At 37.8% G+C, this 57,636-nt stretch carries 48 protein-coding genes and 3 tRNA genes; 46 read left to right on the top strand and 5 right to left on the bottom strand.

What is annotated here, in order from left to right:
- The first annotated feature begins 6 nt into the window (after positions 1 to 6).
- From GA0061074_RS07590 to GA0061074_RS07540, 11 genes are all read left to right on the top strand, one after another.
- Positions 7 to 89 (top strand) — tRNA-Tyr (locus GA0061074_RS07590).
- Positions 90 to 98: 9 nt separating this feature from the next.
- Positions 99 to 171, top strand: a tRNA-Gln gene (locus GA0061074_RS07585).
- Between the two features lie 195 nt (positions 172 to 366).
- Positions 367 to 1,116, top strand: a complete 750-nt coding sequence (locus tag GA0061074_RS07580; RefSeq protein WP_092463435.1) for a DUF975 family protein — start codon at positions 367 to 369, stop codon at positions 1,114 to 1,116.
- A 76-nt stretch (positions 1,117 to 1,192) separates the two neighbouring features.
- On the top strand, positions 1,193 to 3,088 hold the full coding sequence (locus GA0061074_RS07575) for an acyltransferase family protein (RefSeq protein ID WP_092463433.1): 1,896 nt from the start codon (positions 1,193 to 1,195) through the stop codon (positions 3,086 to 3,088).
- 128 nt (positions 3,089 to 3,216) lie between these two features.
- On the top strand, positions 3,217 to 3,675 hold the full coding sequence (locus tag GA0061074_RS07570) for a MarR family winged helix-turn-helix transcriptional regulator (RefSeq protein WP_092463431.1): 459 nt from the start codon (positions 3,217 to 3,219) through the stop codon (positions 3,673 to 3,675).
- Positions 3,675 to 4,595, top strand: coding sequence for a metal ABC transporter solute-binding protein, Zn/Mn family (locus GA0061074_RS07565; RefSeq protein WP_092463429.1), 921 nt, complete (start codon positions 3,675 to 3,677; stop codon positions 4,593 to 4,595). Before GA0061074_RS07570 ends, GA0061074_RS07565 begins: the two co-directional genes overlap by 1 nt.
- Positions 4,592 to 5,284 carry a metal ABC transporter ATP-binding protein gene (locus GA0061074_RS07560; protein WP_092463427.1) on the top strand — a complete coding sequence of 231 codons (693 nt, stop codon included), beginning with the start codon at positions 4,592 to 4,594 and terminating at the stop codon, positions 5,282 to 5,284. Before GA0061074_RS07565 ends, GA0061074_RS07560 begins: the two co-directional genes overlap by 4 nt.
- Entirely contained in the window at positions 5,277 to 6,059 is a 783-nt protein-coding gene (locus GA0061074_RS07555; protein WP_092463437.1) for a metal ABC transporter permease, read from the top strand. The genes GA0061074_RS07560 and GA0061074_RS07555 overlap by 8 nt, the downstream gene beginning before the upstream one ends.
- A gap of 139 nt (positions 6,060 to 6,198) precedes the next feature.
- The gene (locus tag GA0061074_RS07550) at positions 6,199 to 7,830 is read left to right on the top strand and encodes an ABC-F family ATP-binding cassette domain-containing protein (RefSeq protein WP_092463425.1); all 1,632 of its coding nucleotides are present in this window, start codon (positions 6,199 to 6,201) and stop codon (positions 7,828 to 7,830) included.
- 219 nt (positions 7,831 to 8,049) lie between these two features.
- The gene (locus GA0061074_RS07545) at positions 8,050 to 9,414 is read left to right on the top strand and encodes a glycoside-pentoside-hexuronide (GPH):cation symporter (RefSeq protein WP_208855583.1); all 1,365 of its coding nucleotides are present in this window, start codon (positions 8,050 to 8,052) and stop codon (positions 9,412 to 9,414) included.
- A gap of 26 nt (positions 9,415 to 9,440) precedes the next feature.
- Positions 9,441 to 11,384, top strand: coding sequence for a glycoside hydrolase family 127 protein (locus tag GA0061074_RS07540; protein ID WP_092463421.1), 1,944 nt, complete (start codon positions 9,441 to 9,443; stop codon positions 11,382 to 11,384).
- Between the two features lie 77 nt (positions 11,385 to 11,461).
- Here GA0061074_RS07540 and GA0061074_RS07535 read toward each other — a convergent pair whose 3' ends face one another.
- Positions 11,462 to 12,382, bottom strand: a complete 921-nt coding sequence (locus tag GA0061074_RS07535; protein WP_092463419.1) for an AraC family transcriptional regulator — start codon at positions 12,380 to 12,382, stop codon at positions 11,462 to 11,464.
- Between the two features lie 197 nt (positions 12,383 to 12,579).
- Here GA0061074_RS07535 and GA0061074_RS07530 point away from each other — a divergent pair, with 197 nt between their 5' ends.
- From GA0061074_RS07530 to GA0061074_RS09250, 4 genes are all read left to right on the top strand, one after another.
- A complete protein-coding gene (locus GA0061074_RS07530; protein WP_092463417.1) occupies positions 12,580 to 13,920 on the top strand; it encodes an MATE family efflux transporter in 1,341 nt (446 codons plus the stop codon).
- 265 nt (positions 13,921 to 14,185) lie between these two features.
- A complete protein-coding gene (locus GA0061074_RS07525) occupies positions 14,186 to 15,448 on the top strand; it encodes a glycoside hydrolase family 27 protein (RefSeq protein ID WP_092463415.1) in 1,263 nt (420 codons plus the stop codon).
- A 17-nt stretch (positions 15,449 to 15,465) separates the two neighbouring features.
- The gene (locus GA0061074_RS07520; protein ID WP_092463413.1) at positions 15,466 to 16,815 is read left to right on the top strand and encodes an MFS transporter; all 1,350 of its coding nucleotides are present in this window, start codon (positions 15,466 to 15,468) and stop codon (positions 16,813 to 16,815) included.
- Between the two features lie 30 nt (positions 16,816 to 16,845).
- Positions 16,846 to 18,981 carry a glycoside hydrolase family 36 protein gene (locus GA0061074_RS09250; protein ID WP_092463411.1) on the top strand — a complete coding sequence of 712 codons (2,136 nt, stop codon included), beginning with the start codon at positions 16,846 to 16,848 and terminating at the stop codon, positions 18,979 to 18,981.
- Between the two features lie 56 nt (positions 18,982 to 19,037).
- On the opposite strand, the gene GA0061074_RS07510 is transcribed toward GA0061074_RS09250, so the two are convergent.
- Positions 19,038 to 19,961 carry an AraC family transcriptional regulator gene (locus GA0061074_RS07510; protein WP_092463409.1) on the bottom strand — a complete coding sequence of 308 codons (924 nt, stop codon included), beginning with the start codon at positions 19,959 to 19,961 and terminating at the stop codon, positions 19,038 to 19,040.
- A gap of 335 nt (positions 19,962 to 20,296) precedes the next feature.
- On the opposite strand from GA0061074_RS07510, the gene GA0061074_RS07505 reads away from it, so the two are divergent.
- The gene (locus tag GA0061074_RS07505) at positions 20,297 to 21,667 is read left to right on the top strand and encodes a sugar porter family MFS transporter (protein ID WP_092463407.1); all 1,371 of its coding nucleotides are present in this window, start codon (positions 20,297 to 20,299) and stop codon (positions 21,665 to 21,667) included.
- Between the two features lie 57 nt (positions 21,668 to 21,724).
- Here the strand turns inward: GA0061074_RS07505 and GA0061074_RS07500 are convergent, their stop codons facing one another.
- A complete protein-coding gene (locus GA0061074_RS07500; RefSeq protein WP_092463405.1) occupies positions 21,725 to 22,822 on the bottom strand; it encodes a GntR family transcriptional regulator in 1,098 nt (365 codons plus the stop codon).
- A gap of 218 nt (positions 22,823 to 23,040) precedes the next feature.
- On the opposite strand from GA0061074_RS07500, the gene GA0061074_RS07495 reads away from it, so the two are divergent.
- The 15 genes from GA0061074_RS07495 to GA0061074_RS07425 all read left to right on the top strand — a co-directional run bounded on the left by GA0061074_RS07495 (position 23,041) and on the right by GA0061074_RS07425 (position 39,468).
- Positions 23,041 to 24,654 (top strand): xylulokinase, encoded by a 1,614-nt coding sequence (locus tag GA0061074_RS07495; protein ID WP_092463404.1) that lies wholly within the window; start codon positions 23,041 to 23,043, stop codon positions 24,652 to 24,654.
- Positions 24,655 to 24,657: 3 nt separating this feature from the next.
- Entirely contained in the window at positions 24,658 to 25,362 is a 705-nt protein-coding gene (locus GA0061074_RS07490; RefSeq protein WP_092463402.1) for an L-ribulose-5-phosphate 4-epimerase, read from the top strand.
- 35 nt (positions 25,363 to 25,397) lie between these two features.
- The gene (gene araA, locus GA0061074_RS07485; RefSeq protein ID WP_092463400.1) at positions 25,398 to 26,822 is read left to right on the top strand and encodes an L-arabinose isomerase; all 1,425 of its coding nucleotides are present in this window, start codon (positions 25,398 to 25,400) and stop codon (positions 26,820 to 26,822) included.
- A 181-nt stretch (positions 26,823 to 27,003) separates the two neighbouring features.
- Entirely contained in the window at positions 27,004 to 27,852 is an 849-nt protein-coding gene (locus tag GA0061074_RS07480; protein WP_092463398.1) for an aldo/keto reductase, read from the top strand.
- A 222-nt stretch (positions 27,853 to 28,074) separates the two neighbouring features.
- On the top strand, positions 28,075 to 28,308 hold the full coding sequence (locus GA0061074_RS07475) for a hypothetical protein (RefSeq protein ID WP_092463396.1): 234 nt from the start codon (positions 28,075 to 28,077) through the stop codon (positions 28,306 to 28,308).
- Positions 28,309 to 28,321: 13 nt separating this feature from the next.
- The gene (locus GA0061074_RS07470) at positions 28,322 to 28,585 is read left to right on the top strand and encodes a hypothetical protein (RefSeq protein WP_092463394.1); all 264 of its coding nucleotides are present in this window, start codon (positions 28,322 to 28,324) and stop codon (positions 28,583 to 28,585) included.
- Positions 28,586 to 28,891: 306 nt separating this feature from the next.
- Positions 28,892 to 29,623 carry an amino acid ABC transporter ATP-binding protein gene (locus tag GA0061074_RS07465; RefSeq protein WP_092463392.1) on the top strand — a complete coding sequence of 244 codons (732 nt, stop codon included), beginning with the start codon at positions 28,892 to 28,894 and terminating at the stop codon, positions 29,621 to 29,623.
- Between the two features lie 16 nt (positions 29,624 to 29,639).
- The gene (locus tag GA0061074_RS07460) at positions 29,640 to 31,121 is read left to right on the top strand and encodes an ABC transporter substrate-binding protein/permease (protein ID WP_092463390.1); all 1,482 of its coding nucleotides are present in this window, start codon (positions 29,640 to 29,642) and stop codon (positions 31,119 to 31,121) included.
- A gap of 133 nt (positions 31,122 to 31,254) precedes the next feature.
- A complete protein-coding gene (locus tag GA0061074_RS07455) occupies positions 31,255 to 31,749 on the top strand; it encodes an aminoacyl-tRNA deacylase (RefSeq protein WP_092463388.1) in 495 nt (164 codons plus the stop codon).
- A gap of 2 nt (positions 31,750 to 31,751) precedes the next feature.
- Complete coding sequence (locus GA0061074_RS07450; protein ID WP_092463386.1) at positions 31,752 to 32,465, top strand: hypothetical protein; 714 nt, start codon at positions 31,752 to 31,754, stop codon at positions 32,463 to 32,465.
- Between the two features lie 19 nt (positions 32,466 to 32,484).
- Complete coding sequence (locus GA0061074_RS07445; RefSeq protein ID WP_092463384.1) at positions 32,485 to 33,153, top strand: HD domain-containing protein; 669 nt, start codon at positions 32,485 to 32,487, stop codon at positions 33,151 to 33,153.
- An 88-nt stretch (positions 33,154 to 33,241) separates the two neighbouring features.
- Positions 33,242 to 33,973: a GntR family transcriptional regulator gene (locus GA0061074_RS07440; RefSeq protein WP_092463382.1), complete on the top strand. Its 732-nt coding sequence runs from the start codon at positions 33,242 to 33,244 to the stop codon at positions 33,971 to 33,973.
- Positions 33,974 to 34,120: 147 nt separating this feature from the next.
- Positions 34,121 to 36,580, top strand: a complete 2,460-nt coding sequence (locus GA0061074_RS07435) for a phosphoketolase family protein (protein ID WP_092463380.1) — start codon at positions 34,121 to 34,123, stop codon at positions 36,578 to 36,580.
- Between the two features lie 120 nt (positions 36,581 to 36,700).
- Positions 36,701 to 37,426 carry a DUF4811 domain-containing protein gene (locus tag GA0061074_RS07430; protein ID WP_092463378.1) on the top strand — a complete coding sequence of 242 codons (726 nt, stop codon included), beginning with the start codon at positions 36,701 to 36,703 and terminating at the stop codon, positions 37,424 to 37,426.
- A gap of 146 nt (positions 37,427 to 37,572) precedes the next feature.
- Positions 37,573 to 39,468, top strand: a complete 1,896-nt coding sequence (locus tag GA0061074_RS07425) for a M13-type metalloendopeptidase (RefSeq protein ID WP_092463376.1) — start codon at positions 37,573 to 37,575, stop codon at positions 39,466 to 39,468.
- Between the two features lie 157 nt (positions 39,469 to 39,625).
- Here GA0061074_RS07425 and GA0061074_RS07420 read toward each other — a convergent pair whose 3' ends face one another.
- Entirely contained in the window at positions 39,626 to 40,519 is an 894-nt protein-coding gene (locus tag GA0061074_RS07420) for an ArsR/SmtB family transcription factor (protein WP_092463374.1), read from the bottom strand.
- Positions 40,520 to 40,851: 332 nt separating this feature from the next.
- On the opposite strand from GA0061074_RS07420, the gene GA0061074_RS07415 reads away from it, so the two are divergent.
- The 15 genes from GA0061074_RS07415 (at position 40,852) to GA0061074_RS07345 (ending at position 57,398) form a co-directional block, all read left to right on the top strand.
- Positions 40,852 to 42,309 carry an alpha-N-arabinofuranosidase gene (locus GA0061074_RS07415; protein WP_092463372.1) on the top strand — a complete coding sequence of 486 codons (1,458 nt, stop codon included), beginning with the start codon at positions 40,852 to 40,854 and terminating at the stop codon, positions 42,307 to 42,309.
- A 19-nt stretch (positions 42,310 to 42,328) separates the two neighbouring features.
- The gene (locus GA0061074_RS07410; protein WP_092463370.1) at positions 42,329 to 43,582 is read left to right on the top strand and encodes an MFS transporter; all 1,254 of its coding nucleotides are present in this window, start codon (positions 42,329 to 42,331) and stop codon (positions 43,580 to 43,582) included.
- Between the two features lie 245 nt (positions 43,583 to 43,827).
- Positions 43,828 to 44,265 (top strand): CopY/TcrY family copper transport repressor, encoded by a 438-nt coding sequence (locus GA0061074_RS07405; RefSeq protein ID WP_092463369.1) that lies wholly within the window; start codon positions 43,828 to 43,830, stop codon positions 44,263 to 44,265.
- Positions 44,266 to 44,288: 23 nt separating this feature from the next.
- Positions 44,289 to 44,660, top strand: coding sequence for a cupredoxin domain-containing protein (locus GA0061074_RS07400; protein WP_092463367.1), 372 nt, complete (start codon positions 44,289 to 44,291; stop codon positions 44,658 to 44,660).
- A gap of 26 nt (positions 44,661 to 44,686) precedes the next feature.
- Positions 44,687 to 44,956: a cupredoxin domain-containing protein gene (locus GA0061074_RS07395; RefSeq protein WP_092463365.1), complete on the top strand. Its 270-nt coding sequence runs from the start codon at positions 44,687 to 44,689 to the stop codon at positions 44,954 to 44,956.
- 8 nt (positions 44,957 to 44,964) lie between these two features.
- Positions 44,965 to 46,884 carry a copper-translocating P-type ATPase gene (locus tag GA0061074_RS07390; protein WP_092463363.1) on the top strand — a complete coding sequence of 640 codons (1,920 nt, stop codon included), beginning with the start codon at positions 44,965 to 44,967 and terminating at the stop codon, positions 46,882 to 46,884.
- A 278-nt stretch (positions 46,885 to 47,162) separates the two neighbouring features.
- A complete protein-coding gene (adhE, locus tag GA0061074_RS07385; RefSeq protein ID WP_092463361.1) occupies positions 47,163 to 49,859 on the top strand; it encodes a bifunctional acetaldehyde-CoA/alcohol dehydrogenase in 2,697 nt (898 codons plus the stop codon).
- Positions 49,860 to 49,959: 100 nt separating this feature from the next.
- The gene (locus GA0061074_RS07380) at positions 49,960 to 50,790 is read left to right on the top strand and encodes an exodeoxyribonuclease III (RefSeq protein ID WP_092463359.1); all 831 of its coding nucleotides are present in this window, start codon (positions 49,960 to 49,962) and stop codon (positions 50,788 to 50,790) included.
- 324 nt (positions 50,791 to 51,114) lie between these two features.
- On the top strand, positions 51,115 to 51,840 hold the full coding sequence (gene pxpB / locus GA0061074_RS07375) for a 5-oxoprolinase subunit PxpB (protein WP_092463357.1): 726 nt from the start codon (positions 51,115 to 51,117) through the stop codon (positions 51,838 to 51,840).
- Positions 51,840 to 52,844 carry a 5-oxoprolinase subunit C family protein gene (locus GA0061074_RS07370; protein ID WP_092463355.1) on the top strand — a complete coding sequence of 335 codons (1,005 nt, stop codon included), beginning with the start codon at positions 51,840 to 51,842 and terminating at the stop codon, positions 52,842 to 52,844. Before pxpB ends, GA0061074_RS07370 begins: the two co-directional genes overlap by 1 nt.
- Positions 52,845 to 52,855: 11 nt before the next feature.
- Complete coding sequence (locus GA0061074_RS07365; RefSeq protein ID WP_092463353.1) at positions 52,856 to 53,266, top strand: acetyl-CoA carboxylase biotin carboxyl carrier protein; 411 nt, start codon at positions 52,856 to 52,858, stop codon at positions 53,264 to 53,266.
- A gap of 21 nt (positions 53,267 to 53,287) precedes the next feature.
- The gene (locus GA0061074_RS07360) at positions 53,288 to 54,616 is read left to right on the top strand and encodes an acetyl-CoA carboxylase biotin carboxylase subunit (RefSeq protein ID WP_092463351.1); all 1,329 of its coding nucleotides are present in this window, start codon (positions 53,288 to 53,290) and stop codon (positions 54,614 to 54,616) included.
- A complete protein-coding gene (locus GA0061074_RS07355; protein WP_092463349.1) occupies positions 54,609 to 55,397 on the top strand; it encodes a putative hydro-lyase in 789 nt (262 codons plus the stop codon). The genes GA0061074_RS07360 and GA0061074_RS07355 overlap by 8 nt, the downstream gene beginning before the upstream one ends.
- 13 nt (positions 55,398 to 55,410) lie before the next feature.
- On the top strand, positions 55,411 to 56,160 hold the full coding sequence (locus GA0061074_RS07350) for a LamB/YcsF family protein (protein ID WP_092463347.1): 750 nt from the start codon (positions 55,411 to 55,413) through the stop codon (positions 56,158 to 56,160).
- 29 nt (positions 56,161 to 56,189) lie between these two features.
- Positions 56,190 to 57,398, top strand: coding sequence for an NRAMP family divalent metal transporter (locus tag GA0061074_RS07345; protein ID WP_092463345.1), 1,209 nt, complete (start codon positions 56,190 to 56,192; stop codon positions 57,396 to 57,398).
- A gap of 144 nt (positions 57,399 to 57,542) precedes the next feature.
- Here GA0061074_RS07345 and GA0061074_RS07340 read toward each other — a convergent pair.
- A tRNA-Glu gene (locus GA0061074_RS07340) sits at positions 57,543 to 57,614 on the bottom strand.
- Between the last annotated feature and the right edge of the window lie 22 nt (positions 57,615 to 57,636).

The raw sequence follows: 57,636 nt of genomic DNA, 5'->3' as shown, positions 1-57,636 counted from the left end.
ATATATGGGGGTTTAGCGAAGTCCGGTCAAACGCGGTGGACTGTAAATCCATTCCTTCGGGTTCATAGGTTCGAATCCTATAGCCCCCATTTAATCATTGGGATATGGCCAAGTGGTAAGGCATCGGTTTTTGGTACCGTGTATTCGCTGGTTCGAATCCAGCTATCCCAGCTAAACGAAGAGTCAATGAGCAATTTGCTTGTTGGCTTTTTTTTGTTTTATTTATTTTGCCATCATTATTAGGAAAAATAGACTTTTAATCGTATAATTGAAAGATACGCTATTGAAACGATTTTTTAATGTATTTCAATAATGACAATCAGAGATATGTTAAGATTTAAAAAATTAATTTAAGAAAGGTGATTTATGTTTACTAATTATGACTTAAAAAAACAAGCCAAAAGATTTGTTAGTGGCGAAAATTTTGGGACGGCACTCAAATTATCAATCATTTTAGTTCTTTGGCAAGTGATATCAGTAATACGAGACAATGTTGAGCCGGCAGCAAATATTAATATTGAGGATACCCAATCGACAGGTGAATTATTTTCAACATTATTTAGTATTGGTGTAGAGACTTTGACGACCAGTATTTTAACTGAAGTGGTAGTTGGTATCTTTACGTTAGGTGTAACCTGGGGGTTTGTTGAGTGGCATCGTCGTAAAAAAGCACCGGAGCATCCGGTGAAAACTGGTTTACAGTTTATAAATAAAAAGAACATTGTTGACGTTGTCGTATTGCTTGGTCTACGTTTTATTTTTACGTTCTTATGGACGTGCCTATTCATTATACCGGGTATTATGAAAACATATTCTTATTCGCAGGCAACTTTGCTGTATGCGGAAGATGTTCGTGCTGGCCGTGAAATTTCTTCGCTTACTTCATATCTGAAGAAATCAGAGAAGATGATGCGTGGTTATCGGTTGCAACTTTTCTGGTTACAAATTAGCTTTATTCTCTGGTGGATTTTAGTAGCAATCACATATGGTATCGCTGCCTTGTATGTTGTGCCATACTATCAAGCAGCCATGTCGGAATTTTATGTTGCTTTGCGCGATCACGATGAACCAACTAGTCGACCAAAGATGCGTTTTGATGAAAATGACGAGTTGTAGGTATTTGTAAACGAGCAAACAACGAGTTAGAGGGATTTAGTTTTTACAATTTTAGAAGTATTTAGGAAGAGAAAAAATGAGCCAAGGTGTCACAAGTAAGCCACGTTATATTACGGGATTTGATGGGCTTAGAGCAATTGCTGTAATTGGGGTAATTATATTTCATTTATGGCCAAAGGCGTTGCCAGGGGGATGGATGGGTGTACCACTGTTCTTCGTTCTGTCAGGGTATTTGATTACAGATTTATTAATACAAGAATATGATCGTAATGGTCGTATTGATGTGCTAGGCTTTTACAAACGTCGTATTAAGCGTTTGTATCCAGCGCTTGTAATAATGTTGTTTGGTACGGCAACATATATTGCTTTGTTTGCACGTGATTTACTTTATAATTTGCGAGCAATTATTGGCAGCAATATGTTATATGTTTATAACATTTGGGCAACCAAAAATGGTGACTCATATTTTGATTCGTGGGGTGGTTCGTCACCATTTACACATTTATGGTCGTTATCAATTGAAGGTCAATTTTATTTGATTTGGCCAATCATTGTGATGATATTACTAGGACTACGTATTCGTCGTTTATCAATCGGCTTTTCTATGATTGGACTTGCTGCTATTTCGGCAATTTTATTGGCAATCATGTATGATCCGATGAATATTAATCGTGCTTATTATGGTTCAGATACACGTATTTTTGCTGTCTTATTTGGTGCAGCTTTAGCATTCGGTTGGCCTTCACGACGGATGAAATATATTTTATCACCACGTGTGAAACGAAATCTAAATACGCTGGGTGGCATTGCGCTCGCACTAACGATTATCACGTTCTTCGGGCTAAATGGTGAATGGCGGATGACTTATATGGGCTTGATGTTTGTTGCAACGGCAATTATTACAAGTTTGATTGCCATTACCGCTCATCCAGCATCATTTTTGAGTCATGCATTGGATAATAAGGTTTTTAATTACTTAGGTAAACGCTCATATAGTATTTACTTATATCAATTACCAGTCTTTGTATTTTTTGATCGTTTAGTAAAACATCATGATGCATTCTGGATGGATATTATAAAGATTATTATTGTTTTAATCCTTGCAGAATTAAGTTATCGCTATGTAGAAAATGTTTTCCGTCATATGAAGAAGAGTAAGCCTTGGTATACTGCCTTCGTTTCACAACGTAGTATTCAAATTACCGCTTTGGTTGCCGTTCTTTTGACGTTGGGAACTGGATATGCCGTTTCAGCTAAGGAAACAGCACATGCTAAACCTAAGAATACGTTAGAGAAGCGTTTAGATACTAATAAAGATCGTATTAGCCAGGCTAACAAAAAAGTCGAAGAGCAAGCTAAAAAAGCTAAACAGAACGATAGTAAAAAGGCTGAAAGTCATAAGATTGATCCAAATTCACTTTCACAAGCAGATCGTGATTTAATGTCAAAGTATGGTTTGACGGCTGAGCAATTTGCATCCCTACGTGATCAACGTGTTACAGCAGTTGGTGATTCAGTTATGGTTGATGTGGCGCCTGATTTGCAAGAATTAATGCCTAATACGGTTGCCAATGCGACTGTGGGGCGCCAAGCTTATTCAATTCCAGATATCTTGGATTCATATAATAGCCAAGGATTGTTATCGCCAAATATCATTATTTCTATTGGAACAAACGGTGAAATCGGTGAAAATGACTTTAAGAAAGTTATGGATATCGCTGGTAAGGATCGCCAAGTATTTTGGATTAATGGTTTTGCTGATCGTGATTGGGTTGGCAAGAATAATGATTTCTTGTCTAAGCAGGATAGTCAATACAAGAATTTGCATGTTATTGACTGGGCGGCACTTGTTAAAAATCATCAAGATTGGTTAGGTGATGATAAAGTTCATCCTAATGAAAATGGTTCAGTACAGTATGCAGGTCTAATTGCGAAGTCAATGGCTGATGTTTACAAGGATACTAATAAATAAGTACAGTTAAATAAAAGAGAGAGGTTGGGACAAAAGAAATTGTTCCAACTTTTTTTATCGCCTTGCACTAACTAATAGTACGTGTTATTATTAACTGGTTAATTAACCAGTTAAGGAGATTTAAACTTATGGCAACTGAATCATATGCAAATCAAATTGATAATTTTTTGAATCACTTAAAATTATCTTCTGAAAATCAACGTGAAGTTTTAATCGGCGCAAACGATACAGACATTACGACTACGCAAGGGCATCTGTTAATGTTGTTGGCACAAAATGGCCCACAAACAAACTCTGAATTATCTCGAGCATTGCATGTATCGGGAGCGGCTGTAACGAAAGCAATGAAGAGTTTGTATATTCGTGATGAACCGATGGTGAACGTTGTACCTGATGAAGCTGATCATCGTGTTAGTCGCTGGTCTTTGACCACACTTGGTATTGCGATGGCATCTGCACACACGCAACGGCATCGTGAAACAATAGCAGAGTATGAAAGTCTCTTGGCAGAATTTTCATTAGAAGATCAACAGGTTATCAGTGACTTTTTGTCACAATTAACGGAGCGTTTAACTGGAGAAAAATAATGACATCAAAAAAGCATAGTTTTATTTGGCTACCAATTTTGATTGTTGTCGTGTTGTTAGGTATTATTTTTTATCAAGCATGGCAACGTAAGGAGCAATCATCTCAGCAGGCTAGTGGCAATCAACTTGAAGTGGTCGCTAGTTTAGATAGTTATGGTGAAATGGCTAAAGCGGTTTTAGGAAATGCTGGTCATGTTGTTAGTATTATTGATAAGCCAAATATGGATCCGCATGAATATGAACCAACAGCTAGTGCAGCAAAACAATTTGATAAAGCAGATGTGATTATATCTAATGGTGGTGGCTTTGATAATTGGAGTGTTAATTTTGCAAAACAAAATGACACAGCAAAGCACATTAATTTGGCGAGTGTTTATCATTATAAAGACGGTGAAGATGGTAATAATGAACATTTTTGGTATAAAACGGATGTTACAACACGTTTAACGCAAAAATTAGCTGAGACATATGGTGAATTGATGCCGGCCAAAAAAGCTTATTTTGAAAAAAATGCAAGAGCTTATCAAAATAAGGCTCATAAGTTAATTGATTGGCAACACAGCGTTAAGCAACATCTAAAAGGTAAAAGTTTATTAGCAACTGAACCTGTTTTTAATAATACGTTGTTAGCATTGGGTGCACAGATGGAAGATACTAATTTTGCCCAGGCGATTGAAGAAGGGGATGATCCAACGCCAACCGATGTACGTGAGTGGCATCAATTAATTGATCAAGGCAAGATTGCGGTTGTAATTGATAATCCGCAGTCGACAGGTAAATTGGCCACGCAAGGGGTTGATTATGCGAAAAAGCATCATGTACCAGTGGTAAAGGCGCGTGAGACAAAGCCAGCCAACACAACGTATATTGATTGGCAGATTAATCAACTAAAGGCATTAGATGAGGCATTACAGAAATGATTATTTTAGATGGTAAAGATATTGGTATTAAATTTGATGACCGTTGGCTTTATCAAAAAGTGAATTTCCAATTAATTCAAGGGCATAATTTAGCCTTGATTGGGGATAACGGTGTTGGTAAAACAACGATGATTCGTGCCATGTTAGGTAAGATTCCCTTAACAACTGGTGAGTTTGTATGGCACGATAACGTTAATCGAAAAATTGCATATGTACCGCAATATCGGCCTGATATGCAGGCTTTCCCGTTGCGAATACGTGATTTTGTGGGTTTGACATTTGATCGTGGGTTAAGGCCATGGCTGTCAAAAGCGGAAAAACAAAGATTAGCGGCTGTACTTGCAATTACGAATTTAACAGACATTGCAGACAATCGAATTGATAACGCTTCGGGTGGTGAACGGCAACGAGCTTATTTGGCGCAAGCACTTGTATCAAATCCGGATATTTTAATTTTAGATGAGGCAACGGCAAATTTGGATAATGTTGCTAAATATGCGTTGATGGATGTTGTTCGTAATTATCAGCAAAAATATCAATTAACAACAATCATGGTTAGTCATGATATTGATATTATGCAGAAATACGCAGATGAATACTTATTGTTAACTGCAAATGGTAGTGAGTACGATATGATTGATCATTTGGATGTTACCAAGTTAAAGGAAGGAGGCCATGTTCTTGTTTAGTTTTCCTTTTATGCAACATGCGTTGATAGCGGGTACTTTGATTGCAATTATGAGCGGTCTGATTGGACCATTTATTGTAGCACGCCGCATGTCATTCTTGGCACATACATTGAGTGAGATTGGCTTTGCAGGTGCCTCGTTTGCTTTATTTATGAGTTGGTCTCCTCTGATAGGAATGTTGTTATTCTCAGTCGTTGCATCAATGAGTGTTGGTAGTTTGGGTATTAAAGAACAACGTTCGGAGTCGTTGATTTCGGCAGTTAGTGCAGTTGCGATTGGATTGGGAATTGCATTTTTATCTCTTTCAAATAAAAGTGCAACTGCAGCTACCGGAATTTTGTTTGGATCCATTTTTAGTATTAATAAAGGGGATGTGGTTGAGGTCGTTGTATTGGCAATTCTAGTCATTTTGGTTACTTTGCTAATGTTCCGTCAACTACGCCATTTTGCCTTTGATTATACGACGGCTAGTTTTAGTTTAAAAAATATTCAATTAATTGAGATATTGTTTTTAGGTTTGATGGCTGTAACGGTTGCCGTTTCAGCACAAGTAGTTGGTTCATTGTTAATTTTTATTTTGATGATTTTGCCTGCTAGTTCGGCAATGCGTTGGGGACGGACTGTATGGCAAATTATTGGCCTATCAATTGCGTTTGCAGTTTTTGGTGTTTGGTCAGCGCTTGGATTATCATTTTGGTTAGACCTGCCAGTATCATTCTTCATTGCGTTAATTGAAGCGGGTATCTACTTTATTAGTTTAAGCAGAAAAAAATAACGGAAAAATAGCTTTATTAAGGCGTTAAGCTTGCGTATGAATAGGGCATTTGATAAAGTTATAAATGGTATGCTTGCTTGAAGTAAGTGATAATAAACGATTAAAATAACGCAATATTTTGTAGGAGAAGAGATCAAATATGTTAACAGTTTCAAATGTATCAGTGGCTTTCACTGGTAAAAAATTGTATGACGATGTGAATTTGAAATTCACACCAGGTAATACTTACGGAATTATCGGGGCAAACGGTGCTGGTAAGTCAACTTTCTTGAAGGTTTTGGAAGGTAAATTACAACCAACGACTGGTACTGTTTCAATGGATCCTAATGAGCGTATGTCATCATTAGTACAAGATCACTTTGCTTTTGATCAATACACTGTATTAGATACGGTTATGCAAGGTCATAAAGAACTTTATGATGTTAAAAATGAAATGGATGAAATTTACTTACACGATCCATTTACTGATGAAGATGGTATTCGTGTTGGTGAATTATCAGCACGTTTTGAAGAATTAGATGGTTGGACAGCTGAAACTGAAGCTAGCCAATTACTTCAAAGTATCGGTATTCCTGAATCACAACACCAAACGATGATGTCAGACTTACCCGAAGTTACAAAAGTTAAGGTTTTGCTAGCACAAGCTTTGTTTGGTACACCTGATATTTTGATTTTGGATGAGCCTACTAATGGTTTGGATACGAAGACAATTGCTTGGTTGGAAGATTTCTTGGCTGACTACAAAAACACTGTGTTGGTAGTTTCCCACGACCGTCACTTCCTAAACGCTGTTTCAACAATGATTTTGGATGTTGATTTTGGTAAGATCAAGCTATTCGTTGGAAATTATGATTTCTGGAAGCAATCTTCTGAATTAGCACAACGTTTGCAGTCACAGGCTAATGCTAAGAAAGAGGAGCAAATTAAAGAATTGCAAGACTTTATTGCTCGTTTCTCTGCAAATGCATCAAAGTCAAAGCAAGCAACGTCACGTAAAAAGCAATTAGAGAAGATTACGTTGGATGATATTCAACCATCATCACGTAAGTATCCATACATTAACTTTGAAATCTTGCGTGAGATGGGTAACGATATGCTACGTGTTGAAGGTGTTTCAAAGAGTGTTGATGGTGTAAAAGTTCTAGATAATATTTCATTTACGGTTAACCCTAATGAAAAGGCACTAATTTTGGCTGAAAACGACGTTGCTGCGACGATGATTTTGGATATTATTGCCGGTAAGGTAAAGCCTGATACTGGTAAGGTTACTTGGGGTGTTACGACAACGCAAGATTACCTAGCTAAGGATATGTCAACCAACTTCCCTAATCCAGATCGTCCTATTTTGGATTACCTACGTGACTTTGCTTCAAAGGAAGAAAGTGATAACACATTCCTACGTGGTTTGTTAGGACGTATGTTGTTCAAGGGTGAAGATGCTGAGAAGACATTGGATGTCCTTTCAGGAGGTGAGAAGGTTCGTGTTATGCTATCAAAGTTGATGCTAACGAAGGCTAATGTCTTAATCTTAGACGACCCTACTAACCATTTGGATTTGGAATCAATTACGTCATTGAATGATGGCTTGATTAACTTCCAAGGTGGTATCATCTTTACATCACACGATCGTACTTTTGGTCAAACCATTGCTGATCACATCATTGTTGTTTCTGATCAAGGTGTTATTGATCGCGCTGAAACAACTTACGATGAATTTATGGCGCATCCAGAAGTACAAAAGCAATTGGATGCTAAGAACATTGTTTTGTAAAAATTAATAGGTATTTTAAAACATCAAGTTTATCTGTATTTTGGTAAATTTGATGTTTTTTATTATGGATAAAGAGTCGTTTTTGGTTACTTTAGGTAGTATAATGTCCCTTTTTTGATTCGTTGAAAGCGGTTACAATTTAAAGTGTTATCGATAGCTTAAAAGAATTCTTTTTAAAATAATGCTTTAAAAGATATTAATTTAATGAGAGGGAACATAATGGATACATTATCTAAAGCTAATGAAAAATTGTCTACGTCTGAAAAGTTAGGTTATACCTTCACTGATATGGCGGGTAATTTACTTTATGTTACAATTACAACTTATATTCTGTACTTCTATACAGATGTTTTTCAAATCTCTGTTGCCGCATCAGGAACAATTTTATTAATTGCTCGAATAGTTGATGCGATTAGTGCACCAATTTGGGGATCAATTGTTGATCATACACATACAAGATGGGGACAAAGTCGACCATATTTTCTTTGGCTAGCAATTCCATTTGCGCTATCGGTGTTTTTGGCTTTTACTGCGCCAAATCTACACGGTAATGCAAAAATGATTTACGCTGCAGTTACATATATTTTGGCTGCTGGAGTTATCTATACGGGGGTACAAACACCAATAACTGCGATACTACCTAGTCTGACGACTAATCCGAAGGAAAGAATTAGTGCTAATACTTGGCGAATGTGTGGTGGTCAAATTGGGGCTTTTATTACTAGTAGTTTTGCATTATCATTCATTGCCTTTTTTGGAAAGGGAAATGACAAAGTTGGTTTTATGTGGACAACTGCCTTATTCGGTATAGTTGCTGTAGGCATGTTTTTATATGCGTTTACGCATTTGAAGGAAAAAACGGTTGCTGTAACAAAACCCATCCCTTTTAAAGATAGTGTAAAAGCCGCTGTAGGTAATAAGCCGTGGTTTATTTTGGTAATATCTTTTGCGATTTATTGGATTGCACAATCAGATAGAAATGGTATAGCAGTATATTATGCAAAATACAATCTTGGTAATGAGCAGTTAGCATCAATCTTAAATGGTGTAGGAGTTCTAGGGTTACTAGCAACAGTATGTATACCATTTATTGTTAAAAATACAAACAAGACATTAACTATGATGATTGGATTAGCTATTGGAACTATTGGTCAAGTAATGGTGGCAATAGTTGGTGATAATTTAGCCTTGATTATTACCGCCTGGATTATTGGAACGTTTGGGGCTTCAATTGCTTGTGCAATGCCGTTTGCAATGTTGGCAGATACGGTTGACTTTGGGGAATGGAAGACTGGCATTCGTGCATCTGGTTTCCTAACAGCGGTTGGTTCTGCTTTTTGTATCCAATTAGGTTCAGGGTTTGGTAGTTTTATTCCGTCAAAGATTATGGCTGCCGCAGGCTTTGTAGCTAATAAAACACAGGATACAACAGCATTATCATCGATTAATTTTTGCTTTATCTGGTTACCGGTAATAATTTATGTGGTTGTGGCTATTTTAATGAGTTTTTATTTGAAATATGAAAAAAATGAACCAAATATTCTTGCCGAATTAGATAAGCGTCATGCAGAAATGATGTCATAAAAATTGTAAAAAGAGGGGAACTAAAAATGTTATCAGTAAAAAATGTAGAAATCACGTCAGAATTTTGGAAACGTTATCGAGAACTTGTTGTGAAAGAGGTCTTGCCCTATCAATGGGATGTTATGAACGACGAAGCGGATATTGATATTTCCATCAATCCACAAGGTGATGGTCGAAATCAAAAGAGTAATGCAGTGGCCAATTTAAAAATTGCGGCAGGACAAATGGATGGACACCATTATGGTTTTCCATTCCAAGATACTGACGTTTATAAGTGGTTAGAAGCGGTGGCATATTCTTTTGAATATCATCCTAACCCTGATTTACAGCAAATTACGGATCGCTTAATTGATTTGATTGCTGACGCGCAGGATGATGATGGTTATCTATCGACATTTTTCCAAATTGATGCACCTGAACGTAAGTTTAAACGTCTACAGCAATCACACGAATTGTATTCAATGGGTCATTATATTGAAGCAGGTGTTAGTTATTATGAAGCAACAGGTAATGAAAAGGCCTTAGAAATTGCTCGTCGTATGGGCGATTGCATGATTGAAAACTTTGGGTTAGAAGATGGTAAAATTCACGGTTATGATGGTCATCCAGAAGTAGAATTAGCCTTGGTAAGGCTTTATGAAACTACTAACGAAGATAAGTATTTAGAATTGGCACATTACTTCCTAAATCAGCGTGGTCAAAATCCAGATTTCTTTGATAATCAAAATAAAGCAGATGGTTGGGATAACGAATTACTTGATGGTATGAGAGACTTACCACGAACATATTATCAAAGTGCAGAACCAATTAAAGATCAGCAGACGGCGGATGGACATGCAGTAAGAGTTGTTTATCTATGTACTGGAATGGCATATGTGGCACGTTATACACATGATCAAGACTTGTTAGAGGCTTGCCATCGTTTCTGGAATGATATTGTTAATCGTCGTATGTATATTACTGGAAACATTGGATCAACAACTACAGGTGAAGCATTCACTTATGATTATGATTTACCTAATGATACGATGTATGGTGAGACGTGCGCATCCGTAGGAATGGCATTTTTTGCTCGTCAGATGTTGAACATTGAAGCAAATGGTTCTTATGCAGATGTGCTTGAAAAAGAACTCTTTAACGGCTCAATTAGTGGAATGGCATTAGATGGAAAACACTTCTATTATGTAAATCCACTTGAAGCCGATCCAGAAGCTAGTCAAGGTAATCCCGGTAAAAGTCATATTTTGACGCATCGTGCAGATTGGTTTGGGTGTGCATGTTGTCCAGCCAACCTTGCAAGATTAATTACATCGGTTGATAAGTACCTATATACGGTTAATGATAATCAAATTTTGAGCCATCAATTTATTGCGAATAAAACGCAATTTGATAATGGTATTGTTATTACACAACAAAATAATTTCCCATGGGAAGGTAATATTCAATATGATATTACAGGTGTTGAAACAGCAACATCATTTGGTATTCGTATTCCTGGATGGTCGATGTCTAATTATTCATTAGTAGTTAATGATGTTCAGCAAGAATTAACACCACAAAATGGGTTTGTGTACTTAGATATCACAGGTGATACACATATTGAATTAACATTAGATATGAGCGTTAAATTCATGCAAAGTAATAACTTGGTACGAGCAGATTATGATAAGACGGCGATTATGCGCGGTCCATTAGTATACGCTGCCGAACAAGAAGATAATTCAGCACCACTTTGGTTATACCGTGTGGATACTAAGCAAGAAGCACAAGTTCAGTACGAATCAGAATTGCTAAATGGTGTCGTAACGATTAATTTAGCAGCCAAAAAGGAAAAGGTTGATAGTGATACATCAGCTTTGTATCATGAACTAACAATAAAACAAGAAAGTGATGTTGTATTTAAAATGGTGCCATATTATTCATGGGCTAATCGATCAGATGGTCAAATGATGACGTGGATTAATTATTAGATTAAGACTCATTTAAAAGGTCTCAAACTTACTGTATGCTTTGTAAGTTTGAGACCTTATCTTATTTGAAATAAGTATTATTTTAGAAAATGTACTATTCTTTTTGGAATAGGGATGGCTGGATCAATATCAGGATTGTTGTGATGAATTAAAGCATTACTCTTTCTGAATTCTGAAGGTGTGACACCAGTGACTCGTTTAAAGCAACGGATAAATGTTTTTTCATTTGTAAAGTACGAATTATATGCAATTTCTTTAACTGTTAATGGTGTTCTGATTAGTAGTAACGACGCAACATCAATCTTAATATTATTAATATAACTAGAGATGGTCATGCTTGTATTTTTCTTAAAAGTGCGGGACATGTAATCAACATTAAGATTAAATTGTTGTGCTATTTGACTAACCGATAATTCACTTGAAATGTTGGAGCGAATCCACTCTTTAATTGCCTCAATACGATAGAATTCAGGCCGTTCATCTTGTTTTTCCAATTGTTTAAGGTAATTAGTTTCTAAATTTATTAAGAGTGCGCTAATTAAAAAATCGCGTTCGTCAATTAATTGATTATCGTTATGAATAGATAGAATTTGATGAATACGTAATAAGGCGTCATCAGCCTCTAATACGTTGAATTTTTGTGGCAAAATAATGTTGGTAGTTTTTTTCTTGGTGTTATCCATAATGAGTTGTGCATCATGGTCGGTTATTGTTTGATGGGCATTTGATATAAAATGCAACCAATAAAAGTTTACAGGTTCTGAGGTATATGTTGTACCTACTATTGGAATAGACGGCGGAACAAAACAAACATCATTTTTGTTAAGCACCACTTCTTTCATACCGATTTTTAAATATAAAGGACCGTGCAAACAAAAAATTAATTCATAATCCGGATAATTAATAATTTTACTATGACGCCAATTATCAGTGGACATAAATTCACCACTTTTGTAGTAATGAACTGGTTGATTTAATTTTAATAATTCGTAGCTCATAATGTGTATGTCTTTCTGTCTTGTATAAAATTACTAATATTTAATTATTCACATACTAGTATAAATAGAAATTTTAAATAAATAAAGCGCTTACATATAATATTATAAATACTAGTCAAGTTTATTAATAGACAAGTGTTTATAAATTATTCTATACTGTTATTTAATGTAAATTTTTAGGAGTTAAGGAGGGGCGAATGCAAGATTTAACAAAAGGAAACCCAACGAAAGTCATTTTAATGTTTGCGATTCCATTGATGATTGGAAATATGGTGCAACAACTATATAACATTTCAGATACGTTGATTGTTGGACAAACGCTAGGTGTTCAGTCATTGGCAGCGGTTGGTGCAACGGGAAGTATTCAGTTTTTGGTTATGGGGTTCGTGCAAGGTTTTTCATCAGGAATGGCAATAACAACGGCACAAAGATTTGGGGCACAAGATTATCGAGGTGTCCGTGCAGCGTATGCGGCTAGTATTGTTGCCGCATTAATTATGTCAGCTATTTTGACAGTCGTTAGTTTAGTATTTTTGGATATGCTATTGCATGTTATGCAGACACCCGCTGCGATTTATGATCAATCTAAATTGTTCATTAGCGTTATTTTAGCGGGTACAGTTATGACAATGGGCTATAATGTCATAGCGAATACATTACGTGCTGTTGGTGATAGTAAGGCGCCTCTTTACTACCTAATTATTGGAATGGTTGTTAATATTTCTGTTGAATTGCTATTAATTGTTAAATTCCACTGGGGTGTTGAAGGCGCAGCAACGGCTACTGTTTTCGCACAATTTGTAACGATTGCATTTTCTTACTGGCATATTTCAAGATTCACCGATGCCTTACGATTGAGCTGGTCAGATTTTAAATTACGAAAAGGTGATTTGAAACGACAATTTAAGTCAGGTGTTCCAATGGGCTTCCAACAATCAATTATTGCAATTGGTGCGGTAACATTGGCAGCAGCTGTTAACACATTGGGAACAAATGCGGTAGCCGCAAATACTGCTGCATCAAAGGTTGATCAGATTAGTACGTCAATGTTAATGGCCTTTGGGGTTGCGATGGCAACGTATACAGCACAGAATTACGGTGCGGGTAAATTTAGTCGTATTCTAGTCGGTGTTAAGAAGTCATTGACGATGTCAATCAGTGTCAGTGTTGTTTTAGGCTTAATTGAAGTTATTTTTGGACGTGATTTGGTTAGTCTATTCGTTGGTGCTGGTCAGCACGAAGTAATGGATTTGGCGCAAGAGTTTTTCTGGGCTAATGGACCGTTCTACTTTATTTTGAGTACGTTATTCATTCTTCGTTATACATTGCAAGGACTTGGTGATGTACGTACGCCAACCTTGGCTGGTATGGGTGAAATGGTTATGCGTTCAGTCACTGCCTTCTCATTGGTTGTATGGTTTGGTTTCTTTGGGGCCAGCTTAGCTAACCCATTGGCATGGTTAGGTTCATTATTGTTCTTAATTCCAGCTTGGTTTGCAATGGTTAGAAAGTTAAAAGAAGCTGACAGTGTTGCGTAGTGTATAAAAGATACATGAAATTTTTAATTTCAAGTTAATAAAATTCATTTTTTTAAGAGTGGGAGAAGACAATTTTTAAATTGTCTTCTCCCACTCTTTTTTTGTTATGAAATAGTTTTAGGGTTTCGAATTTATGCATTTGGTAAACATTTAAAACTAAAGTGTTAAGTATCTTTGATTTGTACGGACGAAAATCTTATTCTATATCTTGTAAGCGGTTACACATTAATTATTGAGAATGTCATTCAGTTATTTGGGGGTTAAAATGATTAACAAAAATATCGCCAAAGTTCCACCAAAGGGTTGGAATAGTTGGGATGCGTATGGCGCTTCAGTTACAGAAGACGAAGTTAGAAAAAATGCAGATTTCATGAGTAAGTATTTAAAACAATATGGTTGGGAATATATTGTGGTAGATATTCAATGGTATGAGCCAACGGCTAATTCATCTACTTATCATAATTTTACACCGTTGTTGATGGATGACTATTCGAGACTAATACCTGATGAAAAGCGTTTTCCATCAGCAAAAGATGGACAAGGCTTTAAGCCATTAGCAGATTATGTTCATAGTTTGGGATTGAAATTTGGTATTCATATTATGCGTGGTATTCCGCGACAGGCAGCACAAAATGCAACGTCGATTATGGGAACGAATAAAACAGCGCGAGACATTGCGTTAAATAATATTTGTCCATGGAATGCCGATATGTATGGTGTTAATATGTCGATTCCTGAAGGTCAACTTTATTATGATTCATTAATGGAATTGTATGCATCGTGGGGTGTTGACTTTGTAAAGTGCGATGATATTGCAAGTTCTAAGTTGTATAACGATAAAAGTTGGCGACCCGAAATTCAAGGTTTGCATCGGGCAATTATGCATAGTGGTCGTGATATGGTGCTTTCATTGTCACCCGGGCCAGCACAGATTGAAGATGGTGCCTTACTACAAAGCAATGCTAATATGTGGCGAGTTACTGATGATTTTTGGGATGATTGGTCACTATTGTTAGACATGTTTGATCGGGCTGAAAAATGGGCGCCTTTATCAAAACAGGGTAATTGGCCAGACTTTGATATGTTGCCATTAGGTCACATTGGTATTCGTTCAGTTGATGGACCAGGTGGTGATCGACAATCACGGTTTACAAAGAGTGAACAACGTATGTTGATGTCTCTATGGTGTTTGGGTCAATCGCCACTAATTATGGGTGGTGAATTGACTGATATGGATGATTGGACAACTAAATTACTAACAAATCAGACATTGTTGCATATGAATGATTATATTCAAGAGAAGCGCCAAGTATATCGGGATGATAATCAAATTATTTGGTATGCTGCTGATGATAAAAATGAATATGTTGCAGTATTTAATATTTCTGATAAAGAAATTTTACTTAATCCAAATGATTTACCAGATGTTGTTGTACCAACTAAAGGATATAGCATTTGGGATAATCAGGACGTAGACATGACTGATTATGCGTTATCATCACATGATGTGTGCTTGATACAAGTTTAAAAAAGAAGGTTAGAACGATGGAACCGAAAGCAAAGAATCAAAAATTAGGCTTTTTGGAAAAATTTAGTTATAGTCAATTAGATTTTGCCGGGCAATTAGTGGCACAAGTTGTTGGTGCTTACTTAATGTACTTCTTCACGGACGTGGCCTTGTTACCAGCCGCTGCCGCTGGAACAATTATGGCAGTAGCACGTATTATGGATGCGGTTGGTGCACCGGTATGGGGAACATTAATTGATATGACTAACACGAAATGGGGAAAGGCACGTCCTTATTTCTTATGGCTAGCCATTCCGTACGCTGCCGCTGGAATTTTGCTATTCTGGGCACCAGATTTAAGTACAACAGCTAAAGTTTGGTATTGTGGTATTGTTTATATTATTTATGGGGCTCTTTATCTAGGAATTAACGCACCATTAACAACCATGCTACCTTTGATTACAGCAAATCCTGATGAACGTGTTGTGCTTAATTCATGGCGTATGGTTGGATCGAATTTAGGAGTCTTCATTGTTAATTCGTTAACATTACCATTGGTTGCATTCTTTGGTAGTGGTAATGATGTTAAGGGATTCCGAATCTTTATTATATTGTTTGCAGCAGTGAATGCTGGCTTGACGTTATTCTCATTTGCTCATACTCGTGAGCGTGTTAAAACGCCAGGTGTTGAACGAGTTACCTTGAAAAAAGGTATCCATGCTATGCGTGGAAATTGGCCATGGATAATTGTTGTTGCTGGTAATTTCTTGTTCTGGATTGCACAACAAAATCGTCAACAAGGTATGGTTTACTACTTTACTTATTACTTCAAAAATAAAGATTTGGTAACTTTCTTTAATTCTATTTCTTTGATTCAATTGTTAGGAATTGTTGCAATTCCGCTAATGAACAAATACTTATCAAAGAGTCGTATTTGGGCATTAGGTCTAGCAACAGCTGTACTTGGACAGATAATTATAACGGTTTCAGGATTAAATGTACCTGGTGCTGTTATCGGTTGGTTAGTTGGTCAAGTTGGATCAGGAATTGCTGTTTCAATGCCATTTGCTATGTTAGGTTCAGCGGTTGATTTTGGTGAATGGAAGAATGGTATCAATGCAGCGGGATTGTTAACAACAATTGGATCAGCATTTTGTATGTCGATGGGGCAAGGAGTTGCCGGATACTTAAACGGATTCTTCCTAAGTGCCTTTGGTTATGTTGCTAATCAAACACAGACCGCACATGCGCTACTAGGAATTAACATTGATTTTAATTGGGTAACGTTATTGGTCTATGGAGCGGCAATTATTCCAGCATTGATGTATCAAAAGTATGAAAAGATGGAAGATCAGATTGGTGTTGACTTAGAGAAGACACGTGCTTAATTAATAGATGTTTTAAACAAGGGGGATAATATGATTGCTACAGATTGTGTACAACGAGTTGCATTGGGGAATACAGAAGTTGCCTTTATGGTTCACGATAATCAAACATTATTGCTAGGAATTGGTGAAAGCCAGAACTATGCTGATAATTATTTGAAATTAGCGGAAGCATATCCGGCATGTTTTAAGTTAACTGAACTACAGATTAGTGGTGAAAACAAGCATATTTCAACACAGTCGAAGGGTGGTCGTTTAAATGGATCTTATGCCGGCACAACATTAGCCTTTAAAGATTTTGAAGAGAAGGCTACTGAAAATGGTAAAATTCTAACGATTAATGAAGAGTCCGAAGAACTAGGTATTAATGTTGTTTCTTATTTTGAAATGTATGAAGACAGCCAGGTAGTCAGGGTTTGGAAAACAATTAAGAACGTTGGAACAGAAGATGTTGGGCTAGAAGCAATTCCAACTATTGCTTATACAGGTGTTATGCAACAAGGATTGTATCCATATGATTACACTGAAAATATGTCATTAATTGTACCAAGCAATGCCTGGGAGGCAGAATTACAATGGCATAGTCATACATTGAAAGATTTGGGATTGGTATATGATGCTGAGCGAGTAGAGCCTAACAGTCAGCGAGTTTCATATTCAAATCGTAACTCATGGTCTAGTGCAGAATACTCACCAGAAGCAATTTTGTATGATGGCAATAGTAAGCAAGTCGCAATGTGGCAAATTGAGAATAATGGTGCTTGGCATTACGAGTTAGGGGATTCTCAAGATGGTTTGTTGAATTTGCAAATTAGTGGACCTGAAGAGCATGATACACATTGGTGGAAGTCATTGTCAGCAGATGAATCATTCACGACTGTGCCAGTTGGTTTCGTTCAAATGACCGGTAACTTTGAAAGTGCTATTGATGAAATGACAAAGTATCGTCGTATTATTAGACGAGCTAACGATGACGATGTGAAATTACCGATTATTTTTAACGATTATATGAATTGCTTAATGGGTGATCCAACGACCGAAAAAGAAATACCATTGATTGATGCAGCGAAGGAAGCTGGTGCAGAATACTTTGTTGTTGATTGTGGTTGGTATGCCGATGGCTTCTGGTGGGACAGCATCGGTGAATGGAAAGAATCTAAGAAGCGCTTCCCAAATGGCTTAATTGAAGTTATGGATTATATTAAGTCAAAAGATATGGTACCTGGATTATGGCTTGAAATTGAAACGATGGGAGTTAAATGCCCATTAATTGATCAATTACCTGATGAGTGGTTCTTCATGCGACACGGTCATAAGGTAAAGGACACGGATCGTTATCATCTTGACTTTAGAAATCCAGAAGTACGTGATTTTGCTACTAAGACAGTTGATCGTTTGATTAATGATTACCATATTGGTTATATTAAGATGGATTACAATACACCAACTGGTATTGGTACAGATTACAATTCTGATAGTGTTGGTGAAGGATTGCTAAGCCATAATCGTGCTTATCTACAATGGGTTGATGAAACTATGGATAAGTATCCAAATCTTGTTATTGAAAATTGTGGTAGTGGTGGTATGCGTCATGATTATGCTATGCTTAGTCGTCATAGTATCCAATCTGCAACTGATCAAACAGATTATATACAAAATGGTGCCATTGCGGCAGTTGGTGCTAGTGCTATGACGCCTGAACAATGTGCCATTTGGTCTTATCCATTGAACGATGGGGATGAAGAAGAAACTATTTATAACATGGTCAATTCAATGTTAGTTCGTGTTCACCAAAGTGGGTACCTAAATGAGCTATCATCTTCACGATTTGATTTGGTTAAGGAAGGTATCAGTGTTTACAAGTCATATCGTGATATGATTCCAAATGCTGTGCCAGTTTGGCCAACAGGATTGGCTAATATCAATGATTCTTCAACTTCATATGGATTAATTGCTGGTGATAAATTGTTGCTTTCAGTATCTAATGTAAATGAATATCAAGGTGATATGACATTAGACTTGCATGAATATGGTCATGCTGAAGATGTAAAGCAAATTTATCCACAAAATGATGAGCAAGTTTCATATAAATTGTATAATGATCAATTACAAGTGAAGTTCCCACATGATAAGATGGCTAGATTATATGAAGTTAAATTAAATAAGTAAAAAAGCTTATAAATAAAGACTCGTAGGTTACCGGTATTGGTAGTCTACGAGTCTTTTTAAATTTCATCTAAGTGATTCAACTCCTGTGTAAATGGGATGTCTGGATTACGCGTGTTATTGTTAACATACTCTTTTGTATAAGTATTGCGATATTGGGTCGGTGTCATGTTCGTTAATTTTTTAAATAAACGCATAAAATATTTATCATTTGTAAAGCCTAGTTGATAGGAAATCTCTTTTATAGATTTAGATGTTGTTAGTAAAAGTTCCTGTGAGAGTGTGATTTTTTCGTTATGAATATAATCTAAAGTACTTTGCTGTTGGTATTTTTGAAATAGCCTTGTTAGATAAACAGACGAAATGTTAAATTTATCTGCTACCTGTGCAACGGTAATGTTTTCATAAGCATGTAATTTTATCCAATTACAGATTTGTTCCATTCGTTGGCTAGATTTATCAGTAGCCTGTTGTGTTGCATTTTTAAGATATTGATTACTTAGTTCAATTAAGAGTGCAGTTAGTAAATAATTACACTGAAGTAAGTTATTTGGTATTTCTGCACTGTCTAATAGTTGTTTTGTTAAAACGATTATTTTGTTTATTTCACTTATTTTAAAGAGTTGCGGTAGGAATATTTCATTATAATGTTGTCGAGTGAATTTTTCGTTTTTATTATATTTTTCAATTTCATTTGTATTCAAAAGAAAATGAATCCAATAATGTTTGGTTGTAGTTTCGGTTGCTTTAAAACCAAAGTGTGTCACAAACGGTGGTACTAAAATACAGTCACCCTCTTGTACCGCAAATTTAGTATGGTTGATATCAAGATAAATGGTACCTTTAGTTACGACCATGATCTCGTAATCACCATTTTTATTATTTGTTAAATTGTGTTGCCAACCGGGTTCGCCAATGAATTCACCTGCTTTAAATAGAGTGAAAGGGCCAGAAAGTTTTGCTTTGTATACCAAAGTAGTCATATATACACCTCTATGTTTTTATATATATACCATAGAAATAATTTTAACTTATTTTGTATGCGCTTACAATTTTTATATTGAGTAATTTGTTAAAAAAATAAATTTAAATTCCTTAAAAAGCCGTTGTAATGGCAATTTTAACCAGATGATCCAGTGAATTTGTATGTTAATTTGTATGTTTTTTAAAAAATACTTTTAATTTGTCCGCACAACATGTATAATAAATTTGTTGATGAAAACGGTTACACTTATTCTGCTGTGTAAATCATTGTTTTCAATAAAATTTTTAGTTTAGGACTGTGTTGGAAATAACATGGTTTTGGAGGGAATAATTCATGTCTGAGAAGAAAATTTCTAGTAAATTTATTTACTTCTTCGGAGCCTTTGGGGGTATCTTATTCGGGTACGATATCGGTGTTATGACGGGGGCTTTGCCATTCTTACAGAGTGACTGGAACTTGTCTGGTGGAGGAGTTACCGGTTGGATAACATCATCATTGATGTTAGGAGCTGTGTTTGGTGGTGCGATTGCTGGTCAGTTGTCTGATCGTTTAGGTCGTCGTAAGATGGTTCTGTATTCAGCAGTTTTGTTTATGATTGGTGCCGTTTTGGCGGGAGTTTCACCTCATAATGCTGTTGCATACTTAATCTTCACACGTATTATTTTAGGAATTGCTGTTGGTGCTGCATCTGCGCTAGTGCCTGCTTACATGTCTGAAATGTCACCTGCTGAAAAGCGTGGTAGTCTTTCAGGAATTAACCAATTGATGATTGTTTCAGGAATGTTGATTTCATACGTTATGGACTTCTTGCTAAAGGGTCTTCCTGAACATATTGCATGGCGTTTGATGTTAGCTTTGGCTGCCGTACCTGCTTTGATCTTGTTTATCGGAGTGCTACGTTTGCCTGAATCACCACGTTTCTTGATCAAAGCTGGACGTAATGATGAAGCACGTCAAGTATTGAGCTGGATCCGTAAGCCAGAAGAAATTGATTCTGAAATGCAGGGAATTAAGGAAACTGCTGCCATTGAACAAAAGGCTGAAAAGTCTACTTCATGGGGCTCATTGTTAGAAGGACGTTACCGTTATCTTGTTATTGCCGGTGTAACGGTCGCATTTTTCCAACAATTCATGGGAGCTAATGCTATTTTCTACTACATTCCTCTTATTGTTGAAAAAGCCACAGGTCAAGCTGCCGCTGATGCGTTGCTATGGCCAGTTGTAAACGGTGTTATTTTGGTTCTAGGTGCTTTGTTCTACATGGCAATCGCCGAAAAGTTTAGCCGTCGTGGCTTGTTAATCCTTGGTGGAACGGTCATGGGTCTTTCATTCATCCTACCATCAATCATTAACTCATTTATGGATACAAATCCAATGATGATTGTTGTCTTCTTGTGCATCTTCGTTGCATTCTATGCCTTTACTTGGGCCCCATTGACATGGGTTTTGGTTGGTGAGATTTTCCCACTAGCTATTCGTGGACGTGCTTCAGGATTGGCATCATCAATGAACTGGGTTGGATCATTCGCTGTTGCTTTGGTCTTCCCAATCATGACTGCTTCAATGTCACAAGAAGTGGTGTTCGCAATCTTCGGTATTATCTGTCTTGCAGCTGTCGCTTTCGTTATGTTCCGTGTACCAGAAACTCGTGGTCACTCACTTGAAGAAATCGAAAAGATTGGTGCAGAAAAGGGTAAGAATTAATATATTGTTTAAAAAAGGACGAGACAGAATTTCTGTCTCGTCCTTTTTAATATGCATTTATTCTTCATTGGCTATGTCAGCGCTTGATGAAGAATTACGAATAATAATGTCTGGTTCGTAAATAACATCATGACCAGGTTGACCATCAATGATATTCAATAAAATTTGAGCTGCATCGCGGCCCATTTTACGCTTTGGATGGCGATTCGTTGTTAGGCTTGGCGTCATGTAAGTTGAGAGACCATAATCATCAAAACCAACAATGGCAATGTCTTCTGGAATTCGAAAACCAAGTGATTTAACGAGATCAATGGTTTGGATAGCCAATGAATCGTTGTATAACGCAAGTGCAGTAGGCGCATTTGCTGATTCCAGATAGGTTTCAATTTTATTTAAAATAAGCGCATTGTTTTCTTCATCATTTGATTGATACATGATGATATTACTATCAAGTGCGTAATCTGGTTTTGTTTGGAAGGCTTTATAGAAACCTTGCATACGATGAGCACCTTGAATATCGTCAACTTTAAAGACACCTAGAATACGTTTATGTCCTTGCTTAATTAAATGCTGAACTAATTGTGCTTCTGATTCAATATCATTGACAGCTAAGCAATTAAAATCTAAATCTTCATATTTAGAATTAATAAAAACAGTTGGTATATTTAGCTGTTTGATTTGATCATATAAATCTTTATTGGGATTGGGTAGGGCAGACATGGTTGGTTCAATGATTAGTCCGCTAACACCACTTTCAATGATTCGTAGTAAACTACGACGCTCACGATCAAACGTATTGTGGGTGTTACTGATGAAGACGGCGTAACCGGCATCGGAAACCACTTGATCAATACCACTGATAATTTCGGGGAAGATGTAGTCAGCTAGGTGAGTAGTAACAACCCCAATTACTTTATTTTCAGTTTTAGCGGCAGGCGTTTTTTCCCAATCATTAACATACATCCCATCCCCCTGAATGCGGTAGAGATAGTGTTCTTGCTCTAGACCTGCTGTGGCACGCCTTACTGTGTAGCGACTAACATTATATTGTTTCGTTAATTGTGCTTCGGTTGGCAATTTATCACCGATAGCAAATTTTCCAGAAATGATATCGTTGCGGAGCCCTTTTTTGACAACGTCATATTTAGTATCCATAGTATGTTAGCTCCATTCCTAATTAATACCTTATATTATACAAAAAAGTGAGGTTAGTAACAAAGTTATTTAAAGTTAGTTTGTTATTAAAATGATGTATGGCATTGTACATACAAATTTTTATGTTTTTTACTTGATTTGTTCGGACAAATGTTTTATTATAATAGTTGTAAACGGTTACAAAATAATATTGATTCTCATTTGAGGGGAATAAAGTAATGAATAAAGAACAAATTCAAGAACAAATTACGACAGGAAAAGCCGCTTTGGGGGTTGAGTTTGGATCTACTCGTATTAAGGCAGTGCTAGTTGCAACTGATGGTTCAGTCATTGCAGTTGGTAGCCATAATTGGGAGAACAAACTTGAAGGTGGTGTTTGGACATACTCATTGGAAGATGTCTGGACCGGCCTACAGAGTGCTTATAAAAACTTAACCGAAGTTGTTAACGATGAATATGGTGTAAAGGTTACACAACTAGCATCATTTGGTATTGCTGCTATGATGCACGGTTACTTAGCTTTTGATAAAGATGATCAATTGTTAGTACCATTCCGTACTTGGCGTAACGCCATCACTGGTCAAGCATCAGCTGAGTTAACAAAGTTGTTTGATTTCAATATTCCACAGCGTTGGAGTATTGCACATTTGTATCAAGCAATTTTAAACCAAGAAACGCATGTTAAAGAAATTAACTTCTTTACGACATTAGCTGGGTATGTTCACTGGCGTTTGACTGGTGAAAAGGTAATTGGTATCGGGGATGCATCAGGTATGTTCCCAATTGATTCAGAAACGCATGATTACAATCAAGCAATGATGGATCAATTTAGTTCATTGAAGACGGTCCAACAATACTTGTGGACGCTTCGTGATATTCTACCAACTATTAAGGTAGCCGGTGTGGAAGCCGGAAAGTTGACGGCAGTGGGTGCTAAGTTATTGGATCCATCAGGTACATTACAAGGTGGTGCAATCGCAGCAGCTCCTGAAGGGGACGCTGGTACAGGAATGGTTTCAACTAATTCTGTTAAGCAACGTACTGCTAATGTGTCTGCCGGAACATCAGCCTTTGCCATGGTTGTTTTGGAAAAGGAATTGTCACAAGTTAATGAAAACATTGATATGGTGACAACACCAGATGGTTCAGCTGTTGCAATGGTACACATCAACAACAGTACATCAGAAATTAATTCATGGGCCCGTGTCTTTACTGAATTTGCAGCCGCAATTGGTGCAACAGTAACGGGTGGTGAAATCTTTAGTGCATTGTTCAACAGTGTATTAAAGGCTGATCCTGATGCTGGTGGTCTATTGAGTTATGGTTACCATTCAGGTGAGAACATTACTGGTATGGCTGAAGGTCGTCCAATGTTTGTTCGTACACCAAATGCTAAGTTTACTTTGGCAAACTTGATGCGCATGCACATTTATAGTGCTTTCGGTGCTATGAAGATTGGTTTGGACGTCTTGGCTAAAGAAAACGTTGCAATGGATTCAGTTATTGCACAAGGTGGTATCTTTACAACACCTGTTGTTGCACAAAAGATGTTGGCTGGTGTAATGAACACACCTGTTACGTTAATGAAGAATGCTGGTGAGGGTGGTCCATGGGGAATGGCTATCTTGTCACAATTCGTTGTTAATCGTGAGGCCGGTCAATCATTGGCTGATTATCTAGATAATGATGTGTTCCAATCGCAAGAGAGTACGACAATTGAACCTGATCCAGAAGACGTTGCTGGCTTCACAAAGTTTATGGAGCGTTACCAAGCTGGTTTGCCAATTGAGCAAACAGCTATTGATCAGATGCCAATTGTTGAGGAGGATTAATTAATGTTAGAAGATGTTAAGCAACGTGTTTATGATGCTAACATGGCTTTGCCCAAGCATGATTTAATTAAGTTTACTTGGGGAAACGTTTCAGAAATTGATCGTGAAAGTGGCTTGTTCGTTATTAAGCCTTCAGGGGTACCATATGACGAATTAAAGCCAGAAGACATGGTCGTTGTTGATCTTGATGGTAAGGTTGTCGAAGGTGATCTTAACCCATCAAGTGACACGGAAACACACCGTGTCTTGTATAAAGCATTTCCAGAGGTCGGTGGTATTGTGCACACGCACTCACCATGGGCAGTTTCATTCGCACAGGCCGGCATTGATTTGCCAGCTGCTGGTACTACTCACGCCGATACATTTTACGGTGATGTACCAGTCGCTCGTCAGATGACTGATGAAGAAATCCAAGGCGAGTATGAGCTTGAGACTGGTAATGTTATTGTTGAAACGTTTAAGAAGCGTGGTATTGATCCAATGGCTGTGCCAGCTGTATTGGCACAAGATCATGGACCATTTACGTGGGGACCATCTGCTGATAAGGCAGTATATAACGCAGTTGTTTTGGAAGAATCTGCAAAGATGGCTTACCATACGATTATGTTAAACCCACATAGCATTCATGTTTCACAAGCGTTGTTGGATAAGCATTATTTGCGTAAGCACGGGGCTAATGCTTATTATGGTCAGAAGTCTAAAGACTAGTTGTTGTTACGATATATTTCAGGGGGAAATAGAACATGTTTAACACAGAGAATTACAAGTTTTGGTTTATCACAGGATCACAATTCCTATATGGTCCAGAAGTATTAGATAAGGTTGAAGCAGACGCAAAGGATATCGTTGATAAGTTGAACGAATCAGGAAAGCTACCATACCCGGTAGAATTCAAGTTGGTTGCAACAACTTCAGAAAATATTGCTAGTGCTATGAAGGAAGCTAACTATGATGATTCTGTTGCCGGAGTCATTACTTGGATGCACACATTCTCTCCAGCAAAGAACTGGATTCGTGGAACACAATTGCTACAAAAGCCTTTGCTACACTTCGCTACGCAATACCTAGAGGAATTGCCATACGAAACAATTGATTTTGATTACATGAATGCTAACCAATCTGCTCACGGTGATCGTGAATACGCATTTATCAATGCTCGTTTGCAACTAAATAACAAGATTATTTATGGTCACTGGGCTGATGAAGAAGTACAAACACAAATTGGTAAGTGGATGGACGTTGCTGTTGCATACAACGAATCATTCAAGATCAAGGTTGCTGCATTCGCTGATAAGATGCGTAACGTTGCCGTAACTGATGGTGATAAGATTGAAGCACAAATCAAGTTTGGATGGCGTGTTGACTACTGGGCAATGGGCGACTTGGTTGAAGCTGTTAATAACGTTAGTGAAGAGGACATCGACGCTAAGTATGAAGAGCTACAAGATGTTTATGACTTCGTTGTTGGTGACAACACACCTGAGAAGTTTGAGCACAGTGTAAAGTACCAAATCCGTGAGTACTTTGGTTTGAAGCACTTCATGGATGAACATGGTTACACAGCTTTCACTGATAACTTTGAAGACTTGTATGGTCTAGAACAATTACCAGGTTTGGCATCACAAATGTTGATGGCTGAAGGTTATGGATTTGCTGGTGAAGGTGACTGGAAGACAGCTGCCTTGGACCGTTTGATGAAGATCATGTCACACAACAAGCACACTGTCTTCATGGAAGATTACACGCTTGATTTGCGTAAGGGTCACGAAGCTATCTTGGGATCACACATGCTTGAAGTAGATCCTACAATTGCTTCAGACAAGCCACGTGTTGAAGTTCACCCATTGGATATCGGAGACAAGGCTGATCCTGCACGTTTGGTATTCAGCGGTATGGAAGGGGATGCAGTTGATGCAACTCTAGCTGATTACGGTGACGAATTTAAGTTGATGTCATATGATGTTCGTGGTAACAAGCCTGAAGCAGAGATGCCATCATTGCCAGTTGCAAAGCAACTATGGACACCAAAGCAAGGTTTGCGTGATGGATCAGTTGGTTGGTTAACACTTGGTGGTGGTCACCACACTGTTCTATCATTTGACATTGATTCAGAACAATTGAGCGACTTGGCAAAGATGTTTGGTCTAACATACGTTGATATTAAGTAAATTACACACAAAACTATAGAATCTCACATAAAAATATAAAATCTCTCATATAAATAGTCAGTAATGATGTGTTGCTAAAATACATATTGTTACTGACTTTTTACGTTGTCTGGTATGATATATACTAGGTATAAATATAGATAAATTAAAAGTGTCATGTAAAAGGGGAACAAGTAACACAATGGATATAACGACAAAACTTCAATTAGCAGATGGTTATCAGATGCCGCAACAAGGGCTAGGTTTATATAAAGTAACAGATCAAGATAACTTAACTGAAGTGGTTAAAACAGCATGGGACACGGGATATCGTTTGTTTGATACGGCACAAATGTATCAAAATGAAGCAGAAGTTGGTAATGCTTTGCAAGAACTAGGTGTTTCTCGAGAGGATTATTTTGTCACAACTAAAGTTGCGGAGAGTAACCAAGGTTATGATGCAACCCTTGCATCAGTTGAACAATCATTAAAGGATTTGCAGATGGATTACGTAGATCTATTGATGGTTCATTGGCCATTGCATGAGCAATTTTTCGATACATGGCGCGCATTTGAACGGTTGCAAGCAGAAGGACTAGTTAAGTCTTTGGGAACATCAAACTTTGGTATGATTCACTTACAGTATCTAGCTACGCAAGCTAATGAGATGCCTGTAGTTAATCAAATTGAGAACCATCCCCATTTAGTACAACCTGAATTGCGTGATTTTTTGCGTGAAAATAATATTGTGACGCAGGCTTGGGCACCGCTTGGCCGTGGTTCAGTGTTAGAAGAACCCGTCATTGTTGAAATTGCTAAGAAGTATCATAAATCACCAGCACAAGTTGTTTTGCGTTGGCACTTGGCAAATGGGACCAGTATTATTCCAAAGTCTGTCCATCCGCAACGTGTCATCGAAAACGGTGATATTTATGATTTTTCATTAACTATTGATGAAATTATCGCCATTGATCAATTAAATAATTTTACACGAATCAGTCAAGAACCTGAACAAGTCTATGAACGTGGTGGTCAATATCCACATCATTAATAAATGAGGCTTCAGACTTTTGGAGCGTGTTTATGCTGTAAACCTTGCGTGCTGATAATTAATACGGTTTTAACGAAATGACATTGGGACATCATCTTTTGTTCCAATGTCATTTTTTTATAAAAAATGTGACATTTTACTTAGTTCAAATCGTTAGTATAAGTGTCAGCAAATAAGCTGATAATGCGAATGGCCATTCGATACAAACGAAGGAGAATAGATATGTTAGAAAATAAGCCAACTCAAGTAGACGCGATTAAGGTAAAAATTATTGGTAAAGCAGGCGGAAATTTTGTTGTGAACCGTCAATTCTATGTCAAAAAGGGCACGACAGTGATGGAGTTGTCTGAATTAGCACAAATTATGCGTCAACTTGGTGCTGAAGATACGATTGAGAAGATTATTACCGTAGATACGAAAGAACATGCTTTGGTACCCACAAAAGCTGGTGAATAAGGAGGAAGCGACTATGGATCAAGTATTGGAATTATCATTTATGGCTAAGCAAGATGGCAATGGGACAACCCCAGGTAAGGTAACGGTGTTAAAGTTAAAGAATCCTGATGCTACATTAACTCGTGATACCGTCTATCAAGCGATGTTGAAGCTTACTAGTTTGGGATTCTTGATGAATGCCAAAGGTGAACCAATGACATTAGGAACACCTTATATGGCACAACTAGCAGTTACTAATAAGAAAACTATTTTTGATCTTACACAAAAGGCAGCATAATTAAATTAATGAATAAAAGCACTGAATATGACATTGGTAATGTATATATTCAGTGATTTTTGCATAATTAAAACTAAATTAAGCTATTTTTTGAATTTTTATTGCATAAATTATCGTTAGATGCTAATATTTATACATCGATAACGAATGGTAGTTAGGCAGTGGGTGTTTGGGTAATTAAAAAGCATGTATATATTCATTTTTAATGAATAAAAATATGAATTTAAACAATTAAAGCCCTATTTATTGTATATAATTTCAGTTATTGTTAGTATTTATTGGTTAGCAATGGATGGGAGTCAAAATATGGCAATTTTAGAAATCAAAGATTTACACAAAGAGTATGGCAAAAATACAGTATTAGAATCAATTAATGCTGGCGTTGAAGAAGGCGATGTAATCGCAATTTTAGGTCCTTCAGGAACAGGAAAGTCAACATTATTACGTGAGTTAAATATGTTGGAACATCCAACATCAGGTGCAGTAATTTTTGAGGGACAAGATATTACGCAAGCTGATGAAGCAAAACTTGATAAAATTCGTCAGGATTTGGGGATGGTTTTCCAAAGTTTTAATTTGTTTCCTAATATGACTGTTTTAGATAACGTTAAAATCGCATTGGTCAAGGTTAAGGGAATATCTGATGCTGAAGCAACGAAAACTGCTAAGAAGTTCTTAGAAAAGGTTGGGGTTGCTGATAAGGTTGATGTTTATCCAGCTTCATTATCAGGTGGTCAACAACAACGTGTGGCAATCGCGCGTGCGTTAGCCATGAATCCTAAGATTATGTTGTTTGATGAACCAACATCAGCACTAGATCCTGAAATGGTTGGTGAAGTTTTGAAGACAATGCGAGAGTTAGCACAAGAAGGTATGACAATGCTGGTTGTGACTCACGAAATGGGCTTTGCTCGTGAAGTAGCATCAAAAATTTGGTTTATGAGTGATGGTGAAATGACGGCGTACGATAATCCAACAAGCTTTTTTGAGAATTCTGGTTCAGAACGTGTGCAAAGTTTCCTAGCAAAGATGTTGTAAGAGGAGCATTTTATTTATGAAAAAATGGGTTAAAAAACTAGCCGTGTTAGCCATGACGGTTGGCTTGGTAATGAGTAGTGGCTTAGGCGTTATGGGTATTTCATCAGTAAGTGCAGCACAGACTGATCCAACATTAGATCGGATTAAGAAATCTGGTAAATTGGTCGTTGGAACATCAGCTGATTATGCACCATATGAATTCCATACGACTGAAAATGGTAAAGATAAGATTGTTGGGTTTGATATTGCAGCCGCTCGTGAGATTGGTAAGCAATTAGGTGTTAAAACCGAAATTCAAGAAATGAGTTTTGATGCGTTGCTTGGAGCAGTTAAAACCGGTAAAGTTGATATGGTTGTTGCAGGAATGACTGAAACGCCTGAAAGAGCAGAAGAAGTTAATTTTTCAAAGCCATACTTTATTGATAAAAACGTTGTATTAACGTTAAAGCAAAATAAAAACAAGTGGGCAACGTTAAAGCAAATTCGTTCAGCTAAATTGGCTGCACAAGTTTCTTCTAAGCAAGATGATTTAGCACATGAAATCACTGATAAGAAAGTTGTGTCATTGAAGAAGATTACTGACGAAGTAACACAACTAACACAAAAGAAGGTTGATGGTGTTGTTGTGGCAAGTACAACAGCAAAGAGTTACTTACAACAAAGTGATCAATTTGCTGTTTCACCAGCTAAGTTGCCTGGTATTAGTAATGGTTCTTCTGTTGTTATGAATAAGAACGCAACTGTGCTACAAGCAAAGGTTGATAAGATTTTGGACGACCACATTATTGGTGCACCATTAAAGAAGATGCAAGATCAAGCTATCCAGCAAATGAATAAAAAAGAATCATTCTTCCATAAATATGCGCCTTACTTCATTAAGGGAACAGGTTATACAATTGGCCTAGCCATTATTGGTGTATTCTTTGGAATTCTTTTGGGAATCATCTTTGCTTTGATGAAACTATCATCTGTCCGTGTATTTAGATGGTTAGCTTCAGCTTATATTGAAGCTGTTCGTGGTGTACCATTGTTGATTCAAGTATTTATTGTTTACTTTGGTACGCAAGCGATTGGATTAAATGTTTCAAGTTTCTTAGCTGGTGCTATTGCAATGTTCTTGAACTCAGCTGCCTATGTCGCTGAAATTATTCGTTCAGGAATTCAAGCAGTACCGGCCGGACAAACTGAAGCAGCGCGTTCACTAGGATTTACTAAGGGCCAGACAATGCGTTACATGGTGTTACCACAAGCTATTAAGAATATCTTGCCAGCTTTGGGTAATGAGTTCGTAACGGTTATTAAGGAAGGTTCAGTTGTCTCAGTTATTGGTGTTGGTGAATTAACATTCCAAACATCAGTTGTGCAAGGTGCTTCATTTAAGCCGTTTATTCCATTGATTATTACCGCAGTGATTTACTTTATTTTGACATTTGGTATTAGCCGTTTGTTGAATTTGTTTGAAAAGAGATTACGTAAGTCTGATAAGACGATGGGTTAATAAAATAATATTTACAGGATGGGGCATGCCAATTTTTGGTTGTCGCATCCTTTTTGTATGTCAGAGATACAAATTTGGCTAATATTTCACAATAGCGTATATTAAAATAGATAAGATAGTAAGGAGAAGCGAAATGGCAAAGAAAACGCGTATTAAAAAAATTTTAGTAGAACAAATTTTGGATAAAGCGGACATTCCATATGAAACGATTGTTTTTTCTGGTGGTATGCAACGCGACCAGGCTGAATTGGATGCGTATGGACTAACCGATCATGATATTTATAAGACATTAGCTTTGGAAGGTAATGTTACTGGCCCGGTAATTGGTATTGTCCCTGTTGATGCTCATTTAAATGAAAAAAAGTTGGCAGCTGTTTCTGGTAATAAACGAGTTGATATGATTCCAACAAAGAATTTGCAAAAGACAACGGGATATGTGCATGGTGCGAATAATCCTGTTGGTATTTGGCAAACGAAAAAGTTCCCAATCTATTTTGATGAGAGCGCTAAAGAGGCAGGGACAATCACTATTTCCGCAGGTGAAGTAGGTCGCTCAATTCGTGTTGATGCAGTTGCTTTAGCAGAGTTTGTTCACGGTCAGTTTGCTAAAATTCGTACGGATGAATAATCATGATTGGTACAATGATAGGTCATTCAATTATGTGGATGATCCTGATTTTTTTAATAATACCAATAGTTGCTAGTTATGCTATTTCATGGTTAACGACGAAATCACAACAACATTTAATGGCACGATTTGGTCAACGCGCACCGTTTATTTTTAGTTGGTTGGGGACTATTGTGCATGAATTGGCACATGCGCTCATGGCAGTATTGTTTGGTCACCATATTGATAAAGTGGTGTTGTTGACAAATCCTTTTAAGCAAGATGAAGCGCAGCGATTGGGATATGTAAAACACTCATGGCGGTCAACAAACCTATACCAGCGTCTCGGCAATTTCTTTATTGGCTTAGCACCGATGTTAGTCATTACTTTGTTAACGGGCGTTATTACGCAAGTTTTGTGGTCGCAATTGTTTCAAATACAAACATTAGGATGGCGTGTTTTTATTGGTGTGCCAGTCTGGCAAATTGTAGTTTGGTTATGCTTGATACTAAATTTGAATTTGGGGATGAATATTAGTTCTGCAGATTGGCAGAACGTACGGCAAGGCATTATGTTATATCTTGCATGTTTAGTTATCATTGGCTTGATTGTGGGAATGATAATTTCTGACCCTGCTTTAATTTGGGACGGCGTTGGGCTTTGGCTGACCATGGTCTGGTTAATTAATTTAGGCATTAGTTTGGTCATTACACTTGTTACACGTATATTAGTGTAGTCAATCAGAGGGGGATGTTATGACAGTTGAAGAAGAAACGAAAATTGCACAAATCAAGAATTTTGCAACACGGGTTTTACAAGATGACGAAACTGGGCATGATATGGCGCATATTGAACGTGTGTTTACTACGACACAGCATATTTTAAAAACAGAACCAATGGCAGACGCTTTTGTGGCACAGGCAGCGGCACTCTTGCATGATACTTATGATGATAAGTTATTTGCAGATACTGATTTGGCAAAGGCACAAGTGGTAAAGGTATTAACTGACATTGCAGTGCCAGCCGTACAGCAAGCTGATATCTTCAATATTATTGATAATATGTCATGGAGTAAGCAACGTTTTGGAAATCCAGCGCCCTTATCATTAGCTGGAAAAATCGTACAGGATGCAGATCGCTTAGACGCTATTGGAGCAGTTGCGATTGCACGTGCAATTCAATATGGTGTTGCTCATGGGGATGCATTATACGATCCGGCAATGCCACCACGTCAGGTAACGACTAAAGCAGCTTATCGTAAAGGTGAAGGTAACACGATTATCAATCATTTTTATGAAAAATTATTTTTGCTTAAGGATTACCTTAATACGAATGAAGGAAAGCGTATTGGTGCTAAGCGTGACCGCATCATGCATGATTTTGTTTCACAATTTGAAGCAGAGTGGCAACAAACAGATTATTAATAAAGTATCATAACAAAGTGGTCAATCAATTTTTGGTTGGACCACTTTTATGTTATGATTAGACCTTGTAGTAAACAGGAGGTTTGAAATGGTCAAGGAAGTCCTATACATAAAGGTACTCAATGACTTGAATCAGCGTATTAATAATCAGGAATTTCCTAATCTAAAATTACCCGACGAACGGTCTTTGGCTGAGTCGTATGGTGTTTCACGTAGCTCAATCAAACGTGCTTTGAATGTGTTGGTGCAACAGGGAATTATTTTTAAAAAACGTGGTTCGGGGACGTTTGTTAATCCATTATATTTAAAAAATCAGGGGATGTTTCATGCAGTTGGACACAATTTAGGTGTCTCTGATGCGTTTCGCTTTAATGGTGAAACACCTGCTATTAAACTACTAGTATTTGAAAAAGATGTTGCGAATGAAGAAGATCGTGAAGCACTCTTTTTAAGTGAAACAGATGAAGTGTATCGCATTAAACGTCTACGTACTCTACAAAATCAGGCTTTTATGATTGAAAATGCGGTTATTCCAGCTAAATTATTACCATCGTTAACGGCTCAAGACATGACGCATTCTATGTTTCAGTATGCAGAGCAAACGATTAATAAAGCAGTCACGAAATCATTTATGACGATTACAACAGAACCGTCACAAGATGAAGATCAAAAATATTTAGCATTACAGGCGAATGAGCCGGTAGGGATTATGTCAGGTGTTTACTTTTTGGATGATGGTACGCCATTTGAAGTTGGACAAATGCGAGTTCATTACAAATATATGCGTTACAATAGCTTCGTAAGTTTAGATGGTGAATAGCATATTTTTTGTCTCTCAATTGGGACGGTCCAATTGAGAGTTTTTTATTGTACCTAGTTTTGAAATCTGTTATTATAATAGTTGTAATCGTAGGAGATAACTTCTACGATATAACCTTTCTCAAAAATAAAAGGAGATTTAATCAAAATGGCAGTAGATTTTGATTCAAAGGCATATCTAGAAAAGGTAGACGCTTGGTGGCGTGCTACCAACTACCTTTCAGCAGGTATGATCTTTTTGAAGAGCAACCCATTATTTTCAGTAACTAACACACCAATTCAAGCGGATGATGTTAAGGTAAAGCCAATTGGTCACTGGGGAACTATCTCAGGACAAACTTTCCTTTACGCACATGCTAACCGTTTGATCAACAAGTACGACTTGAACATGTTCTACATCGGTGGACCTGGTCACGGTGGTCAAGTTATGGTTACGAACTCATACTTGGATGGTACTTATACTGAAAGCTACCCTGAGATTACTCAAGATGTTGACGGTATGGCACGTTTGTTCAAGCGTTTCTCATTCCCTGGTGGAATTGGATCACACATGACTGCACAAACACCAGGTTCATTGCATGAAGGTGGAGAGTTAGGATACTCACTATCTCACGCAACTGGTGCTATTTTGGATAACCCTGATCAAATCGCTTTCGCTGTTGTTGGTGATGGTGAAGTTGAAACTGGTCCTGCAATGACTGCATGGCACTCAATCAAGTTCATCAACCCTAAGAACGATGGTGCTGTTTTGCCAATCTTGGACTTGAACGGATTTAAGATTTCAAATCCTACTATCTTCTCACGTATGAGTGATGAAGAGATTACTAAGTTCTTCGAAGGTTTGGGATACTCACCACGTTTCATCGAAAACGATGATATCCACGATTACATGGCATACCATGAATTGGCTGCTAAGGTATTCGACAAGGCTATTGAAGACATCCAAGCTATTCAAAAGGCTGCCCGTGAAGACGGTCGCTACATTGATGGTGAAGTTGCTGCATGGCCAGTTATCATTGCTCGCTTGCCAAAGGGTTGGGGTGGACCTACTCACAACGCTGCTGGTGAACCAATTGAAAACTCATTCCGTGCTCACCAAGTGCCACTTCCTTTGGCACAAGGTAAGATGGATACTTTGCCAGAATTCGAAGAGTGGTTGAACTCATACAAGCCAACAGAATTATTTAACGTTGATGGTTCATTGAAGGAAGAAATTGCTGCAATGGCACCAAAGGGTGACAAGCGTATGGCAGCTAACCCTGCTGCTAATGGTGGACGTCGTCGTGGTGACGCACCTACTGATTTGACTTTGCCAAATTGGAAGGACTTCGCTAACGAGATTACTGCTGAAACTCGTGGAACTGAATTGGCAGATGGCAGCAAGAACATGGACATGAATGTCTTGTCAAACTACTTTGCTGAAGTTTCAAAGTTGAACCCAACTTCATTCCGTATCTTCGGACCTGACGAAACGATGTCAAACCGTTTGTGGGGTATGTTCGATGTAACTAACCGTCAATGGATGGAAGAAGTTAAGGAACCTAACGACCAACACCAAGCACATGAAGGTCGTATCTTGGACTCACAATTGTCAGAGCACCAAGCTGAAGGTTGGCTAGAAGCTTACACATTGACTGGTCGTGTTGGTGTATTTGCATCATACGAATCATTCTTGCGTGTAGTGGATTCAATGATTACTCAACACTTCAAGTGGTTGCGTCATGCTTCAGAACAACCATGGCGTAATGATTACCCATCATTGAACTTGATTTCAACTTCAACTGCATTCCAACAAGATCACAACGGTTACACTCACCAAGATCCTGGAATGTTGACTCACTTGGCTGAGAAGAAGGCTGACTTTATCCGTCAATACTTGCCAGCTGACGCTAACACTTTGTTAGCTGTCTTTGGTCGTGCATTTACTGAACGTCACAAGGTTAACCACATTGTTGCTTCAAAGCAACCACGTCAACAATGGTTCTCAGTTGATGAAGCTGAAGAATTGGCTAATGAAGGTATCAAGGCTATCGACTGGGCTTCAACTGTTGCTGAAGGTGAAGATGCAGATATCGTCTTCGCATCAGCTGGTGTTGAGCCAACTATCGAAGTACTTGCTGCATTGCACTTGATCAACGAAGCATTCCCAGCTGTTAAGATGCGTTATGTAAACGTTGTTGAATTGCACCGTTTGCTAAACAAGAATGGTAAGATGAACCACGAACGTGCATTGTCTGACGAAAAGTTCAGTGCATTGTTCGGTGAATCAGGAACACCAGTTATGTTCGCATTCCACGGCTTCGAAGACTTGATTGAATCAATCTTCTACGAGCGTCAACACTTAGGTGCTCATGTACACGGTTACCGTGAAGATGGTGATATCACTACTACTTACGATATGCGTGTATACTCAGAATTGGATCGTTTCCACCAAGCTAAGGAAGCTGCACAAATCTTGGCTGACAAGGGTGTTATTGCTGCTGATGAAGCAGAAGCCTTTGACAACAAGATGGATGCTATCTTGGCAAAGCACTTCGAAGTTACTCGTAACGAGGGACATGATATCGAAGAGTTTACTGACTGGAAGTGGACTGCTTTAAACAAGTAATCTGCTAAAATGATTATTTTGATTTAAAAATAAAAGCTCATAATCACTATTTTTTGGTGATTGTGAGCTTTTTTTGTTATAATCTAAAAGGGTGAATACGTTTTTTGAAGGAGAAAAATCATGATTGTCTTGTTGGTATTAGGGATTGTCTTGCTAGCTTATGCAGCAATCCAAGGGGTCGTGCATCATCAAGTGCGATGGGTCCCTATTGTTGTTGGTTTGTTGTTGACTGTCTTTATGAGTTTTGGTGTAAATCGTGCACAAGCACAACATTTCTTAATGTCAAAAGTTCCCTTAACAAAAACACAAAAGATCCAACCAGCAGTAACAGTTAATGGATTTAAATTAATTACAACTCAGCAAGGAAATGAAGGTCGTTTGCGTTATACATATAAGACGAATGATAAAACGTACCAAACGTTAACACAACAAGCTAAGGCTGAGGTTGTTGCTGGGGCAAAGCCATCTTTGAAAACAACAGTAATGACCTATCAAGCTAATTCAACTTGGCGTCGTTTCTTGTTGCTAGGTCAAGATACCTTAGAAAAGGGTGCAACGACTTACAAATTGACATTACCTGAAGGATGGTACGTGGTACCAGCTAATAAGGTTGATGACTTACAAAAAATGGTTCAAGATAATGAAGATAAATTAGCCGATAAGGTGCGTGATGAAATCAACAAAGAAGTGACAGCGAAAGTGAAAGCTGATAAAGATTTTGTTGATGATAAAACCGGCCAGGATGAGTTAAAGAATAAAGTTGTACAAAAAGTGACAGCTAATTCAAAAGAAGAACTTAAGGCAAACATGATTAAGCAAATTGCCCAGTGGCAAAAGAATAATTAATCTAATAGTATTCGAACGAGGTTGGAACAAAAAATGTTCCAGCTTTTTTTGTTTATAAATAAATTTAAATGGTAGTGAAATATGTTCGTAAATGATAAATTGTGTTATCGTATTTTATAAGAAAAATAGAAATTTGAGGTGAAATAATGGGGACACGTCGACAAGATGATTTTTATGAAGCCATCAACGAGGATTGGATTGCTCAAGCAGTAATTCCAAATGATAAATCACGTACTGGCGGATTTATTGACTTAGCTGATGAAATTGAAAAATTGATGTTAGCAACGACTGATAAGTGGTTGGCTGGTGAAGATGTGCCTGATGATAAGGTATTAACTAATTTTGTTAAGTATCACCGTCTAGCGGCTGATTGGGAAACACGTAATGCATTAGGAACAGAACCCGTTCAACCATTGATTGCGCGTTATCAAAATTATGATTCATTTGCAGACTTCGCCAATGATATTACTTCATTAGAGAAAGCCGGTTTACCTAACGCTTTGCCACTAGGAATTGCGCCTGATTTTAAGGATGCACAAACTTATGTTCTTTGGGCTGATGCATTGGGAACTATTTTGCCTGATACAACATACTATGAACCAGGTCACCCACAAGGTGCTGATTTATTAAAGACTTGGCGTTCATCACAAGAGGCTTTACTAGCAAAGTTTGGTTTTGCTGCTGATGAAATTCAAAATCTATTAGATAAAGCGATTGAGTTTGATGCACGTGTTGCTAAGGTGGTATTGAGCCAAGAAGAATCATCAGAGTACGCTAAATTATATAAGCCATATAAGTGGTCTGATTTTACAGCTTTAGCGCCTGAGTTACCATTAAATGATGTGGTAACAGCTATGATTGGTGAAGAACCTGATATGGTGGTTGTGCCTGAAGAACGTTTCTGGCACGCTGCTGATCAATTCTTCTCTGAAGAAGCTTGGCCACTATTAAAGGCAACTTTGATTATTGGCATCGCTAACGCCTACACGGGTTACTTGTCTGATGAAGTGCGTGTATTAGGTGGTGCTTATGGACGTGCTTTGTCAGGTACCCCAGAGGCACAGGATCGTCAAAAAGCGGCTTATTACTTAGCAGAGGGTCCATTTAACCAAGCATTGGGATTGTGGTACGCACACAAAGAGTTTTCACCAGAAGCAAAAGCCGATGTTGAAGCAAAAGTGGCAACGATGATTGATGTCTACAAGAATCGTTTGCAAAACACGACTTGGTTACAACCAGAGACTCGTGACCAAGCTGTTGTGAAGTTAAATGCGATTAAGCCACACATTGGCTACCCTGAAAAGTTACCTGATTACTATGAAGATAAGGTAGTTGATGATGGGGCAACGCTGTTAGAAGCAGCCCTAAAGTTTGGTCGCCAAGGTGTTGCACGTGCTTGGGCTAAATGGCATCAAGCTGTTGATCGTGATGAATGGCATATGCCAGCTCATATGGTGAATGCTTACTACGATCCACAACAAAATCAAATTGTCTTCCCAGCTGCTATCTTGCAGGCACCATTCTACGGTCTTGAACAATCTGATTCGGCTAACTATGGTGGAATTGGTGCGGTTATTGCGCATGAAATTTCTCACGCCTTTGATACGAACGGGGCATCATTTGATGAGCATGGTAGTTTGAACAATTGGTGGACTGATGAAGATTTTGCGGCCTTTAAAGAGCGTACGCAAAAAGTTATTGATCAATTTGACGGCTTGGACTCATATGGTGCCAAGGTTAATGGTAAATTGACGGTTTCTGAAAATGTTGCTGATTTGGGTGGCTTAGCAGCCGCCTTGGCTGCTGCACAACGTGAAGAATCATTCTCTGCAAAAGAATTCTTTGAAAACTGGGCAACTATTTGGCGTATGAAGGCTCGCCCAGAATTGATGAAGTTCTTTGCTGCAGTTGATGTGCATGCACCAAATAAAGCACGTACTAATGTGATTGTTTCTAACTTTGATGAATTCTATGATACTTTTGATGTTAAAGAAGGAGACGGTATGTACCGTGAGCCAGCTGATCGTACGATGATCTGGTAAAAAATTAACTATACAAAAACAGGTCGTTGGGACATCTTCTTTTGTCCCAACGACCTGTTTTTATTAAAAACGTATTAATTATAAGAGATTGCAAGTTTTGTAGCATAAACGCATTACACACTAGCTTCAAAACGACTTTTGTCTTGATCATGATTTTTTATTTACTGAAATATATTGTACTTTTAATGCCTTGATCATGATTACCAAATTTATTACCAAAAATGGTGCAACCACCAATGTTAGTTGCGGAATCTTTAATTTCAAAACGTAAAGTCCAAGAATTTTTTTCAGTATCAATCATAGTTATATCGGTATCACTTGCAGCCAAGCCATCGATATATGAACCTTGCTTGGCGATTCTAAATGTTTTAAGCATACCGTATTGATTCATGTCGTCCGCAACCCAGTCAGGCGTGTAACGACCACGAGTATCCGAGAAATCACCAGGGCTTGTCCAAGTACCGATTTCATGGTTATCAATGCTGACAGTTATGTCAGAGAGCCAAGTGTTATTTGAAAATGGAAATTCTGAACTTAGTTCTACCGTTAATTCAATCATTTCTAATTGTTGGGTGTTTTGAAGATAATTAGGGATTTGATACTCGACGAATCCTTGGCCGAACCAAAGAATATCTGCTTCATATCTTTTTGGATCCATAAAATAGCTAGGATGATCCACTTGACCAATAAAACCTTTTTGACCACCTAAACCACAAGTAGGGGTAACGTCAAAGTTTGTGTATTGACCAACGGGAATTTCAACCTGCCAATTTTCGAAGGGAATATAAAGTTGTTTTGGAAAAGAAATATTAATTGTATCAATATTCAAGCTTGCAATTCGCTGATTACCTTTTTTTTCAGTACGAATGAGGTGGGCCTTTTCTAGTTTGTTTAAATGTGAAACTGTAATTGGACTACTCAAACCAATTGATTTGGAAATTTCAGAGACATTCATTTTTTGTTGTGAAAGTAACTGAATAATTTTAATGCGTACTGAGCTGTCTAAAGCAGCAAAAATAGGTAATGATTTATCTGAGACGTCTATATCCATAAGACAAACCAACCCGTTCATAGTATTTATATGATGAATATACCACAAAAACATAATAATTGGGTTACTAATATCTCTAATTACGTTGTTTTTTAAATATGAATATACTTAATGGAAAATAGAAGGTATGTATTATATTTATTAATTTGTCCACCTTTTAATGTGTTTTATTAGTAATCTTGTTAATATAAATATTAATTACCATAAAATAAAGTTTATAAATTAATACAAAAGTTATTTACTTATTGTGTTGTAAGCGTTATCATTTATTTTGTAAGTTGGTTAGAAAAATTAGTAGTTAACTAATTTGTGAATTACGAAAGGTAAAAAAGATGACGATTAAGGTAAATAATACGCAAGCCGGACCTAAGATTAGTAAATACATTTATGGTCAATTTTCTGAACATTTAGGACGTGGTATTTATGAAGGCCTATATGTAGGTGAAGATTCAAAAATTCCTAATGTAAATGGTATGCGTACAGATGTTGTTGAAGCTTTGAAGGAAATTCATGTACCAGTATTGCGTTGGCCTGGTGGATTATTTGCAGATACTTATCATTGGCAACAAGGAATTGGACCTAAAGCTAATCGTAAGCGCATCGTGAATACCAACTGGGGAGACGTAGTTGAAGATAATTCATTTGGAACGCATGAATATTTTGAATTATTGAATCAATTAGGCGCAGAAGCATACATCAATGCCAATATTGGTAGTGGTACTGTGCAAGAAATGGCTGAGTGGGTTGAGTATATGACCATGCCAGGTGAGTCACCTATGTCTGAATTGCGCCAAGCAAATGGTCGTAAAGAACCATGGCACTTAAAGTTCTTCGGTATTGGTAATGAAAATTGGGGTGGCGGCGGTAATATGCGCCCTGAATATTACTCTGATGTTTATCGTCAATATCAAACATTTTTGCCACAATATGATAAAGATCAACCAATTTATCGTGTTGCATGTGGTCCTAATGAAGATGATTATGATTGGACTGAAACTGTCATGAAGAATGCAGCTCAATACATTGACGGCTTTAGCTTGCATTACTACACGTTGCCAACTGGTGATTGGATTAATGATAAGGGTTCTGCAACTGGCTTTACTGAAAAAGTTTGGTATGACACAATGACACGTGCTGCTTTGATGGATCGCTTAATTACAAAGCATTCTGAAATTATGGATAAGTATGATCCTAACAAGCGAGTAAATCTAATTGTTGACGAATGGGGAACTTGGTTTGATGTTGAAGAAGGTACTAACCCGGGATTTTTGTATCAACAAAATACAATTCGCGATGTACTAACTGGCGCAATTACGCTAAACATTTTCCATAAGCATGCGGACCGTGTCAAAATGGCCAATATTGCACAAATGGTTAATGTGTTGCAAGCCATGATCTTAACAGATGGTGAAAAGATGCTTAAGACGCCAACTTATTATTTGTTTGACATGTATCAAAAGCATATGGATGCAGAACTTGTTAATTTAGTGGATGAAGATGAATTGCCAAACAATGTGACCTATACAGCATCAAAAAAGAATGATGAATTAACAATTTCACTAGCAAATTATGATGTTGCTAATGAAAAAGAATTAGATATCGCTTTTGACGAATTGCCAAGTGAAATTAAAGAAGCAACCATTATTACAGCTGACGTGATGGATGCACATAATACATTTGATCAGCCAGACAACGTTGTACTACAAAAATTCACAGGTGCTTCATTAGCATCAGGTAAATTGCATATGACATTGCCTACAATGAGTGTGGTCTCAGTTACTTTAATTTAAAGTAGTTTTGGGGGGATTTATGAATTGGGTTAGTCGTATAAAAAGTCCGTATAATTCGTTTGGTAAGTTTTGGTCATTTGTCATTTCAGAAATGTCATTTAATTTTATTTGGCCAGTTATGTCAACGTATTCCGGCTTTTGGTTAGTAAAGTATGCTAATTTTACACACGCAAATGTTGGGTTAGCATTTTCGATGATGTCGTTGATGGGGTTAATATCAGCGCCAATTATTGGCTTTATTGGGGATAAAGTCTTAGAGAAGAAGTATTTATTGTACTTTATCGCAATCCTGTCCGTCGCGATGGGACCGTTTATGGAATTGGTTATTATGCCAATGCAGGGTAATACCTATATAACGGCGATAATCATGGGACTATTTGTTGGTATTGTCATGAATAGTGGGACGAACATTAATGAAACTTATGAGCAACGTATGAGCTTTGTGAATAAATTTGAGTTTAGTTGGGTCCGTTCAGGTGTGACAATTATCGGTTTTATTGCACCGTTGATTTGTGGTTATTTGTTATCGTGGCAACCACGTAGCTTCTTTTGGAGTCTAAGCGTTACCGGGTTGATTTACTTAATCATGGTTGTGTTCTTCGTAAAGCATGATGATAGTAATTTAGATGTTTTGGTTGATAAGAAATCTGATAAAGTGACATTAAAGGGTGTTTTGAAAAGTATTCGCTCTAAGCCATTTATCTTCTTTGTTATTTTCTTGCTTGGAACAGTACCACTTTCACAAATTGTTGATCAACAAGCAATTAATTACTTTACAACGTTCTTTAAGAGTAATCAGGGAACAACCTTATTCTCATATGCAACAACAGCCCAACAACTATTAGCTTTTGTCGGAATGCTATTGATTCCATGGGTTAACAAGCGCATTGGTTATCGTAACGGATTAGTGATTATGTCATTGTTGATGGCAGCGCGTATTTTAGTATTTGCGGTAGCACCAAATTGGGTATTTGTCGGAGCGGCATACGTACTTGGTGGTTTATTTATACCATTCTGGTTTATTTGCCCAATGGGGTATATTTTCTCAGTATTTAGTAAGAACGAATTTGCAACGATTCAGTCATTAAGTACAACGGCGGCTGTACAGATTTCGCAGATGTTATTCTCAACCGTAATCGGTTCAGGATATGATGTACTTGGCTTTAAGTCTACGTATACAATCGTTGGTATCATTGTATTAGTATTTGCATTATTCGGAATGTTCTTCTTGGTAAGGGGAAAGAACGACGGATCAATGAACACAGCAGAATAGTTATTTTAAGGAGGTTGGGACAAAACATTGTTCCAACTTTTTTAGTTCAAAATGTATTAATTACAAGCCTGTAAGTTTTATAGCATAAACGCGTTCCAAAAGTCTGAAGCCTCAATGTAACGCAATCACGTTACACACCGGCTTCAAAAACAACTTTTGTCTCGCTCTCTTTTGTTGACATTTGTAAACGATAAAGGATATACTAATAACAGTTACAAATGTAAACGATGAAAGGGGATGATTTAATGGCGCAAGCAAGTGATATGTCGAATGCTGAATGGCAAATAATGCGTGTAGTTTGGACAGTTAAAGAAGCAACTAGTAGTGAAATTATTACTGCGATGAAACAAAAGAAAGACTGGTCTGAATCAACAATTAAAACATTATTGCGTCGTTTGGTGCAAAAAGAGATGTTAATAACGCAGAAAGTTGGTCGTCATTTTATTTATCGCCCTTTAATTGCTGAAGACGATGCGATGATTCAGATGACATCAGCAGTTTTTGACCGGCTATGTAGTATGAAAAAAGGGCGTACTTTAGCTGAATTAATAACTGATATGCCTTTGAGTCAGTCAGATATTATGAATTTGCAGGAAATATTAAAACAAAAAATGACAACTGCACCTGAGATGATCGCTTGTGATTGTTTGGTGCCGGCATCATGCGTACATTGTGCCGAATAATTATGATATAAGGAGTGATACTTATGACAAGAATAATAGTGTTAATTATTGGTATTGCATTGATTGGATTTATTGCTTGGTGGTTCTTTGGCAAACATGAAGCGCAAACAGAATCGGCTGCCGTTACTGATGACCAACAAAATGTTGATGTGTTGGTAAAAGGTGGTTATTCACCAGAACAAGTTGTCTTAAAGCAAGGTGTACCTGCACAGTTGCATTTTAAGCGAACAGATCCATCAAGTTGTTTGGATCACGTAGTTTTTCCAGATTTTGGTATTAATCAGGCATTACCAGAAAATGAAACAGAGACTATTCAAATTGATACCAGTAAAGCTGGCGAGTATGAGTGGGCATGTGGGATGAATATGTTTCACGGTAAAGTAATTGTTAAATAATGAATTAAAGAAAAAGAGGCTATAAAATGAGTGATGTACAAAAAGTTAATGTTAATGTTGCTGGTGGCTACGAACCAAATGTTATCAATTTAAAGCAAGGTGTACCTGCAGAAATTACTTTTACAAGGACTAATGCGCAGGGTTGTTTAGATGTAGTGCATTCTAATGATTTAGATTTTGAAGAGACACTACCTATTGACGAACCTAAAACAGTAACCATTGCGACTGATAAGCCGGGTGAATTTGATTTTAGCTGTGGGATGGATATGTTCCACGGTACCATTAATATAAAGTAGGTGACGAGATGAAAATAACGACACGGTTTTGGATTTCGTTAATATTGTCATTACCGATGTTGATTGAAATGGTATTAATGCCATTTATCCACTGGATGTTGCCAGGTGGACAAGTCACAATGTTTGTATTAACAACGATTGTTATGTTGATATCAGCGCGTCCTTTTTTATCAAGTGCTTGGGCATCATTTCAAAAGCATCATTCTAATATGGATACTTTAATTGCTGTGGGTACTGGGACAGCATATGTTTATAGTATTTATGCAATGTTTGCAGGAAAGGGCGTTTTCTTTGAAAGTGCTGCGTTTGTCATTACATTTGTTTTGCTTGGTCAGGTGTTAGAAGAAAAAATGCGTGATAGGTCTTCATCGGCTATCAGTAAGTTGATGGATTTACAAGCAAAGGATGCAATGGTAAAACGTGATGGCCGTTTCGTTCAAGTGCCTTTAGCAGAAATTGTTAGTGGTGATTTAATTGAAGTAAAGCCAGGACAAAAGATTGCTGTTGATGGTGAAATTGTGTCGGGGACCTCTACAATTGATGAGGCAATGGTTACGGGTGAGAGTATGCCGGTAACCAAGCGAGTTGGCGATGATGTCATCGGTTCGACGATGAACATGTCTGGAACATTTGTTTTTAAGGCTAAAAAAGTCGGTGATGACACGATGTTGGCACAGATTGTGGCATTGGTTAAAAAGGCCCAATCGAGTCATGCACCTATTCAGCAATTAACAGATCGGGTATCAGATATTTTCGTACCTGCTGTGTTGATTATTGCTATTCTTACATTTTTAATTTGGTATGTATTTATTGGTCATGACGTTGCTAATTCATTAATTTTCGCAGTATCAGTTGTGGTGATTGCTTGTCCATGTGCACTTGGTTTAGCAACACCAACGGCTTTGATGGTTGGTACAGGTCGTGGCGCTAAGATGGGTATTTTAATTAAAGATGGTGAAGTTCTTGAACGTGTAAATGATGTTGACACGGTTGTATTTGATAAAACCGGAACAATTACAGTTGGACAGCCAAAAGTTACTGATATTGTTGGGGATGAACAGCAAGTCTTAATGTTAGCTGCTCGGATAGAAGCGGGTTCAGAACATCCATTGGCGTTAGCAATTTTAAATGAAGCAAAGCGTCAACAAATTGCAGTAGCTGAGGTTAAAAATTTTGAAGCCTTATCAGGTAAGGGTGTTCAAGCATTAGTCGATGGTCAGCAAGCATTTGTCGGTAATGAGCGTTTGTTGCATGATTATGAAATTACAGATGATCTCAAGCAAAAAATGACACAATTGCAAGATGAGGCGAAGACAGTGGTCCTAGTTGGTTTGCAGCAAAAAATCATTGGGTTGATTGCCATTCAAGATACACCGAAAGATACATCAGCTGCTGCGATGGCTGCGTTAAAAGAACGAGGGTTACGTACGGTTATGTTGACGGGTGATAACGAACATGTTGCGCGAGCAATTGCCAAGGAAGTTGGTATTGATGAAGTTATCGCCAATGTGCTACCGGCTGAAAAAGCGGATCGAATTAAAATGTTGCAGGCAGAACATACTGTTGCCTTTGTTGGGGATGGTATCAATGATGCACCCGCATTAACAACTGCTGATGTTGGTATTGCAATGGGTGCTGGAACGGATATTGCCATTGATGCAGGTGGTATTGTTTTGGTGAAAAATGATTTACGAGATGTAGATATGGCGTTGGCATTAAGTAAAAAAACGTTCAATCGAATTAAACTAAACTTGTTTTGGGCTTTTGTATACAACGTATTGGGTATACCGGTAGCAGCAGGTGTATTTTACAGCTTCGGTTTTATTTTAAGTCCAGAAATTGCTGGGGTTGCCATGGCGTTGAGTTCATTGTCAGTTGTGCTTAGTTCCGTTTTGTTGGGTAGGACTAAATTATCATATAATGATTGATTTAATTAAACATGAAATTTTTAAAACGAAAATTTCATGTTTTTTTTGTATGTTCACAAGCAAAATAGTTGAGAATTATGTAAGCGTTTTATTTGTTAATTAATTCACAATAAGGAGAATTCAAGATATACAAAAAGTTTGTGAACATGTAATTTAATTCGCGTAAACCGCTTTATTTGTGGGTTTTAATAGTTGACGCCTACGCTTTATTTGATATAATTAAATTGTTCAGTAATGAGCAATCTAATTAATTCAGAATAATCTGAGAGGTAGAAATCATGACTGCTATGAATAATAAAAAAAAGAAAGTACTAACACCTGATGAAAAAGCTGCCCACTATGCAGCTGCCGAAGAAATGACCAATAAGCTAGTTGATCAAGCAGCAGATGCATTACAAAAATTTGCAACTTATACGCAAGAACAAGTTGATAAAATTGTTGCGGCGATGGCTTTAGCTGGTTCTGAAAATGCATTATTACTTGCTCATGAAGCTTATGAAGAAACAGGTCGTGGGGTTATTGAAGATAAGGATACTAAGAATCGATTTGCATCTGAATCTGTTTATAACGCTATCAAAAATGATAAAACAGTTGGGGTTATTTCAGAAGATGACGTCACTGGAAAAGTTGAACTCGTTGCACCACTAGGAATTTTGGCTGGGATTGTCCCAACCACAAATCCGACATCGACGGCGATTTTTAAGTCAATGCTAACAGCGAAAACAAGAAATGTGATTGTCTTTGCTTTCCATCCACAAGCGCAAAAGTCATCTGCTCATGCAGCTAAAATTGTGTATGATGCAGCTGTTGCAGCTGGTGCACCGAAGAATTTTATTCAATGGATTGAGACACCATCAATTGATGCCACAAATACATTAATCAAGAATCCAAGAATCGCATCAATTTTGGCAACTGGGGGACCTTCAATGGTTGATGCAGCCTTACACTCAGGAAATCCATCAATGGGAGTTGGAGCTGGTAATGGGGCTGTTTACGTTGATAAAACGGCCAATGTTGACCGTGCGGTATCCGATTTATTGTTATCAAAGCGTTTTGATAATGGTATGATTTGTGCTTCTGAAAACTCAGTTGTTATTGACGCTTCAATTTATGATGAAATGTTACGTAAATTGCAAGAACAGGGCGCATATCTAACACCTAAGCAAGATTATCAAAAGGTTTCTGATTTTGTCTTCAAGCCAACGTCAGAGGGCTATGGTGTTACAGGACCAGTAGCAGGTCGCTCAGGTCGCTGGATTGCCGAACAAGCTGGTTTGAAGTTACCAGCTGATAAGGATGTATTATTGTTTGAACTTGATAAGCGACACATCGGGGAGCCGCTATCATCAGAAAAGCTAAGTCCATTACTATCAATTTATAAAGCACAGGATCGTGATGAAGCTGTTGAAATTGTCCGAGCATTATTGAAGTATCAAGGTGCCGGACACAATGCGGCCATTCAAATTGGGGCACAAGATGATCCATTTGTAAAAGAATATGCAGATCGTGTTGAAGCATCACGTATTTTGGTTAACCAACCTGACTCAATTGGTGGTGTTGGTGACATTTATACGGATGCGTTGCGACCATCACTAACGTTAGGAACTGGTACTTGGGGGAAGAATTCATTGTCGCATAACTTGTCTACGTATGATTTACTAAATGTTAAAACTGTTGCTCGTCGTCGTAACCGACCACAATGGGTACGCTTGCCTAAGGATATTTATTACGAGACGAACGCAATTACTTACTTGCAAGAATTACCTGATGTTGATCGTGCCTTTATTGTTGCCGATCCAGGTATGGTTAAGTTAGGCTTTGTTGATACAATTTTGGACCAATTTGCTTTGCGTAAGGATCAAGTAAAGACATCATTTTACGGTTCTGTTAGCCCAGATCCAACTATTTCACAGGCAATTGAAATTGCTCGCCAAATGGCTGATTTTAAGCCAGATACAGTTGTGCTACTTGGTGGTGGTTCAGCTTTGGATGCTGGTAAGATTGCTCGTTTCTTATATGAGTATTCAGCAACGAAACCAGGTATTTTGTATGACGATGCTGGCTTGAAAGCATTGTTCCAACAATTAGCTCAAAAGTTTATGGATATCCGTAAGCGAATCGTGAAGTTTGAGCATCAGCGACTAACACAAATGGTGGCTATTCCAACTACTTCAGGAACTGGTTCAGAAGTAACGCCATTTGCCGTAATTACTGATGACGAAACACATGTTAAATACCCACTTGCCGACTACGAGTTGACACCACAAGTTGCAATTGTGGACCCAGAGTTTGTTATGACGGTACCACGCAAGACAGTTGCATACTCTGGTATGGATGCCTTGTCACATGCGTTAGAATCATATGTTTCGGTTATGTCTTCTGAGTTTACACGTCCATGGGCGTTGCAAGCCATTAAGTTAATTTTTGATTACCTAGAGGCCTCATATCAGTATGATGCAACACAACCAACTAAAGAGGGTGAGTTAGCACGTGCAAAGATGCATTACGCATCAACATTGGCTGGAATGTCATTTGGAAATGCGTTCTTAGGTTTGAACCACGCAATTGCCCACAAGACAGGTGGTGCCTTTGGTTTGCCACACGGTTTGGCAATTTCAATTGCAATGACTAATGTGATTAAGTTTAATGGGGTGACTGGTAATGTTAAGCGAACACCATTCCCACGTTATGAAACTTATACAGCACAAAAGGATTATGCTGATATTGCACGACACATTGGCTTAACTGGTAAAAATGATGCTGAATTAGTGGATGCTTTGATTAACAAGATTAAAGAGTTAGCGGCTCATCTTGATATGGACTTAACACTATCTGGTAACGGTGTTAAGAAAGAAGACTTTGATCGTGAGTTATCTGGATTAATGGATTTGATTTACAATGATCAAACAACACCAGGAAATCCTCGCCAACCACGTTTGAGCGAAATTAAGCAATTGCTAGAAGAACAATTCTAAATAAATATATCAACAACACTAGACAAAACTTACGCGTAGTCTGGTGTTGTTTTTTGTTATAATGAACGCAATTGATAATTTGAAGAGGAACGGTGGCAAAATGAAGTTTATATCATGGAATATCGATAGTATTAATGCAGCTGTTGAACATAAGTCAGCACGAGGTGAAATGACGTGGCAAGTATTGCAAGACATTGCAGCGCAACAGCCAGATGTTCTAGCGATTCAAGAAACAAAGTTAAAAGCAACTGGGTTAACAAAAAAACAAGCGGCAGCGCTTGATGAATTGTTTCCAGGTTACCACCGTTATTTACGTATGAGTACAGGTCGTTCTGGATATTCAGGAACAATGATGTTATCACGTCAAGAACCTATTAATGTAGAAATGCCGGAAATTGGTGCACCTGGTGAGATGGACATTGAGGGGCGTGTGATTACGCTTGAATTTGCGAATACTTATGTTTCAACGGTTTATACACCAAATTCTGGTAGTGCATTAGCACGATTAGATGATCGTCAATCATGGGATGATGCTTATCGAGCATATATGCAACAATTAGATGCACATAAGCCAGTTATTTTTTCCGGTGACTTTAATGTTGCGCATCAAGAAATTGATTTGAAAAACCCGAAGTCAAACCATAAAAAGGCAGGCTTTACGGATGAAGAACGTGAACATTTTAGTCGTCTACTTGATGCTGGTTTTACAGATACATTCCGTTATTTACACCCTGATCAAGCTGGTGTGTATACATGGTGGGCACAAATTTCAAAAACATCAAAAATTAATAATTCCGGTTGGCGAATTGATTATTACCTAACATCTAATCGTTTAAATGATCAATTAGATGAGATGTCAGTAATTGATACTGGTGCACGTCAGGATCATGCACCAATTATGTTAACAATGACGGATGACTTTACACTTTAGAATACAGTAGGAGGTTGAGATGCAATTATCTTGACCTCTTTTTTGTTGAGATTAAGTCAATATATGATTTATGAAATGAAATTGTCGATTAATAGTCTCTTGTTTTAATTGTTTTTTAATTATTTGCATTATATAAATTAATTAATTTATATGTTAACTTTTAGAGGCTTTTCGATTTAATATCTTTACAATATTAATAAAGCGGTTAATAATTAACAAAAATAGAATTTATTGTTCGTTAAAATTTAAAGTGAAAGGCAATGAAACGAATTTATGATAAAATTTATTCTAATTAATTTTTAATTTAGGAAGAGGTGGTTATGGATGAATGAATTTTCGATTTTTCCAGCAGGAGATTCGGCTGTTAACGTCACATTCGCTAATGTTGTTGATCCACAAATCAATCAGTTTATTCGTATATTGCAAAAGGAACTGACATTAAAACGTACTAACGGCATTACTGCATTGGTACCTGCATTTCGAACTTTGACAATTTTTTATGATCCGGAAATACTATCCTTTGATAAATTAGCTGATATGGTTCGAACTAGTGCAGCTGAAATTAAGCAGGTGACGCAACAAAATAAAAGAATTGTTCATATTCCAGTATGTTATGAGAATGAATTTAGTCCAGATATGGCACACGTTTCAGAACATAGTGGGTTATCAAGAAAAGAAATTATTGCGCGTCATACGAGTCCTGATTATTTAATTTACATGTTGGGCTTTTTGCCCGGATTTGTTTACTTAGGTGGTTTGGATGCAAAACTAGCAACACCTAGGTTGGCAACACCGCGCTTAGCTATTAATCCTGGTGCTGTCGGAATTGCTGGTGAACAAACGGGCGTATATCCAATTGCCTCACCAGGTGGTTGGCAGATTATTGGGCAGACACCGATTAAATTATTTCAACCTGAAAAGGAAAATCCTTTTTACTATCAGGCGGGTGATTACATTCATTTTGATCCAATTACAGTGTCAGAATTTAATCAGATTAAGCATTTAGATGATGAAGGTCGATATCAAATTAAAGTAGAAGAGGTGGAATAATGGGCATTCGAGTTATCGATGGCGGTTTACTGACCACTATTCAAGACTTTGGCAGAATAAGCGGATTGGCAAATGGTTTTTCACCATCTGGCGTGATGGATACAGATGCTGCTTCTGTAGCAAATATTTTAGTTGATAATGATTATCAGACACCGCTTGTGGAATACAGTATTTTAGGACCGACTATAACCTTTACAACAGCTACAGTGATTGCGATTGCTGGTGCGACGGTTAATGCAAAAATTAATGGTCAGCAAGTTGATATGAATGGTGCTATCAATGTAGAAAAAGGTGACACGTTAGCAATTGGCCCAACGATTAGTGGCCGTTACGGTTATTTAGCAATTGCAGGGGGCGTAATCGTCCCTGAGGTGATGCAGAGTTATGCAACGAGTTTGAAGTATGGTCTTGGTGGGTTTAAAGGTCGCGCATTACAGACAGGTGACTATCTTAACATACCAGTACCTGCACCTGCCGTTGCGAACTTAAAGCAGCGACAAGTTGATTTTTCAAGTGTTGTTGATGAATCTATCGTGACTATCAAGGTGACGAAGGGTCCAGAGTATGACCAGTTTGATAAAGACGCTAGTACGCAATTTTTTAATCAAACGTATGCAGTCAGCAATGATTCTGACCGGATGGGGATGCGGTTAAGTGGTGAAGCAATAAATGTTGCAGGAGTACCGGAAATGTTGTCGGAAGCAACTGTTTTAGGTGGTATTCAAATCCCTAAAAGTGGTGAGCCAATTATTTTACTACCAGATCGTCAAACAACAGGTGGTTATCCAGTAATAGCAGTTGTCTCAAGCGTTGATTTAAGCAAAGCCGTGCAGCTGATGCCGGGGCAAAAACTGCAATTTAAATTGATTGATTTAACGTTTAGCCAGCAATTGTTACATGAAAAGAATGCTGAAATGGCAGCACTGAAGTTAAAATTTAGTTCGATGAGTGACCAGCCTGCACGTAGAACAGCACAACGATTAAGTCGTATTTTTAAAGAATAGGGGAGTAACAAATGGATTTAGAAGAAATTAAAGCAGTTATGATGTTGATGAAAGAGAATCAGATAACAGCGTTTGATTATGATGATGGTGATGTGCATTATCGATTGAAGCGTAAGGAAAATGTCGTAAAATCAACACCAGTTTCAGCAGCACCTGCTGAAGTCGCAACAGGAGATGATGTTCAAGATGCGCAAACAATCAATGCACAAATGGTCGGTATTTTCTATACCACTCCTAGCCCTGATGAAGAACCTTTTGTAAAAGTTGGTGATGATGTTACGGCTGGGCAAACAATTGGCGTGATTGAAGCGATGAAGATGGTTCACGATGTGAAAGCTGATCGTTCAGGTAAAATTGTTAAAATTTTGGCGGCCAATGAAGAAAACGTTGAATTTAATCAACCATTGTTTGAAATTGAGTAGATAGATAAGGAAAGTGATCAAATGCAAAAAGTATTAATTGCAAACCGTGGTGAAATTGCAGTTCGAATAATCAGAGCTTGTCATGAACAAAATTTGCAGACGGTTGCCATCTATTCAACAGTTGATGCAGATGCAATGCATGTTGGGATGGCTGATCAGTCAATTTGTATCGGACCTGCTAATCCACAAGATAGTTATTTGAATCAAGAAAGTATTGTGCAAGCTGCACTGATGAGTGGTGCTGATGCGATTCATCCTGGGTATGGCTTTTTATCAGAAAATGCTGATTTTGCGCAGTTGTGTGAAGAGAACGGGCTGACGTTTATTGGACCACGTGCAGAAACCATTAGTTTATTGGGCGATAAGGCCCGGGCACGCGAGGTCATGCAAGATGCTGAAGTACCTGTTATTCCTGGTAGTCGTGAAGGATTCACAGAACTTGATATGGCTATATCGCAAGCCAAGGATATTGGCTATCCAGTGATGCTAAAAGCAGCAGCTGGTGGTGGCGGCAAAGGAATGCGTATGATTCACGATGAGCAGCAATTATTGCATGAATTTCCACTTGCTAAAGGTGAGGCACAACAAGCATTTGGTAATCCAGAAATGTATATGGAAAAGTTTATCGTGCGTCCACGTCATATTGAGGTGCAGGTTCTAGCGGATTCGTATGGCAATGCCGTTTCACTTGGTGAACGCGATTGTTCTTTGCAACAGTATCATCAAAAGGTAATGGAAGAAGCACCGAGTGCTATTGATCAGGAAACCCGTTATGAAATGTTATCTACGGCTCGTAAAGCTGCTACAGCACTGAAATTCTTGGGTGCTGGTACGATTGAATTTTTATATGCTGGTCCTGGTCAGTTTTATTTCATGGAGATGAACACACGAATTCAGGTCGAACATCCGATAACAGAAGCAATTACGGGTACTGATCTGGTAGTCGCACAATTAAATATTGCAGCCGGTCAAAAATTAGCGATGACGCAGGACGATATTACCTTAAATGGTCATGCATTAGAATGTCGTATTACGGCAACGATGCCTGGAAAGGTAAGTAAATTACATTTGCCTGGTGGAAATGGTATTAGAGTGGATACGGCTTTGTATAATGGCTATCAAGTGCCGGCAAATTATGATGCATTACTTGCAAAAATTATTACATATGGTGCAACTCGTGATATTGCAATAAAAAAGATGCAGGTTGCAATTGAAGAAACAGTTATTGAGGGTGTTGGTACCAATCTTGATTTCTTATATCAATTGCTAAATAACCCTGATTTCTTGGCAAATAATTTTGATATTGAATTTATTGAACGCTTAACGAATGGGGGGAATACTGATGACTAATCAATTAACACCAGCGGAATTACGGCGTCAAGCTCGGTCGGGAATTTTTACCGGTCAAACAAGTGGCCTTTGCCTGGGTTACGCACAAGCAAATTTAGTTATTTTACCTAAGGCACAAGCATACGATTTTCTTTTATTTGCACAGCGTAATCCAAAGCCTTGTCCTATATTAGAAGTTTCTGACATGGGATCACGTCAACTACAAACATTTGCGAAGGATATAGATTTAGCGAAAGATTTTCCAAAGTATCGTGTGTATGAAAATGGTGAGCTGGTAAGTGAACCACTTGATGTTGCTGATTTGTGGCGTGAAGATCTTGTTTCGTTTTTAATTGGGTGCAGTTTTTCATTTGAAGCCGCACTAATTGCTGCAGGTATTGAAATGCGCCACATTACGATGCAACGCAATGTACCGATGTATCGCACAAATATCGAAGCAAAATCAGCAGGTCAGTTTCATGGTAATTATGTTGTTAGTATGCGACCAATCCCAGAATCGCAGGTGGTTAAAGCAGTTACAATTACTGAAAGGTTACCACAAGTGCATGGGACACCATTACAGATTGGTGATCCTGAAACAATTGGTATTACTGATTTGAGTCATCCAGATTTTGGTGATGCTGTTGATATTTATCCCGGTGAAGTGCCAGTATTTTGGGCTTGCGGTGTTACCCCACAACAGGTTGTTATGCAGAGTAAACCCGAATTTGTGATTACACATGCACCAGGACATATGTTGGTAACCGATATAAAGGATAATCAACTAGCTGATATTTTATAGGAGAAAATGTTATATGGTACAAATTGATTTAAATTGTGATTTAGGTGAGAGCTTTGGGCGTTACAAGTTGGGATTGGATGAAGAAGTATTACCATATATTACGTCCGCGAATATTGCTTGTGGTTTTCATGCTGGTGACCCAGAAGTTATGTCACAGACGGTTAATTTAGCCACCGAAAACAAAGTTGCAATTGGTGCACATCCTGGACTACGCGATTTGCAAGGATTTGGTCGTCGTCAGATGAAAATTAGTCCGCAAACTGCCAAAGCAGAAGTGCAGTATCAAATCGGTGCGTTGCAGGGTTTTAGTCCATCCCATAAATTACACCATGTTAAGCCACATGGTGCTTTATATAATATGGCGGGTAAAGATTATGATTTAGCCCGGGCGATTTGTGAAGGTATTTATGCAGTAGACCCTGAATTAATTTTAATCGGTTTAGCAAATAGTGAATTGATTCATGCTGCTAAAGATATTGGGCTACCTTTTGCGCAGGAAGTTTTTGCGGATAGGAATTATGAAGCAGATGGTAGTTTAATGTCTCGTGATTTACCAGATGCGGTGATTACCGATGAAGATTTAGCCGTTTCACGAGTTATTCAGATGATTAAAACACATTCCGTTCAAGCTCACGATGGTTCAATGATTGAGATGATTCCTGACACTGTTTGTGTTCATGGGGATGGTGTAAAGGCCCTAGCTTTTGTTAAAAAAATTCATCAAGCGCTTAATGATGAAGGAATTGAAATAAAAGCCATTTAAAATAAAAAATTTAAAGGAAGATAGCTGTTATGAAAGAAAAAGATTCGCAAGTTAAAAAGAGATCACCGTTAAATGTTGCGATGGGTGCTGCCTTCATGATGGCTATGGCAGCTGTCGGACCAGGCTTCTTAACACAAAACGCAACGTTTACTGGAAAAATGGGTGCTAATTTTGGTTTTGCCATTCTGATCTGTATTATCGTTGATGTCATTGTCCAATTAAATATTTGGCGAATTATTATTGTTTCTGGTAAGCATGCACAAGTGTTAGTGAACGAAGTTGTCCCTGGATTAGGATATGTGTTGACGGGGTTAATCGTTTTTGGTGGTTTTGTTTTCAATATTGGTAATATTGGTGGTGCTGGTTTGGGACTTAATGTCTTATTTGGTATATCACCTGAAAATGGTGCCTTAATTGCTGCCGTTTGTGCGATTGGGTTGTTTCTTGCCCGTAATGCGATGCTGGTTGTTGATAGAACAGTTCAGGTTTTAGCAGTTATCAAAGTCGCTATTTTAGTTTATATTCTTGCCGTAGTTACTGTGCCATATCAAAGTGCAGTTGTGCACACTTTTGCACCAACTTCTGTTGATTTTTATTCAATTGTCACAATTGTTGGTGGAACTGTTGGTGGTTATATTTCGTTCTCAGGTGGTCATAAACTACTTGAAGGGGGCGTTAAAGGCATCGACAATGTTAAGTATGTTAATGAAGGTGCACTAACTGGAATTGGGGTCGCCTCAGGAATTAGAATCATGTTATTCCTGGCAGGATTAGCTGTAGTTGTAACAGGCGTTCAATTAGATCCAGCTAATCCAGCAGCAACAATTTTTAAAGTTGCCGCAGGTAATTTTGGTTATAAGTTCTTCGGCTTGTTGTTACTGGCAGCAGGAATGACGTCGGTTCTAGGCTCAACATTTACCTCAATTTCTTTTTTGGATTACAACAAGAACCAAATGGGTCGTAAGAATTGGCGTTCATGGATGATTGTATTATTCATTATTGCTTCAACGGCAGTATTCTATATCGTTGGTAATCCTGCTAATGTCTTAGTTATTGCAGGTGCTTTGAACGGATTGATTTTGCCGATTGCCTTAGCAATCTTGTTAGTTGCTTCAACTCGTAAGAAGATTATGGGAACGGTATATCGTCATCCACGTTGGTTATTGTATACAGGCTGGGTTGTTGTGGCTTTCATGGCATACGCTGGTATTAAAACGTTGTTGAATATTAGTTTGTAATTAATACATTTTTAACATAAAGGCGGTTGGGGATATTCATGTCTCAACCGCCTTTGTATTTTTAATTATAATAAATACAAAAAACGTATCTACCTTTATAAAGTAGATACGTTTACGTGTAATCAAATCATTGATCTCTAAGTATAGCCCAACAGGGAGTCGAACCCTGGATTCCGCGCTGAGAACGCGACGTCTTAACCACTTGACCATTGGGCCATGATGATAATATTTAGCAAAA

Origin of the sequence: Weissella bombi (assembly GCF_900094835.1) — a bacterium.
Taxonomy (GTDB): Bacteria; Bacillota; Bacilli; order Lactobacillales; family Lactobacillaceae; genus Weissella; species Weissella bombi.
This window is presented reverse-complemented; position numbering and strand designations above follow the sequence as displayed.

What these genes read in the sequence shown, in the direction of transcription:
- GA0061074_RS07400 (WP_092463367.1), top strand. Translation starts at nt 44,289, where the DNA reads ATGACAAGAATAATAGTGTTAATTATTGGTATTGCATTGATTGGATTT.
- GA0061074_RS07460 (WP_092463390.1), top strand. Translation starts at nt 29,640, where the DNA reads ATGAAAAAATGGGTTAAAAAACTAGCCGTGTTAGCCATGACGGTTGGC.
- GA0061074_RS07365 (WP_092463353.1), top strand. Translation starts at nt 52,856, where the DNA reads ATGGATTTAGAAGAAATTAAAGCAGTTATGATGTTGATGAAAGAGAAT.
- GA0061074_RS07390 (WP_092463363.1), top strand. Translation starts at nt 44,965, where the DNA reads ATGAAAATAACGACACGGTTTTGGATTTCGTTAATATTGTCATTACCG.
- GA0061074_RS07425 (WP_092463376.1), top strand. Translation starts at nt 37,573, where the DNA reads ATGGGGACACGTCGACAAGATGATTTTTATGAAGCCATCAACGAGGAT.
- GA0061074_RS07450 (WP_092463386.1), top strand. Translation starts at nt 31,752, where the DNA reads ATGATTGGTACAATGATAGGTCATTCAATTATGTGGATGATCCTGATT.
- pxpB (WP_092463357.1), top strand. Translation starts at nt 51,115, where the DNA reads ATGAATGAATTTTCGATTTTTCCAGCAGGAGATTCGGCTGTTAACGTC.
- GA0061074_RS07565 (WP_092463429.1), top strand. Translation starts at nt 3,675, where the DNA reads ATGACATCAAAAAAGCATAGTTTTATTTGGCTACCAATTTTGATTGTT.
- GA0061074_RS07490 (WP_092463402.1), top strand. Translation starts at nt 24,658, where the DNA reads ATGTTAGAAGATGTTAAGCAACGTGTTTATGATGCTAACATGGCTTTG.
- GA0061074_RS07465 (WP_092463392.1), top strand. Translation starts at nt 28,892, where the DNA reads ATGGCAATTTTAGAAATCAAAGATTTACACAAAGAGTATGGCAAAAAT.
- adhE (WP_092463361.1), top strand. Translation starts at nt 47,163, where the DNA reads ATGACTGCTATGAATAATAAAAAAAAGAAAGTACTAACACCTGATGAA.
- GA0061074_RS07395 (WP_092463365.1), top strand. Translation starts at nt 44,687, where the DNA reads ATGAGTGATGTACAAAAAGTTAATGTTAATGTTGCTGGTGGCTACGAA.
- GA0061074_RS07410 (WP_092463370.1), top strand. Translation starts at nt 42,329, where the DNA reads ATGAATTGGGTTAGTCGTATAAAAAGTCCGTATAATTCGTTTGGTAAG.
- GA0061074_RS07495 (WP_092463404.1), top strand. Translation starts at nt 23,041, where the DNA reads ATGAATAAAGAACAAATTCAAGAACAAATTACGACAGGAAAAGCCGCT.
- GA0061074_RS07480 (WP_092463398.1), top strand. Translation starts at nt 27,004, where the DNA reads ATGGATATAACGACAAAACTTCAATTAGCAGATGGTTATCAGATGCCG.
- GA0061074_RS07475 (WP_092463396.1), top strand. Translation starts at nt 28,075, where the DNA reads ATGTTAGAAAATAAGCCAACTCAAGTAGACGCGATTAAGGTAAAAATT.
- GA0061074_RS07345 (WP_092463345.1), top strand. Translation starts at nt 56,190, where the DNA reads ATGAAAGAAAAAGATTCGCAAGTTAAAAAGAGATCACCGTTAAATGTT.
- GA0061074_RS07415 (WP_092463372.1), top strand. Translation starts at nt 40,852, where the DNA reads ATGACGATTAAGGTAAATAATACGCAAGCCGGACCTAAGATTAGTAAA.
- GA0061074_RS07350 (WP_092463347.1), top strand. Translation starts at nt 55,411, where the DNA reads ATGGTACAAATTGATTTAAATTGTGATTTAGGTGAGAGCTTTGGGCGT.
- GA0061074_RS07550 (WP_092463425.1), top strand. Translation starts at nt 6,199, where the DNA reads ATGTTAACAGTTTCAAATGTATCAGTGGCTTTCACTGGTAAAAAATTG.
- GA0061074_RS07540 (WP_092463421.1), top strand. Translation starts at nt 9,441, where the DNA reads ATGTTATCAGTAAAAAATGTAGAAATCACGTCAGAATTTTGGAAACGT.
- GA0061074_RS07445 (WP_092463384.1), top strand. Translation starts at nt 32,485, where the DNA reads ATGACAGTTGAAGAAGAAACGAAAATTGCACAAATCAAGAATTTTGCA.
- GA0061074_RS07520 (WP_092463413.1), top strand. Translation starts at nt 15,466, where the DNA reads ATGGAACCGAAAGCAAAGAATCAAAAATTAGGCTTTTTGGAAAAATTT.
- GA0061074_RS07530 (WP_092463417.1), top strand. Translation starts at nt 12,580, where the DNA reads ATGCAAGATTTAACAAAAGGAAACCCAACGAAAGTCATTTTAATGTTT.
- GA0061074_RS07355 (WP_092463349.1), top strand. Translation starts at nt 54,609, where the DNA reads ATGACTAATCAATTAACACCAGCGGAATTACGGCGTCAAGCTCGGTCG.
- GA0061074_RS07560 (WP_092463427.1), top strand. Translation starts at nt 4,592, where the DNA reads ATGATTATTTTAGATGGTAAAGATATTGGTATTAAATTTGATGACCGT.
- GA0061074_RS07435 (WP_092463380.1), top strand. Translation starts at nt 34,121, where the DNA reads ATGGCAGTAGATTTTGATTCAAAGGCATATCTAGAAAAGGTAGACGCT.
- GA0061074_RS07505 (WP_092463407.1), top strand. Translation starts at nt 20,297, where the DNA reads ATGTCTGAGAAGAAAATTTCTAGTAAATTTATTTACTTCTTCGGAGCC.
- araA (WP_092463400.1), top strand. Translation starts at nt 25,398, where the DNA reads ATGTTTAACACAGAGAATTACAAGTTTTGGTTTATCACAGGATCACAA.
- GA0061074_RS07500 (WP_092463405.1), bottom strand. Translation starts at nt 22,822, where the DNA reads ATGGATACTAAATATGACGTTGTCAAAAAAGGGCTCCGCAACGATATC.
- GA0061074_RS07545 (WP_208855583.1), top strand. Translation starts at nt 8,050, where the DNA reads ATGGATACATTATCTAAAGCTAATGAAAAATTGTCTACGTCTGAAAAG.
- GA0061074_RS07440 (WP_092463382.1), top strand. Translation starts at nt 33,242, where the DNA reads ATGGTCAAGGAAGTCCTATACATAAAGGTACTCAATGACTTGAATCAG.
- GA0061074_RS07370 (WP_092463355.1), top strand. Translation starts at nt 51,840, where the DNA reads ATGGGCATTCGAGTTATCGATGGCGGTTTACTGACCACTATTCAAGAC.
- GA0061074_RS07575 (WP_092463433.1), top strand. Translation starts at nt 1,193, where the DNA reads ATGAGCCAAGGTGTCACAAGTAAGCCACGTTATATTACGGGATTTGAT.
- GA0061074_RS07430 (WP_092463378.1), top strand. Translation starts at nt 36,701, where the DNA reads ATGATTGTCTTGTTGGTATTAGGGATTGTCTTGCTAGCTTATGCAGCA.
- GA0061074_RS07360 (WP_092463351.1), top strand. Translation starts at nt 53,288, where the DNA reads ATGCAAAAAGTATTAATTGCAAACCGTGGTGAAATTGCAGTTCGAATA.
- GA0061074_RS07420 (WP_092463374.1), bottom strand. Translation starts at nt 40,519, where the DNA reads ATGGATATAGACGTCTCAGATAAATCATTACCTATTTTTGCTGCTTTA.
- GA0061074_RS09250 (WP_092463411.1), top strand. Translation starts at nt 16,846, where the DNA reads ATGATTGCTACAGATTGTGTACAACGAGTTGCATTGGGGAATACAGAA.
- GA0061074_RS07525 (WP_092463415.1), top strand. Translation starts at nt 14,186, where the DNA reads ATGATTAACAAAAATATCGCCAAAGTTCCACCAAAGGGTTGGAATAGT.
- GA0061074_RS07405 (WP_092463369.1), top strand. Translation starts at nt 43,828, where the DNA reads ATGGCGCAAGCAAGTGATATGTCGAATGCTGAATGGCAAATAATGCGT.
- GA0061074_RS07570 (WP_092463431.1), top strand. Translation starts at nt 3,217, where the DNA reads ATGGCAACTGAATCATATGCAAATCAAATTGATAATTTTTTGAATCAC.
- GA0061074_RS07535 (WP_092463419.1), bottom strand. Translation starts at nt 12,382, where the DNA reads ATGAGCTACGAATTATTAAAATTAAATCAACCAGTTCATTACTACAAA.
- GA0061074_RS07470 (WP_092463394.1), top strand. Translation starts at nt 28,322, where the DNA reads ATGGATCAAGTATTGGAATTATCATTTATGGCTAAGCAAGATGGCAAT.
- GA0061074_RS07580 (WP_092463435.1), top strand. Translation starts at nt 367, where the DNA reads ATGTTTACTAATTATGACTTAAAAAAACAAGCCAAAAGATTTGTTAGT.
- GA0061074_RS07380 (WP_092463359.1), top strand. Translation starts at nt 49,960, where the DNA reads ATGAAGTTTATATCATGGAATATCGATAGTATTAATGCAGCTGTTGAA.
- GA0061074_RS07455 (WP_092463388.1), top strand. Translation starts at nt 31,255, where the DNA reads ATGGCAAAGAAAACGCGTATTAAAAAAATTTTAGTAGAACAAATTTTG.
- GA0061074_RS07510 (WP_092463409.1), bottom strand. Translation starts at nt 19,961, where the DNA reads ATGACTACTTTGGTATACAAAGCAAAACTTTCTGGCCCTTTCACTCTA.